Origin of the sequence: Streptomyces tropicalis (assembly GCF_029269835.1) — a bacterium.
Classification (GTDB): domain Bacteria; phylum Actinomycetota; class Actinomycetes; order Streptomycetales; family Streptomycetaceae; genus Streptomyces; species Streptomyces tropicalis.
Map to the genome: position 1 here is coordinate 55,626 of NZ_JARJBB010000016.1, position 57,274 is coordinate 112,899.

Annotated in this window: 52 protein-coding genes (2 of these 52 only partly in view); 39 read left to right on the top strand and 13 right to left on the bottom strand. The window is 72.8% G+C overall.

From position 1 onward, the window contains the following. The 7 genes from P3H78_RS25270 to P3H78_RS25300 form a co-directional block, all read left to right on the top strand. A protein-coding gene (locus tag P3H78_RS25270; protein ID WP_276111451.1) for a histidine phosphatase family protein crosses the window boundary here: on the top strand, positions 1-444 show its 3' portion. The gene continues 249 nt to the left of window position 1, outside the view; only the last 444 of its 693 coding nucleotides appear in the window; its start codon lies beyond the left edge, outside the window; it ends in the stop codon at positions 442-444. Between the two features lie 287 nt (positions 445-731). After that, positions 732-2,051, top strand: a complete 1,320-nt coding sequence (locus P3H78_RS25275) for a polysaccharide deacetylase family protein (RefSeq protein ID WP_276111452.1) — start codon at positions 732-734, stop codon at positions 2,049-2,051. 66 nt (positions 2,052-2,117) lie between these two features. Then, the gene (locus P3H78_RS25280; protein ID WP_276111453.1) at positions 2,118-2,747 is read left to right on the top strand and encodes a TlpA family protein disulfide reductase; all 630 of its coding nucleotides are present in this window, start codon (positions 2,118-2,120) and stop codon (positions 2,745-2,747) included. A gap of 1 nt (position 2,748) precedes the next feature. Beyond that, positions 2,749-3,522, top strand: coding sequence for a cytochrome c biogenesis CcdA family protein (locus P3H78_RS25285; RefSeq protein WP_276111454.1), 774 nt, complete (start codon positions 2,749-2,751; stop codon positions 3,520-3,522). A 3-nt stretch (positions 3,523-3,525) separates the two neighbouring features. Beyond that, positions 3,526-5,340 (top strand): cytochrome c biogenesis protein ResB, encoded by a 1,815-nt coding sequence (gene resB / locus P3H78_RS25290; protein WP_276111455.1) that lies wholly within the window; start codon positions 3,526-3,528, stop codon positions 5,338-5,340. Continuing rightward, the gene (gene ccsB / locus P3H78_RS25295) at positions 5,337-6,446 is read left to right on the top strand and encodes a c-type cytochrome biogenesis protein CcsB (RefSeq protein ID WP_276111456.1); all 1,110 of its coding nucleotides are present in this window, start codon (positions 5,337-5,339) and stop codon (positions 6,444-6,446) included. Before resB ends, ccsB begins: the two co-directional genes overlap by 4 nt. A 55-nt stretch (positions 6,447-6,501) precedes the next feature. After that, positions 6,502-6,924 carry an SRPBCC domain-containing protein gene (locus P3H78_RS25300; RefSeq protein WP_276111457.1) on the top strand — a complete coding sequence of 141 codons (423 nt, stop codon included), beginning with the start codon at positions 6,502-6,504 and terminating at the stop codon, positions 6,922-6,924. Between the two features lie 64 nt (positions 6,925-6,988). On the opposite strand, the gene P3H78_RS25305 is transcribed toward P3H78_RS25300, so the two are convergent. The 4 genes from P3H78_RS25305 to P3H78_RS25320 form a co-directional block, all read right to left on the bottom strand. Then, positions 6,989-8,536: a type 1 periplasmic-binding domain-containing protein gene (locus tag P3H78_RS25305; RefSeq protein ID WP_276111458.1), complete on the bottom strand. Its 1,548-nt coding sequence runs from the start codon at positions 8,534-8,536 to the stop codon at positions 6,989-6,991. Further along, positions 8,536-10,677: a hypothetical protein gene (locus tag P3H78_RS25310; protein ID WP_276111459.1), complete on the bottom strand. Its 2,142-nt coding sequence runs from the start codon at positions 10,675-10,677 to the stop codon at positions 8,536-8,538. The genes P3H78_RS25305 and P3H78_RS25310 overlap by 1 nt, the downstream gene beginning before the upstream one ends. A 167-nt stretch (positions 10,678-10,844) precedes the next feature. Then, positions 10,845-11,306 (bottom strand): nucleoside deaminase, encoded by a 462-nt coding sequence (locus P3H78_RS25315; protein ID WP_276111460.1) that lies wholly within the window; start codon positions 11,304-11,306, stop codon positions 10,845-10,847. A 76-nt stretch (positions 11,307-11,382) separates the two neighbouring features. After that, entirely contained in the window at positions 11,383-11,775 is a 393-nt protein-coding gene (locus tag P3H78_RS25320) for a PLD nuclease N-terminal domain-containing protein (RefSeq protein ID WP_276111461.1), read from the bottom strand. An 87-nt stretch (positions 11,776-11,862) separates the two neighbouring features. On the opposite strand from P3H78_RS25320, the gene P3H78_RS25325 reads away from it, so the two are divergent. The 8 genes from P3H78_RS25325 (at position 11,863) to P3H78_RS25360 (ending at position 18,563) form a co-directional block, all read left to right on the top strand. Continuing rightward, entirely contained in the window at positions 11,863-13,320 is a 1,458-nt protein-coding gene (locus P3H78_RS25325; protein ID WP_276111462.1) for a menaquinone biosynthesis decarboxylase, read from the top strand. Then, the gene (gene mqnP / locus P3H78_RS25330) at positions 13,317-14,219 is read left to right on the top strand and encodes a menaquinone biosynthesis prenyltransferase MqnP (protein ID WP_276111463.1); all 903 of its coding nucleotides are present in this window, start codon (positions 13,317-13,319) and stop codon (positions 14,217-14,219) included. Before P3H78_RS25325 ends, mqnP begins: the two co-directional genes overlap by 4 nt. A 70-nt stretch (positions 14,220-14,289) precedes the next feature. Further along, positions 14,290-14,961, top strand: coding sequence for a UbiX family flavin prenyltransferase (locus P3H78_RS25335; RefSeq protein WP_276111464.1), 672 nt, complete (start codon positions 14,290-14,292; stop codon positions 14,959-14,961). Positions 14,962-15,064: 103 nt separating this feature from the next. Continuing rightward, positions 15,065-15,523: an Lrp/AsnC family transcriptional regulator gene (locus P3H78_RS25340; protein WP_276111465.1), complete on the top strand. Its 459-nt coding sequence runs from the start codon at positions 15,065-15,067 to the stop codon at positions 15,521-15,523. Between the two features lie 113 nt (positions 15,524-15,636). Beyond that, positions 15,637-16,800 (top strand): aminofutalosine synthase MqnE, encoded by a 1,164-nt coding sequence (mqnE, locus tag P3H78_RS25345; protein ID WP_276111466.1) that lies wholly within the window; start codon positions 15,637-15,639, stop codon positions 16,798-16,800. A 34-nt stretch (positions 16,801-16,834) separates the two neighbouring features. Next, the gene (locus tag P3H78_RS25350) at positions 16,835-17,359 is read left to right on the top strand and encodes a GNAT family N-acetyltransferase (protein ID WP_276111467.1); all 525 of its coding nucleotides are present in this window, start codon (positions 16,835-16,837) and stop codon (positions 17,357-17,359) included. A gap of 134 nt (positions 17,360-17,493) precedes the next feature. Next, complete coding sequence (locus P3H78_RS25355; RefSeq protein WP_276111468.1) at positions 17,494-17,793, top strand: DUF4229 domain-containing protein; 300 nt, start codon at positions 17,494-17,496, stop codon at positions 17,791-17,793. A gap of 71 nt (positions 17,794-17,864) precedes the next feature. Beyond that, positions 17,865-18,563 (top strand): TetR/AcrR family transcriptional regulator, encoded by a 699-nt coding sequence (locus P3H78_RS25360; RefSeq protein ID WP_276111469.1) that lies wholly within the window; start codon positions 17,865-17,867, stop codon positions 18,561-18,563. Here P3H78_RS25360 and P3H78_RS25365 read toward each other — a convergent pair. Beyond that, positions 18,556-19,470 carry a MaoC/PaaZ C-terminal domain-containing protein gene (locus P3H78_RS25365; RefSeq protein ID WP_276111470.1) on the bottom strand — a complete coding sequence of 305 codons (915 nt, stop codon included), beginning with the start codon at positions 19,468-19,470 and terminating at the stop codon, positions 18,556-18,558. The genes P3H78_RS25360 and P3H78_RS25365 overlap by 8 nt on opposite strands. 295 nt (positions 19,471-19,765) lie before the next feature. Between P3H78_RS25365 and P3H78_RS25370 the strand changes: the two genes are divergently transcribed. Next, the gene (locus P3H78_RS25370; RefSeq protein ID WP_276111471.1) at positions 19,766-21,709 is read left to right on the top strand and encodes an AMP-dependent synthetase/ligase; all 1,944 of its coding nucleotides are present in this window, start codon (positions 19,766-19,768) and stop codon (positions 21,707-21,709) included. A gap of 25 nt (positions 21,710-21,734) precedes the next feature. Here P3H78_RS25370 and P3H78_RS25375 read toward each other — a convergent pair whose 3' ends face one another. Then, on the bottom strand, positions 21,735-22,001 hold the full coding sequence (locus tag P3H78_RS25375) for a hypothetical protein (RefSeq protein ID WP_438828041.1): 267 nt from the start codon (positions 21,999-22,001) through the stop codon (positions 21,735-21,737). A gap of 393 nt (positions 22,002-22,394) precedes the next feature. Next, positions 22,395-22,598, bottom strand: a complete 204-nt coding sequence (locus P3H78_RS25380) for a cold-shock protein (protein ID WP_003992177.1) — start codon at positions 22,596-22,598, stop codon at positions 22,395-22,397. Positions 22,599-22,896: 298 nt separating this feature from the next. Between P3H78_RS25380 and P3H78_RS25385 the strand changes: the two genes are divergently transcribed. From P3H78_RS25385 to P3H78_RS25405, 5 genes are all read left to right on the top strand, one after another. Further along, the gene (locus P3H78_RS25385; protein WP_276111472.1) at positions 22,897-23,745 is read left to right on the top strand and encodes a menaquinone biosynthetic enzyme MqnA/MqnD family protein; all 849 of its coding nucleotides are present in this window, start codon (positions 22,897-22,899) and stop codon (positions 23,743-23,745) included. Between the two features lie 219 nt (positions 23,746-23,964). Further along, positions 23,965-26,013, top strand: a complete 2,049-nt coding sequence (locus tag P3H78_RS25390) for a serine/threonine-protein kinase (RefSeq protein ID WP_276111473.1) — start codon at positions 23,965-23,967, stop codon at positions 26,011-26,013. A gap of 268 nt (positions 26,014-26,281) precedes the next feature. After that, the gene (locus P3H78_RS25395) at positions 26,282-27,397 is read left to right on the top strand and encodes a prepilin peptidase (RefSeq protein ID WP_276111474.1); all 1,116 of its coding nucleotides are present in this window, start codon (positions 26,282-26,284) and stop codon (positions 27,395-27,397) included. Between the two features lie 125 nt (positions 27,398-27,522). Continuing rightward, complete coding sequence (gene mqnC / locus P3H78_RS25400) at positions 27,523-28,722, top strand: cyclic dehypoxanthinyl futalosine synthase (protein WP_276111475.1); 1,200 nt, start codon at positions 27,523-27,525, stop codon at positions 28,720-28,722. Between the two features lie 7 nt (positions 28,723-28,729). Further along, positions 28,730-29,179: an imidazolonepropionase-like domain-containing protein gene (locus P3H78_RS25405; protein WP_276111476.1), complete on the top strand. Its 450-nt coding sequence runs from the start codon at positions 28,730-28,732 to the stop codon at positions 29,177-29,179. 64 nt (positions 29,180-29,243) lie between these two features. Here P3H78_RS25405 and P3H78_RS25410 read toward each other — a convergent pair whose 3' ends face one another. Beyond that, positions 29,244-30,275: a chitinase gene (locus P3H78_RS25410; protein WP_276111477.1), complete on the bottom strand. Its 1,032-nt coding sequence runs from the start codon at positions 30,273-30,275 to the stop codon at positions 29,244-29,246. Positions 30,276-30,470: 195 nt separating this feature from the next. On the opposite strand from P3H78_RS25410, the gene P3H78_RS25415 reads away from it, so the two are divergent. Further along, positions 30,471-31,166 carry a demethylmenaquinone methyltransferase gene (locus P3H78_RS25415; RefSeq protein WP_276111478.1) on the top strand — a complete coding sequence of 232 codons (696 nt, stop codon included), beginning with the start codon at positions 30,471-30,473 and terminating at the stop codon, positions 31,164-31,166. A 66-nt stretch (positions 31,167-31,232) separates the two neighbouring features. Here the strand turns inward: P3H78_RS25415 and P3H78_RS25420 are convergent, their stop codons facing one another. Together P3H78_RS25420 and P3H78_RS25425 are read right to left on the bottom strand one after the other, a co-directional pair. Beyond that, entirely contained in the window at positions 31,233-31,571 is a 339-nt protein-coding gene (locus P3H78_RS25420; RefSeq protein ID WP_276111479.1) for a PASTA domain-containing protein, read from the bottom strand. Between the two features lie 93 nt (positions 31,572-31,664). Then, entirely contained in the window at positions 31,665-32,171 is a 507-nt protein-coding gene (locus tag P3H78_RS25425; protein ID WP_276111480.1) for a GNAT family N-acetyltransferase, read from the bottom strand. A 48-nt stretch (positions 32,172-32,219) separates the two neighbouring features. Here P3H78_RS25425 and P3H78_RS25430 point away from each other — a divergent pair, with 48 nt between their 5' ends. Beyond that, positions 32,220-33,554 carry a geranylgeranyl reductase family protein gene (locus tag P3H78_RS25430; protein ID WP_276111481.1) on the top strand — a complete coding sequence of 445 codons (1,335 nt, stop codon included), beginning with the start codon at positions 32,220-32,222 and terminating at the stop codon, positions 33,552-33,554. Positions 33,555-34,043: 489 nt separating this feature from the next. On the opposite strand, the gene P3H78_RS25435 is transcribed toward P3H78_RS25430, so the two are convergent. Next, positions 34,044-34,856: a C40 family peptidase gene (locus P3H78_RS25435; protein WP_276111482.1), complete on the bottom strand. Its 813-nt coding sequence runs from the start codon at positions 34,854-34,856 to the stop codon at positions 34,044-34,046. Positions 34,857-35,807: 951 nt separating this feature from the next. Between P3H78_RS25435 and P3H78_RS25440 the strand changes: the two genes are divergently transcribed. From P3H78_RS25440 to recQ, 15 genes are all read left to right on the top strand, one after another. Further along, on the top strand, positions 35,808-36,167 hold the full coding sequence (locus tag P3H78_RS25440) for an NADH-quinone oxidoreductase subunit A (RefSeq protein WP_007383963.1): 360 nt from the start codon (positions 35,808-35,810) through the stop codon (positions 36,165-36,167). A 14-nt stretch (positions 36,168-36,181) separates the two neighbouring features. Further along, entirely contained in the window at positions 36,182-36,736 is a 555-nt protein-coding gene (locus tag P3H78_RS25445) for a NuoB/complex I 20 kDa subunit family protein (RefSeq protein WP_007383964.1), read from the top strand. Further along, complete coding sequence (locus tag P3H78_RS25450; RefSeq protein ID WP_276111483.1) at positions 36,733-37,491, top strand: NADH-quinone oxidoreductase subunit C; 759 nt, start codon at positions 36,733-36,735, stop codon at positions 37,489-37,491. Before P3H78_RS25445 ends, P3H78_RS25450 begins: the two co-directional genes overlap by 4 nt. Then, the gene (locus P3H78_RS25455) at positions 37,488-38,828 is read left to right on the top strand and encodes an NADH-quinone oxidoreductase subunit D (protein WP_276111484.1); all 1,341 of its coding nucleotides are present in this window, start codon (positions 37,488-37,490) and stop codon (positions 38,826-38,828) included. Before P3H78_RS25450 ends, P3H78_RS25455 begins: the two co-directional genes overlap by 4 nt. Further along, a complete protein-coding gene (nuoE, locus tag P3H78_RS25460) occupies positions 38,825-39,706 on the top strand; it encodes an NADH-quinone oxidoreductase subunit NuoE (RefSeq protein ID WP_276111485.1) in 882 nt (293 codons plus the stop codon). The genes P3H78_RS25455 and nuoE overlap by 4 nt, the downstream gene beginning before the upstream one ends. Continuing rightward, positions 39,703-41,088, top strand: coding sequence for an NADH-quinone oxidoreductase subunit NuoF (gene nuoF, locus P3H78_RS25465; RefSeq protein WP_438828042.1), 1,386 nt, complete (start codon positions 39,703-39,705; stop codon positions 41,086-41,088). Before nuoE ends, nuoF begins: the two co-directional genes overlap by 4 nt. Then, positions 41,085-43,613, top strand: coding sequence for an NADH-quinone oxidoreductase subunit G (locus P3H78_RS25470; protein ID WP_276111487.1), 2,529 nt, complete (start codon positions 41,085-41,087; stop codon positions 43,611-43,613). The genes nuoF and P3H78_RS25470 overlap by 4 nt, the downstream gene beginning before the upstream one ends. Further along, complete coding sequence (gene nuoH / locus P3H78_RS25475) at positions 43,610-44,977, top strand: NADH-quinone oxidoreductase subunit NuoH (protein ID WP_276111488.1); 1,368 nt, start codon at positions 43,610-43,612, stop codon at positions 44,975-44,977. The genes P3H78_RS25470 and nuoH overlap by 4 nt, the downstream gene beginning before the upstream one ends. Next, positions 44,970-45,599 carry an NADH-quinone oxidoreductase subunit NuoI gene (nuoI, locus tag P3H78_RS25480; RefSeq protein ID WP_276111489.1) on the top strand — a complete coding sequence of 210 codons (630 nt, stop codon included), beginning with the start codon at positions 44,970-44,972 and terminating at the stop codon, positions 45,597-45,599. Before nuoH ends, nuoI begins: the two co-directional genes overlap by 8 nt. After that, positions 45,596-46,435, top strand: coding sequence for an NADH-quinone oxidoreductase subunit J (locus tag P3H78_RS25485; RefSeq protein ID WP_276111490.1), 840 nt, complete (start codon positions 45,596-45,598; stop codon positions 46,433-46,435). The genes nuoI and P3H78_RS25485 overlap by 4 nt, the downstream gene beginning before the upstream one ends. Continuing rightward, positions 46,432-46,731, top strand: coding sequence for an NADH-quinone oxidoreductase subunit NuoK (gene nuoK / locus P3H78_RS25490; RefSeq protein ID WP_009190046.1), 300 nt, complete (start codon positions 46,432-46,434; stop codon positions 46,729-46,731). The genes P3H78_RS25485 and nuoK overlap by 4 nt, the downstream gene beginning before the upstream one ends. A gap of 15 nt (positions 46,732-46,746) precedes the next feature. Continuing rightward, positions 46,747-48,666, top strand: a complete 1,920-nt coding sequence (gene nuoL / locus P3H78_RS25495) for an NADH-quinone oxidoreductase subunit L (protein ID WP_276111491.1) — start codon at positions 46,747-46,749, stop codon at positions 48,664-48,666. A gap of 5 nt (positions 48,667-48,671) precedes the next feature. After that, on the top strand, positions 48,672-50,243 hold the full coding sequence (locus P3H78_RS25500) for an NADH-quinone oxidoreductase subunit M (RefSeq protein ID WP_276111492.1): 1,572 nt from the start codon (positions 48,672-48,674) through the stop codon (positions 50,241-50,243). Next, positions 50,240-51,889 (top strand): NADH-quinone oxidoreductase subunit NuoN, encoded by a 1,650-nt coding sequence (gene nuoN, locus P3H78_RS25505; protein WP_276111493.1) that lies wholly within the window; start codon positions 50,240-50,242, stop codon positions 51,887-51,889. Before P3H78_RS25500 ends, nuoN begins: the two co-directional genes overlap by 4 nt. 205 nt (positions 51,890-52,094) lie before the next feature. After that, entirely contained in the window at positions 52,095-54,116 is a 2,022-nt protein-coding gene (recQ, locus tag P3H78_RS25510) for a DNA helicase RecQ (RefSeq protein ID WP_276111509.1), read from the top strand. Between the two features lie 216 nt (positions 54,117-54,332). Here recQ and P3H78_RS25515 read toward each other — a convergent pair whose 3' ends face one another. Beyond that, positions 54,333-55,271, bottom strand: coding sequence for a M56 family metallopeptidase (locus P3H78_RS25515; protein WP_276111494.1), 939 nt, complete (start codon positions 55,269-55,271; stop codon positions 54,333-54,335). Positions 55,272-55,661: 390 nt separating this feature from the next. Then, complete coding sequence (gene fahA / locus P3H78_RS25520) at positions 55,662-56,873, bottom strand: fumarylacetoacetase (RefSeq protein WP_276111495.1); 1,212 nt, start codon at positions 56,871-56,873, stop codon at positions 55,662-55,664. A gap of 272 nt (positions 56,874-57,145) precedes the next feature. On the opposite strand from fahA, the gene P3H78_RS25525 reads away from it, so the two are divergent. Then, positions 57,146-57,274: the beginning of a carboxylate--amine ligase gene (locus tag P3H78_RS25525; protein ID WP_438828043.1), read on the top strand. Its footprint extends 1,122 nt past the window's final position; only the first 129 of its 1,251 coding nucleotides appear in the window; the start codon lies at positions 57,146-57,148; its stop codon lies off the right edge, out of view.

Here is a 57,274-nt window from a genome sequence, read left to right on the forward strand (position 1 = left end):
GCGACCGACGCGCGGCTGATCGAGGCCGAGAACGTCTTCCAGGGCAAGACCTTCGGCGTCGGTGACGGCGCGCTGCGCAAGCCGGCCAACTGGAAGCACCTCGTCAACCCGCTGAAGCCGTCGTGGGGCGAGCCCTACGTCGACCAGGTCGTGCGCATGATGGGCGCGCTGGACGCGGCCAAGGACGCGGCGCGCGGCCACGAGGCGGTGCTCGTCAGCCACCAGCTGCCCATCTGGATCGTGCGGTCCTACGTCGAGCGGCGGCGGCTGTGGCACGACCCGCGCAAGCGGCAGTGCACCCTGGCGTCGCTGACCACGTTCACGTACCGGGGGGACCGCATCGTGTCCGTGGGCTACACGGAGCCGGCCCGGGACCTGGTCCCCGCTCACCTTCTCGCGGGCGCCAAGCCGGTGAAGGGGCAGGCGAAGGCCTTCGGGGCCTGACGCCCCCGGCGGCGGGGCCCGAACCCGGCAACCCGGCCCGCTGCCACGGCAGTCGGCCCGCGGCCGGGGTGCCCGGACGCCGCCCGCCCGCCGCGGCGCTGTGAAGGCGCCGTGGCGGGGCAGTAAAGCGAGGGCAAGGCACCGGACATGGGTGGGGCAAGCTTTCAAGCAGATATGGACACGTTCGTCACGTTCGTGGCCAAATCCGTAACGGGCCACGGAACCTCCCCGTTCGTCATGCCCTCTGAGTGGGTGACCACCTCAGGACATGACGGATCGGGGACTTCATGCGCACCATCTCCCGAAGGGGAATATTCGGTCTCGGCGCGGGCGCCGCGGCCGCCGTCGGGCTGGCGGGCTGTGGCTCCCTCGACTCGTCGGACGCCTCCGGCCGTTCCACCGGTTCCGGCGGCGGGGGCGCCGACCCCGGGACGACGCAGCCCGCGCGGCCGATAGGCGACGGCTCGACCTCGTACACCGGCAAGCAGCCGCATCAGCCCGCGCCGCCCGTGCCGCTGGAGCCGGGCGAGACCCCGCCGCAGTTCGTCGTCTTCTCCTGGGACGGGGCGGGCGAGGTCGGCAACGGCCTCTTCCCGCGCTTCCTCGACCTCGCCAAGCAGCACGACGCCCACATGACCTTCTTCCTGTCCGGGCTGTACCTGCTGCCCGAGTCGAAGAAGCGCCTGTACGACCCGCCGAACAACGCGCGCGGTGCCTCCGACATCGGCTACCTGACCGACGAGCACATCAAGGCGACGCTCACCAACGTCCGCCGGGCCTGGCTCGAGGGCCACGAGATCGGCACCCACTTCAACGGCCACTTCTGCTCCGGCCACGGCACGGTCGCCCACTGGACGCCCCGGCAGTGGCGCAGCGAGATCGACCAGGCGAAGTCCTTCGTGAAGCAGTGGCGCACCAACACCGGCTGGACCGACCTGCCGTCGCTGCCCTTCGACTACGACAAGGAGCTCGCGGGCGGTCGCACTCCCTGCCTGCTCGGCCAGAACAACCTGCTGCCCACCGCCCGCGCGCTCGGCTGGCGCTACGACGCCTCCTCGCCCGGCGGCCGCCAGACCTGGCCGCAGAAGAAGATGGGCGTCTGGGACCTGCCCCTTCAGCAGATACCTTTCCCCGGACGCCGGTTCGAGGTCCTCTCGATGGACTACAACATGCTGGCCAACCAGTCCGTGAACTCCACCAAGGCCCCCGCCTACAACTACCCGGGCTGGCGCCGTCAGTCCGCCGACGCGTACATCCAGGGCTTCCAGCGGGCATACGAGACGAACCGGGCACCGTTCTTCATAGGCAACCACTTCGAACACTGGAACGGAGGCATCTACATGGACTCCGTGGAAGAGGCCTTCAAGCACATCGCCCGGGAGAAGGAGAAGGGCGCCGATGTGCGCATGGTCTCCTTCCGGCAGTTCGTCGACTGGATGGACGTGCAGAAGCCCGAGGTGCTGGCGAAGCTGCGCACCCTGGAGGTCGGGCAGCGCCCCGCCGGGGGCTGGAAGGGCTTCATGAGCGGCACCGGGGCCACGGGCACCGGCACCGCCGGGAGCCCGGCCGGCGGGCAGCGCACGGCGGCCGGGCCGTCGGCCGCCTGACATGCTGCTCACCGGTCGCCAGGGGGGTGGGAAAGATCCCCAGAACGGGCATGCGAAACTTTTCACATGAGTGCCGCCAGCCGCGCCCCCCTGTGCTCGAACCGGTCGAACCGCACACGCCGTGCCGCCCTGACCGCCACCGGTGCCGCCGTCGCCGCACTGCTGCTGTCCGCGTGCGGTTCCGGAGGTACCTCCGGCGGCGGGAACAGCACCAACTTCGTCATGGGCAAGGACGGCGTCGCGACCGCCCCGCAGGGCAAGCGCGCCGCCGCCCCCGACCTGTCCGGCAGGACGATCGACGGCCGGCAGCTGGACGTCTCCGCCTACAAGGGCAAGGTGGTCGTCCTCAACGTCTGGGGCTCCTGGTGCCCGCCGTGCCGCGCCGAGGCGCCCGGCTTCGAGAAGGTCTACCGGAGCCTCGAGGGCCGGGGCGTGCAGTTCGTCGGCATCAACACCCGCGACACCCAGACCGGCCCCGCCGTCGCCTTCGAGAAGCAGCAGGGCATCACGTACCCGAGCCTGTACGACCCGACGGGCCGGCTGATGCTGCGCTTCCAGCGCGGCACGCTCAACCCGCAGACCATCCCCTCCACGCTGGTCCTGGACCGCGACGGCCGGATCGCCGCCCGCTCGCTGTCCCCGCTCAGCGAGGAGCGGCTGCGTTCGATGATCGCCCCGGTCCTCGCGGAGAAGTGACGTGACCGCAGCCACCCAGCTCGCCGCGATCCCCGGGCAGAACACGACGGTGCTCAGCGGGGCCCTGCTGCTCGCCCTGCCGGTGGCCGTCCTCGGCGGCCTCGTCTCGTTCTTCTCGCCGTGCGTCCTGCCCCTGGTGCCCGGCTACCTGTCCTACGTGACCGGCGTCACCGGCACCGACCTGGCGGACGCCCGGCGCGGCCGGATGGCCGCCGGCGCCGCCCTGTTCGTGCTCGGCTTCACGGTCGTCTTCGTCTCCGGCGGAGCGCTCTTCGGCTTCTTCGGGCAGACGCTCCAGGCGCACCGGGACACCCTGTCCCAGGTACTCGGGGTCCTCATGATCGTGCTGGGCCTGTTCTTCATGGGCCTGATGCCCTGGCTGACCCAGCGAGAGTTCCGCTTCCACACCCGGCCCACCGCCGGCCTGGTCGGCGCGCCCCTGCTCGGCGCCCTGTTCGGGATCGGCTGGACCCCGTGCATCGGCCCCACCCTGGGCTCCGTGCTGGCCCTGTCCTCCCAGCAGTCGAGCGCGGGCCGCGGCGCCCTGCTGACCGTGGCGTACTGCATCGGCCTGGGCCTGCCGTTCGTGGTCGCCGCGATCGCCTTCCGCAAGGCGCTCGGCGCCTTCGGCTGGGTCAAGCGCCACTACGCGTGGGTGATGCGCATCGGCGGCACCATGATGATCCTGACCGGGGTGGCGCTGCTCACCGGCGCCTGGGACAGCCTGGTGCAGCAGATGCAGACCTGGTCCGACGGCTTCACTGTGGGGATCTGATCCATGAGCGACACGACCACCGGCGAGACCCCGGGCACCGTCCCGTCCGGCGACGAGGACCTGGGCGCCGCCGGCTCCCAGCTGTCCACCGCCCCCGTGGAGACCGCGGTCCCGGGGTCCTTCGGCGGCAGCCGCGCCCCCGGCGCGGCCGGCTGGCTCGCCTGGAGCGGCCGCGAGGCCCTCGGCTGGGCCCGCTGGTTCTGGCGGCAGCTGACCTCGATGCGGGTCGCGCTGCTGCTGCTGTTCCTGCTGTCCCTGGGCGCCGTCCCCGGCTCGCTGATCCCGCAGACCGGCTCCGACGCCCTGAAGGTCCAGGACTTCCGGGACGCCCACACCACGCTGGCGCCGGTCTACGACGAGCTCGGCCTGTTCCACGTCTACAGCTCGGTGTGGTTCTCCGCGATCTACATCCTGCTGTTCATCTCCCTCATCGGCTGCATCGTGCCGCGCACCTGGCAGTTCGTCGGCCAGCTGCGCAGCCGGCCGCCGGGCGCCCCCAGGCGGCTCACCCGGCTGCCCGCGTACGCCACCTGGCGCACCGCCGCCTCCCCGGACGAGGTCCGCGAGGCCGCGCTGAAGGCGCTGAGGCAGCGCCGCTTCCGCACCCACTCCCCCAAGCTCTCGGCTCCGCTCGAGCAGGGAGGGGCCCCCACCGGTGACGCCGTCGCCGCCGAGAAGGGCTACCTGCGCGAGGCCGGCAACCTGCTCTTCCACGTCGCGCTGATCGTGCTGCTGGTCGCCTTCGCCTGGGGCCAGCTGTACAAGACCGAGGGCAACAAGCTGGTGGTGGAGGGCGACGGCTTCTCCAACACCCTCACCCAGTACGACGACTTCAAGTCCGGCAACCTCTTCGACGACGCGAACCTCGTGCCGTTCAGCTTCGACCTGAAGAAGTTCACCGGGACGTACGAGCGCACCGGCCCGCAGAAGGGCACCCCGCGCATCTACCGGGCGGACGTCGACTACAGCGTGGGCGCCGAGGGCGGGCAGCGGGCGGGCAGCATCTCGCCCAACCACCCGCTGGAGGTCGGTGACGCCCGGGTGTACCTGGTCAGCCACGGCTACGCCCCGACCGTCACGGTCCGGGACGGCAAGGGCAAGGTGGTGCTCCACCAGGCCGTGCCGCTGCTGCCGATGGACCCCAACGTCACCTCGCAGGGCGCGATCAAGGTCTTCGACGGCTACCGCAGCCCGCAGGGCAGGTCGGAGCAGCTCGGCTTCGAGGCGTTCTTCGTGCCGACCTTCGCCGGCGCCGGCAAGGGCACGATGTTCTCGCAGTTCCCCGCGCTGGACTTCCCCGTCCTCGCGGTGACCGGCTACCACGGCGACCTCGGCGTCGACGCGGGCGTCCCGCAGAACGTCTACCAGCTCGACACCAAGAACCTGAAGCAGTTCAAGGACGCCAAGGGCAACATCGTCAAGGCCCGGCTGCTGCCCGGCGAGACCATGAAGCTGCCGGGCGGCGCCGGGTCGATCACCTTCGACAAGGACATCAAGGAGTGGGCCGGCTTCCAGATCGTCCAGCAGCCCGGCACCGACTGGGCGCTGGCCGGTGCGGTCGCCGCGATCCTGGGCCTGGCCGGCTCGCTGTTCATCCAGCGCCGCCGCGTCTGGGTCCGCGCCGTCGAGGGCGCCGACGGCGTGACGGTCGTGGAGATCGCGGGCCTCGGCCGCAGCGAGTCCGCGAAGCTCCCCGAGGAGATCGGCCACCTGGCCGCCCTGGTCCACGACCGGGCCCCCACCCACAGCGACGCCGACCCCGACCGGGAGCCGGACGCCGACACCCCCGCACCCGTCGAAGGGGCTGACACGAAGTGACTCCCGCCGCAACCGAGCTCGCCACGGCGACCAACGAACACCTCGCCGGCATCAGCAACACGCTGGTCTACTCCGCGATGGCCGTCTACACCCTGGCCTTCTTCGCGTACATCGCCGAATGGCTCTTCGGCAGCCGCAGCAAGGTCGCCCGCACGGCGGCCGCGCTGACCGCACAGGAGGGGACCGCCCAGGGCGGGGCCAAGGCCGCCCCGGCCGTGGCCGTCCGGTCCGCGGGCGGCACGACCGTCCTGGAGCGGCCCGAGGTCGTCGTCCGGTCCGCCGCCGGCGCCCGCGACGTGCCCGACGGGCCCGGAGCGCACGGCGGCGACGCGCAGGGCGACCTGTACGGCCGGATCGCGGTGTCCCTGACCGTGCTCGCCTTCCTCGTGGAGCTGTGCGGCGTCGTCGCCCGCGCGGCCTCGGTGCAGCGTGCGCCGTGGGGCAACATGTACGAGTTCAACATCACCTTCTCCACGGTGGCCGTCGGCGTCTACGTCACCCTGCTCGCCCTGAAGAAGAACGTGCGCTGGCTCGGCCTGTTCCTGACCACCACGGTCCTGCTCGACCTCGGCCTCGCCGTCACGGTCCTGTACACCGCCAGCGACCAGCTCGTCCCCGCGCTGCACTCGTACTGGCTGTACATCCACGTCTCCACCGCGATCTTCTGCGGCGCGGTCCTGTACGTCGGCGCGGTCGCCACCCTGCTGTACCTGTTCAAGGACTCCTACGAGAGCAAGCTCCAGTCCGGCGGCAGGCCCGGCACCTTCGCCACCTCCGTCCTGGAGCGGCTGCCCGCCTCGGCGTCCCTGGACAAGTTCGCCTACCGGGTGAACGCGGCCGTCTTCCCGCTGTGGACGTTCACGATCATCGCCGGCGCCATCTGGGCGGAGTCCGCCTGGGGCCGTTACTGGGGCTGGGACCCCAAGGAGACCTGGGCCTTCATCACCTGGGTCGCCTACGCCTGCTACCTGCACGCCCGCTCCACCGCCGGCTGGAAGGGCCGCAAGGCCGCGTACATCGCGCTCATCGCCTTCGGCTGCTGGCTGTTCAACTACTACGGCGTGAACCTCTTCGTCGGCGGCAAGCACTCCTACGCCGGCGTCTGATCCCGCTCCGCCCCGGGCGGGTGCAAAAGCCCGGGGCGGGGTCCAGGCTGGTGACATGACCGGATCCGTCGAACAGGGCACCAGCCAGACCCACGGGAACACGCACATCCTGCACTTCCTCGTGCGGCTGCCCGGCCCCATGGAGACGGTCTGGCCCGCGCTGTCCACCCCGGAGGGGCTCGCGGCCTGGTGGGTCGAGGCCGACGTCCTCGAACCCCGGCTCGGCGGCGCGGTCACCCTGCGTGACCTGGGGTCCGGCCAGGTCACCGCCTGGGACGTGGACCGGCTCGCCGAGTACACGGTGCAGGACGGCGGACGGATCCGCCTGCACCTGGAGCGGGACGGGGACGGCGGCACCATCCTGCGGCTCACCCACGAGTTCCAGGGCGAGGAGGCGGCGTCCCAGCAGAGCTGGCGCGACCGCCTGGAGCGGCTGATCGAGCAGCTGCGTCCCGCCCCGCCGCCGCAGAGCCCTTAGCCGCCGGTCCCTCGGCGCCGTCCCTCGGCGCCGTACGCCGCGCGGGCCGGGGCGCCGCCGCCGGCTACGACGGCGGCAGGCACTCCCGACCCGGCGGCCTGCCCTCCGGCCAGGCGACCTTCACGAACCGCGACCCGCCCTGCGGGGTGAGCTCCACCACCGGCACCGCCTTGTCGTACGGGTTGCCGTGCGCGTCCAGGCAGATCCACCCGCTCGCCCCGTCCACCCGCAGCGAGCCCTTGACCTGCGGCCACTGCAGGCCCACGTCCGCCAGCGGCGGCGGGACGACCGTGCCGCCCGAGGTGGCCTGGCGGATGCCGTGCACCGCCAGCCGCACCGCGTCGTAGGCGATGATCAGCTGCCCGTCGTCCAGCGCGACCGGGCCGAGCGGTCCCGCCGGCGCCCGCGCGGCCTGCGCCAGCAGCGCCCGCAGGGTCCGCACGGCCGCGGCCGACCCGCCCGTCGCGGGTGCGTCCTTCGCCCAGGCGTCCGGATGGGCCAGCGCGGCGAAGCGCACCGAGAGGCGGTGCGCGAGGGCGGCGCGGTCGAGCGCCCGGTCACCGGTCAGGTACGAGCCCTCGTCGCCGGTGAGCACGGTGAACCGCCGGTCCTGGCAGCCGCGCCCGCCGAGCGCGTTGACGAACTGCCGCAGCTGGGTGTGCCGGCCCGCGAACAGGATGGTGTCGGTGCTCCGGGAGGTGTCGCAGACGAGGTCGGTGATCTGCCGGAACGTGTTCGCGGTCGTGCCCTCCTGGCTGCGGTCGTCGGGCGGCGTGAACGGCTGCGGCTCGTACGGCGAGTTGCCCACCAGCCCCGAGAACGCCCGCTGCAGCGTCCGCGTGTACGGGTCGCCCGGCTTGTCGTACACCAGCAGCGACCGGCCGGTGCTGACCTTGGCGAAGGAGGCGAGCGCGCGGGCCTCGTCGGTGTTCGTGGGGGAGACCCGGGCGAGCCCGGGGTACGGGTCCCGGCCGCCCTCGCCGTCGGCCAGGTCGTCGGCGGTGATGGACGAGCCGACGACCGGGATCCCGCGCCGCGTCAGCTCCCGCACCGCCTGCTGGTTGGCGTCGGTGCTCTGCCCGATCCCCGCCACCGCCCGCAACCGGTCCGCGCTCCTGGTCATCGCGTCCAGCCGGTCGACCGTGCCGCGCCAGTACGCGCCGGTCGCGCCCGGGTTGGCGAGGACCAGCCGGATCGCCGGCGTCTCCCCGTTGGACTCGTGGTTGGCCTGGTACTGGGCCAGATAGGCGCCCTGCAGCTCGTGCTGGACGTCGTTCAGGTTCGACGGCGTGGACGACGTGAACGGCAGGAACAGCGCCACGGTGACGAAGCCGCCCGGCTTCAGCGAGCGGTTCTCGCGGTCGATCGCCCGGACCGCCTCCCGGTACCGCGGCCGCCCGAAGTCGTAGGCCGACGTCGACACGCCCACGCACTCCGCACTGCCCGCGGGCCGGGCCACCCCCGGTGCGCAGGAGCGGTCCTCGTGCAGCAGCGCGCGCACGGCGAGGACCAGCCCGGTCACCAGGGCCGCGGTCACCAGCAGGGCGAGCCAGCGGTACAGGCGTACCTCCAGCACCCGCCGGACCCGCACCGTCACACGGTCCCGCGCCATCACGCCTCCCCGGTCCGGTGGCCCGCGCGGTCGTCGTCCGGCAGGCGCAGCGGGCGCCCGGCGAGGGCGTCCCCCGGCCAGCCCCGGGACGCCTCGAACAGCAGCGAGCCGCCCGCGGGCCGCAGTTCGGACAGCTGCTGGAGCTCGAACCGCAGCCGCTCGCCGACCTTCGGGTCGGGCAGCACCAGCGGGTCGGTCAGCTGCCAGACCGCGTGCAGCAGCCGCCGTGTCCGCAGGTGCAGCAGGGCGTCCGCGTCCGCCGGCGGAAGCCGGTCCGCGTCGGTCGTGCCGAGCGCGGTCCGGGCCCGCCGGTCGTCGTGGCCGGCGAAGTCCCGGCCGCCGGCGTCGTGGGCGTGGAAGTAGGGCGCGGAGGCGACGAAGCGGAGCACGTCCAGCCAGACGCGGGTGTCGAGGACGGCGAAGCCGTCGCGCAGGTAGGCCACCGCGCCGTCCGCGTCCCCGAGCGCCAGCTCGTGCCACAGGCGCAGACGGGCGGCCCCCGGATCGTCCCCGGCGTGCGTGTAGTGCCCGATCAGCGTCCCGTGCGTCCGCCGCCACGCCTCGTGGTCGGCGCCGTGGTGGTGCAGCCGCAGCAGGAGCAGGGTGCGCACGAAGGGGTCGCCGACGAAGTGGCCGGGCGCGTCCGGCATGCCCTCCTCGGCGAGGCGGGCCCGCAGGGTGCGCACCCCGGCCGGCCCGAAGTCGTCGGGGAGCCGGGCCGCGGCCAGCGCGCACGCCGAGTCGTGGTCGTGGGCGGCGGCGAGCACGGTCAGCTCGTCGAGGCGGTCGGCCGGGACCAGCCGGTCGAGGAGCGCGCGGTAGGCGGGACGGCCGGAGCCGGTCTCCTCCTCGCGCTCGTTCTCGCCCGCGGCCGGCGCGGTCAGCAGCCGCCCGAGGGAGACCGCCTCCTCCGGCTGCCGGGCGGCCGAGGCGGCCAGCAGCACGATGCCCAGCGGGTTGCCGCCGGTCAGCCGGTGCACGGCGTGCGGAAGCCGGGCCGGTACCTCGGCGTCCCGGCACACCGCGCCGACCAGGTGGAGGGTGTCGTCGGGGGACAGCGGCGGCAGCGTCACCAGCAGTGCCCGCGAGGAGGGCGTGGCGCCGGGCTGCCAGCCGGACCGCCGGGCCACCTCGGGCAGCCCGCGCCGGGCCGCGTCCGGCAGCGCCGGGTGGTCGGTGCCGCGCAGGGTGGCGATCCACACGACCCGGTCCGCGATCCCCTCCGCCCGGTCGTGCAGGACCGCGCCGAGCAGTCCGGGGCCGGGTCCCGCGCCCGCGTTGTCGAGCAGTACCAGCGGGCGGCCGCGGCGCTTGAGGTAGGCGCCGGGGCCCCGGTAGGCGGCGGTCAGGTCGGCGAGCAGGGCGCGCACCAGGTGCCGCTCGGCGTGCTCGCGGGAGGTCGCGCCGGCCCGGAACTGCCCGGACAGCAGGATCAGCCCTCGCTCGGCGTTGCCGCCGGCGTTCGGGTAGGTGCGGTACCAGGTGGAGGGGCGCTGCTCCCGGTGGTGGGTGAAGCGCTCCGAGAGCGCCTCCAGGGTCGCCTCGACGACCGCCGACACCAGCGGCCCCTGCCCGCTGGCCGCCGCGACGACCTTCGCGGCCACCTTGGCCGCCCAGCGCCCGGCGAAGTGGCTCAGGCGGGGGCCGCCCTCGTTCAGCAGCAGGATGCGGACGATCTCGCGCCGGATGCGCTCGGAGTCGGAGCCGCCCCAGTCGTTCGCGCGCACCGCGACCAGGCCGGCGGTGAGCCGCGGGAAGGTGATGCTCCCGGCCGGCCGCACCGGGGCGGTGAGCTGCTCGGCGAGGACCAGCAGCGCCTGCAGCACCGGGGACCAGGACTCGGGGCTCTCGCCGTGCGGCGGCCCGGCGAACTGCTCCTCCTCGCAGTCCAGGAGGGCGAGCGGGGTCTGCCGGCGGGTGCCGTCCCGGCGGGTCTCCTCGGTGTAGGCGGCCCATGCCGCGGCCAGCACCGCGCTCTTGCCCAGTCCCCGGCCGCCCGCGAGGACCAGCACCGGTAACTCGCCCGGGTGCTCGACCTCGGTGGACAGGTGGTCGTACGGGCGCAGTCCCACGAGTCGTGGGACGAGACCCGCGGGCTCGCCGTCGAACAACGCGCCACGCCCGTGCAGCCCTCTGTGCACCGCTTCTCCCCCGCGCGGTCCGGATCCGTCGTGCTGCTGTGCCGCCGTGCTGTGTTGTGCCGCAGCCCCATTCTAGGAAAGGAGAGTTGATTCCGACCGGGTCGTGCGATGTCCGTTGGGTCACGAAATCCCACCCGGGGCCCCTGAGCCGCACCCCGCGGGCCGGCTCACCCGCCGATGTCCTCGTGCCACAGCCCGGGGTGCTCCGCGACGAACGCGCGCATGAGGGCGGTGCACTCCGGGTCGTCGAGGAGCACCACCTCCACGCCGTGCTCGGCCAGCCAGTCGTGCCCGCCGTGGAAGGTCTCCGCCTCGCCGACCACCACCCGCGTGATGCCGAACTGGCGGACCAGGCCGCTGCAGTACCAGCACGGGGACAGCGTCGTCACCATCGTCGTCCCGCGGTACGAGCGCTGCCGTCCCGCGGCGCGGAACGCGGCCGTCTCCGCGTGCGTGGAGGGATCCCCGTCCTGGACGCGCCGGTTGCGGCCGCGGCCGAGGAGGGTGCCGTCGGCTCCGTACAGCGCCGCGCCCACCGGGATGCCGCCCTCCGCGAGTCCGGCGCGGGCCTCGGCGAGGGCGGTGGCCAGCCATGCGCGTGCCTGGGCCTGTGCGTGCGCCTGTTCCATGGACTCACTGTGCGGCCCGCGGGACGCGGGGGCAACGACCGCGGAGCGGCGGCGCGGTGCCCGTCCCGGACCCGCGTCAGCCGGTGGGATCCTCGCCGCGCTCGCGGCGGCGCAGCTCGTCCTCACGGCGGCGCAGGTCCGCCTCCCACTCCTTCAGCAGCGACGCGTCCCGCCCGCCGTCCTTCCCCAGGGACCGCAGGAACTCCGGATTGTCGTCCGGGGCGACCCAGGCGGGGCGGCCGCCGCGCGGCCCCCCGGCGGACGCGGACCCGGTGGCCCCGGCCGCCCGAGGCCGGCCTGCGACCAGCCAGGCGAGCGGACCCACCAGCACCTCGCCGAACAGCAGGATCACGAACACCCAGCCGATCTTCGGCAGCCCGCGCACCTCGTCCTCCGGGGTGTTCAGGCAGTCCACGAAGGCGTAGATCCACAGCGCCAGGACCAGCAGGAACGGCAGATACCTGAGCATGTGCGCGCGATCCCCCCTCGGACGGTGACGGGCGTGGGGCGCCCCCGGTGACCGGGTCAGGGTAGCGGGTGGCAGATACTGGGACGCATGGCTTACGACGATCTTCGCTCCCTGCTCAGGGCGCTGGAACGCGAGGGCGACCTCAAGCGCATCAAGACCGAGGTGGACCCGTATCTGGAGGTCGGGGAGATCGTCGACCGGGTGCAGAAGTCCGGCGGACCCGCGCTGCTCTTCGAGAACGTGCGCGGGTCCGCCATGCCGCTCGCGATGAACGTCTTCGGGACCGACCGCCGGCTGCTCAAGGCGCTCGGCCTGACGTCGTACACGGAGATCTCGGAGAAGATCGGCGGGCTGCTGCGGCCGGAGCTGCCGCACGGCTTCGTCGGGGTGCGGGAGGCCTTCGGCAAGCTGGGCGCGATGACCCACGTGCCGCCGAAGAAGGTCAAGTCCGACCAGGCGCCCGTCCACGAGGTCGTGCTGCACGGCGACGACGTCGACCTCGACCGGCTGCCGGCGCTCTTCACCTGGCCCCAGGACGGCGGGTCCTTCTTCAACCTGGGCCTGACCCACACCCGTGACCCCGAGAGCGGGATCCGCAACCTCGGGCTGTACCGCCTCCAGCGCCACGACCGGCGCACGATCGGCATGCACTGGCAGATCCACAAGGACAGCCGGAACCACTACCAGGTGGCGGCCCGGCGCGGCGAGCGGCTGCCCGTCGCCATCGCCTTCGGCTGCCCGCCCGCCGTCACCTACGCCTCGACGGCGCCGCTGCCCGGCGACATCGACGAGTACCTGTTCGCCGGGTTCCTCGCGGGCAGGCGGATCGAGATGGTCGACTGCAGGACCGTGCCGCTGCAGGTCCCGGCCAACGCCGAGGTCGTCCTGGAGGGCTGGCTGGAGCCCGGGACGATGCTGCCCGAGGGCCCCTTCGGCGACCACACCGGCTTCTACACCCCGCAGGAGCCCTTCCCCGCGCTGACCATCGACTGCGTGACCATGCGCAGGCGCCCGCTGCTGCAGTCGATCGTCGTGGGCCGCCCGCCGACCGAGGACGGCCCCCTCGGGCGGGCCACCGAGCGGTTCTTCCTCCCGCTGCTGAAGATCATCGTGCCGGACATCGTGGACTACCACCTGCCGGAGGCGGGCGGCTTCCACAACTGCGCCATCGTCTCCATCGACAAGAAGTACCCCAAGCACGCCCAGAAGGTCATGCACGCGATCTGGGGCGCCCACATGATGTCGCTGACCAAGCTGATCGTGGTCGTCGACGCCGACTGCGACGTGCACGACCTGCACGAGGTCGCCTGGCGGGCGCTGGGCAACACGGACTACGCCCGCGACCTCACGGTCGTCGAGGGGCCCGTGGACCACCTCGACCACGCCTCCTACCAGCAGTTCTGGGGCGGCAAGGCGGGGATCGACGCGACCCGGAAGCTGCCCGAGGAGGGCTACACCCGCGACGGCGGCTGGCCCGAGATGGTGCTCTCCGACCCCGAGACGGCGGCCCTGGTGGACCGCCGCTGGAAGGAGTACGGCCTGTGACCTCCGCGTCCGCCGCGATCCCGCAGCCCGGCCGCACCAAGGCGTTCCTGCGCCTGGTGATGATCGAGCACTCGGTGTTCGCACTGCCCTTCGCCTACATCGCCGCGCTGACCGCGATGTACCAGTGGGACCGGAACATCCACTGGGGCCGGCTGCTGCTCGTCACGGTGTGCATGGTCGGACTGCGCACCTTCGCCATGGCGGTCAACCGGATCATCGACCGCGAGATCGACGCCCGCAACCCGCGCACGGCCCACCGCGAGCTGGTCACCGGCGCGATGTCGGTCCGGCACGCCTGGACCGGCGCCCTGATCGCCCTGGTCGTCTTCCTCGGCGCGGCCGCGGCGCTCAACCCGCTCTGCCTGGCCCTGGCTCCCGTCGCGGTGATCCCGATGGTGGTCTATCCGTACGGCAAGCGGTTCACGAACTTCCCGCAGGCCATCCTGGGCCTGGCCCAGGCCATGGGCCCGGTCGGCGGCTGGCTCGCGATCTCCGGGACGTGGTCCTGGGACGCGGTGATCCTCGGCCTCGCGGTCGGCATCTGGATCGGCGGCTTCGACCTGATCTACGCCTGCCAGGACGTGGAGACCGACCGCGAGATCGGCGTCATGTCGGTCCCGGCCCGCTTCGGCATCCCGGCGGCGATCCGCGGCGCCCGCGTCTGCCACGCGCTCACCACGGCCCTCTTCGTCTGGTACGCCCTGGCCACCGGCGCCGGCGCGTTCTTCTGGCTCGGCCTGGTGATCGTCGCGGGCGCCTTCGTCTACGAGCACACCATCGTCCGCCCGCACGACCTGTCCCGGCTGAACCGGGCGTTCTTCAGCGTCAACGGATTCATCGGCATCGCCCTGTTCGTGTGCGCCCTGCTGGACCTGCTGGTGCGGGGGCTGACGGTCTAGGACCCGCCCGCGGACCCGGTGGCGCCCGGCCGGTCCTGAGCGCGGCCCGGTCCGCCGGTACGCTCAAGGTGTGAACGCAGGAGAATCGCAGCGCACGCCTTGGATCGTGGGCATTTCAGGCGCCTCCGGGACGCCTTATGCCGCCGCGGTGCTGCGTGCGCTCCTCGACGCGGGCGAGAGTGTCGACCTGGTCGTCAGCCGGGCCTCGCGGCTCACCCTGCTCGACGAGACCGGCATCGCCTTCCGGGACGCCCACTGGCAGGACGACCTGCGGGAATGGCTGTCCATGGGCGCCGACGGCAAGCCCGGCACCTTCGACGTGGAGCTCGCCGGGGTGCGGTACTGGAGCGCCGGCGACCTGGCGGCCGGGCCGTCCTCGGGGTCGTACCCGGTCAAGGGCATGCTCATCGTGCCCGCCTCGACGGCGTGCGTGGCGGGGGTCGCGCTCGGGCTGTCGAAGGACCTGCTCCAGCGGGCGGCGAGCGTGACCCTCAAGGAGGGCCGCCCGCTGGTCGTGGCCGTGCGGGAGACCCCGCTGAACGGGCAGACGCTGCGGCACCTGGTGACGCTGGACGACGCGGGCGCGGCCGTGGTGCCCGCCTCGCCGGCCTTCTACGCCGGGGCCACGCACATCCAGCACCTGGTGGACTTCGTCGCCGGCCGCGTGCTGGACGCGGCCGGCGTGCCGCACCGGCTCTACCGCCGCTGGGAGGGCGAGCTGGGCGGGGCCCGGCCCGCCTGACCGACCGGCGCCGCCCCGTCCCCGTGGACGGGACGCGGGAACACCACTTCAAGAACTCTGGCAGATCTCTCATCGGATCACTTCAGCGGAAGGCTTCGATCGCATGGACGCGGTGGACAGGCAGCTCATCCAGGCCCTGAGGGAGAACGGCCGGGCCTCCTACGCGGAGCTGGGACGCCTCGTCGGCCTGTCGGGACCGAGTGTCACCGACCGCATCAACCGGCTGGAGGCGGCCGGCGTCATCACCGGCTACCGCGCCACGGTGGACGCCGCCTCCCTCGGGCTCGGCGTCATCGCCCTCATCGGCATCTCGCTCTCCGACGCCGCCGACCACGAGGACGTGGCGCGCCGGCTGAAGGACCTGCAGGAGATCGAGGACTGCTGGTTCATCGCCGGCGACGACTCCTTCATGCTCAAGGTGCGGGCGACGGACGTGGACGGCCTGGAGCGGATCATCCGCCGGCTGTCCGGCACCAAGGGCGTCTCCCGGACCCGTACCACCGTCGTGCTGTCGACGAAGTGGGAGAACCGGGTCGGCGAGCTGCCCGAGGAGATCGTCTAGCCCCTGCGGGACGCGGGGTCCGGCGCGTGCCGGGGCCCCGCCCGGCCGGGCCGCGGAGGCCCGGTGGGCGGGGGGTACGGTTGACGGAGTCTGTCTCAGAAAGAGGTAACGGCATGGACGTCGGGCTCAAGCGCGAGCTGGAGGAGAAGGTCCGCTCCGGCGAGCGGCTGACCCGCGAGGACGGCATCGCGCTGTACGAGTCGGACGACCTGGCGTGGCTCGGCGGCCTCGCGCACGAGGTGCGGACGCGCAAGAACGGCGACGTCGTCCACTTCAACGTCAACCGCCACCTCAACATGACCAACGTGTGCACCGCGTCGTGCGCCTACTGCTCCTTCCAGCGCAAGCCCGGGGAGAAGGACGCGTACACGATGCGCATCGAGGAGGCGGTCCGGCTCGCCAAGTCGATGGAGGCGGACAACCTCACCGAGCTGCACATCGTCAACGGCCTGCACCCGAACCTGCCGTGGCGCTACTACCCGCGCTCCCTGCGCGAGCTGAAGGCCGCGCTGCCGGACGTGTCGCTGAAGGCGTTCACCGCCACGGAGATCCACCACTTCGAGACGATCTCCGGCCTGAGCGCCTCCGAGATCCTCGACGAGCTGATCGACGCCGGACTGGAGTCGCTGACCGGCGGCGGCGCGGAGATCTTCGACTGGGAGGTCCGGCAGCACATCGTCGACCACCGCACCCACTGGGAGGACTGGTCGCGCATCCACCGGCTGGCGCACGAGAAGGGTCTGAAGACCCCGAGCACCATGCTGTACGGGCACATCGAGGAGCCCCGGCACCGTGTGGACCACGTGCTGCGGCTGCGCGAGCTGCAGGACGAGACCGGCGGCTTCCAGGTCTTCATCCCGCTGCGCTACCAGCACGACTTCGTGGACATGAAGGACGGCAAGGTCCGCAACCGCCTCCAGGCCCGGACCCAGATGGCGACCGGCGCGGAGGCGCTGAAGACCTTCGCGGTCTCCCGCCTGCTCTTCGACAACGTCCCGCACGTGAAGGTCTTCTGGGTGATGCACGGCGTGCAGACGGCGCAGCTCGCCCTGCAGCACGGCGCCGACGACATGGACGGCTCGGTCGTCGAGTACAAGATCACGCACGACGCGGACGACTTCGGCACGCCGAACAAGCTGACCCGCGAGGACCTGCTGGAGCTCATCCGCGACGCCGGCTTCCGCCCGGTGGAGCGGAACACGCGCTACGAGGTCATCCGCGAGTACGACGGTCCCGACCCGCTGCTCCGGGAGTCGCCGCAGCCGATGCGGGTCTGACGGCGCCGGCATTCGTAAGGGATACACTCGCCCTATGCCCCTTACGTTCACCCTCGACCCGTCCATGGACCCCGCCCTGCGGGACGGGATCCTCGATCTGTGGGCCGACGTGACGGACGCGGGCGGAGCGGTCGGCTTCGTGGCCCCCGCCTCCCGGGAGGCGATACGCGCGGAGCTGCTCAAGCACCTCACGGCGATGGCGGACGGCCGCGCCCGCCTCCTGGTCGGCCACGACGAGGACGGGCGCGTCGCCGCCGCCGCGTTCCTCACCTTCAACACCCACCGGCTGATGACCCACTGGCTGTGGCTGTACACGGTGATGGTGCACCCGCGGCACCAGGGCAAGGGGTACGGGCGTGACCTGCTGGCCGCCGCGGCCGGGGCGGCCCGCGGCTTCGACGGCATCGAGGCGATCCGGCTGACCTGCCGCGGCGGGCTCGGCCTGGAGCGCTTCTACGGCTCCTGCGGCTACAAGGAGGTCGGGCGGGTGCCCGGCGCCATCCGCGTCGCCCCGGACGACGACCGCGACGACGTGATCATGCTGCTCCCGCTGACCTGAGGTTTTGACCCCCTTGGTACCCCCTTGCAAGATCTCGCCCCGGCCGTGCTTCACTGGACGGTGACCCCGGGGGCCCGCCCCGGCCCCGCCCCCGCCGCCTCGGCGCGACCCACGGAACGAAAGAGTGGATTGAGATGCTCCGCTACACGCTGATGCGCCTCGGGATCTTCGTGGCCTGCCTCGTGGTGGTCTGGGGCCTCGTCTTCACGGGGCTCGCCCCGCGCGGCCTCGGCGCCTCCAACCCGTTCTGGATCCTCCTGCTCGCCCTGGTGATCTCGGCCCCGATCAGCTTCGTGGTGCTGCGCAAGGAGCGGGACCGTGCCTCGGTCCAGGTCTCCCGCCGGGTCGACCGCATGAAGGCGAACATCGACGCCAGCCGCGCCCAGGAGGACATGGCCGACGACGCGGCCCGCGCCGGCGGCTCCGCGTCCTGATTCGTACCCTCCCCGGCCTCCGGGCGGGCGCGGCGGGCCTTCCGCCGGTCTCCGGACCGTAGGCTTTCCCCATGGGTGCCGTGAAGACCAGGCGGATGCCGCGGGCCGTGCGCGAGCAGCAGATGCTCGACGCCGCCGTGCAGATCTTCGGCCGGCGCGGCTACATGGCCGCCTCGATGGACGAGATCGCCGAACTGGCGGGCGTATCCAAGCCGTTGGTCTACCTGTACCTCAACTCCAAGGAAGACCTCTTCACCGCCTGCATCCGCCGTGAGGCCGGGACGCTGGCCGAGGCGGTCCGCGCCGGTGTGCGGCCGGGGCTGCCGGCCGACCGCCAACTCTGGGACGGGCTCCGCGCGTTCTTCGCGCACACCGCCGGGCACCCGCACGGCTGGACGGTGCTGCACCTGCAGGCCCGTACGCACGGCGAGCGGTTCGCCGCCGAAGTGGCCGCGCTGCGCGCGGAGATCGTCGCCTTCGTCACCCGGCTGATCGCGGCCGCCGCGCGGGAGGCGGTCCCCCCGGCTCCCGGGTGCGTCCGCGCGGGCCGGGACACCCGTGACGGCGATCTGCCCGACCAGGAGGTCACCGGGCTCGCGGAGGCCCTCGTCGGCGCCGCCGAGTCCCTCGCCGCCTGGGCCAACACCACGCCCGGGGTCACCTCCCGGCAGGCCGCGGCCACCCTGATGAACGTGGCCTGGTCGGGCCTCGGCGCCCTCATGGAGGGGCGCCCCTGGACCCCGCCCGCGGTGGACCCCGCGGTCAGCTGAGCAGCGGCAGGACCTCGCCCGTCAGGTGCTCGCGGCCGTCGCCCGCGCCGCGCAGCGCGAAGCGGCCGCCGTCGTCGGCCGCGTAGGCGACCGTCGCGGGCAGCAGCACCGGGGACCTGAACTCCGCCCGGACCCGGGCGGCCTCGGGGACGCCGTGGGCGGCCAGGCAGCGGGCCACGGTCAGCATGCCGTGCGCGATGGCCCGCGGGAACCCGAACAGCCGGGCGGTGAGCGGGGAGAGGTGGATCGGGTTGCGGTCCCCGGAGGCGGCGCCGTACCGCCGTCCGGCGTCCCCCGCGATCCGCCACTCCGCCCGGACCGGCAGCGGCTCCCGCGCCTCCTCCGGACGCCCCTCGTGCGCCTCGGCCCCGGCCGCGGTCCCGTCGGTCCGGTGGCGCGCCAGATAGGTGCTCGTCGACTCCCACACCACCTTCCCGTCCGCGCGCAGCTCGGTCACCACCGAGGCCTCCGTGCCGCGCCGGTGCGGTGCCAACCCGGAGGTGTGCACGGCCAGTTCGTAGGTGCCGGTCGCGGGCAGGGCGGTGTGCCGGGTCAGCGTGATCGAGGTGTGGACCAGCCCGAGCAGCGGCAGCGGGAAGTCCCGCGCGCTCATCAGCCGCATGGCCGCCGGGAAGCCGAGCACGTGCGGATAGGTGACGGGCAGTGCGTCCGCACCGGTGGGGAAGGCGCACACCCGCTCGTAGGCGGCCAGCCGGGCGAGGTCGATCCGGACCCCGGGCAGCACCAGCCGGGTGCGCGGGACGGGCGCGTCCGGGCGGGGGCGTTTGCCCGGGGAGCGCAGGGCGCCGCGGGCGAGCAGGGGCGCGAGGGCGGGGGAGCGGTCGAGGACGACGGCGTCGGGGGTCCCGGAGCCGTGCGCGGTGGAGCTCGGGCGGCGGTCGGCCATGGCCATCTCCCTTGGGGTGCAATGTGCTTACTCCGAAGTAAGGTTACCGAAGGTAAGACCGGGGTGCGGTGGGGAGGAGACCGCGCCCGTGGGAGATTGAAGGTTGCACATCCCCGGCGCCGGACCATCTCGGGTCCCTCGCCGGATCCGCACGAAGTCCCCACGAACGAGCCGTACGATCGCGCTTTCAGCCGGCGGTGACCCCCGAGCCGCGGACCGCCGGTGACCCCCCGGTACGCACTGCGCGTACCCCATGCCGCAGAGCAGTCCGTACCTGCAGGCCCCAGGAGCTGCCATGCCCATCTCGTACTCGTCCCCGTCGCCCGTGCCGCAGTCCGCGTCGGAGTTCGACTACGACCCCGACGGGGGGCCCGCCTTCGTGGAGCCGCTGACACGCCGGCTGGACGGCGAGGTGCGCGAGGCGTACGTGCCCGCGCTGGTGCCGTCGGTGACCCACGGCTCCCTGGCCGACCTGCCGTTCGAGAACGCGGACACCGACCCCGGGCACCGGGTCTTCAGCCGCCGGGACGCGCAGGGCGGGTGGACCGACGTCACGGCGGCGCAGTTCGCGGCCGAGGTCACCGCCGTCGCGAAGGGGCTGATCGCGGAGGGCCTCGTCCCCGGCGACCGGATCGCCGTCATGGCCCGCACCCGCTACGAGTGGACCCTCCTCGACTTCGCCGCCTGGGCCGCGGGCCTGGTCACCGTGCCCGTCTACCCGACGTCCTCGCTGTTCCAGACCCGCTGGATCCTCCAGGACTCCGGTGCGGTGGCCCTGATCACCGAGACCACCGCGCAGGCGGCGGCCCTCGGCCCGCAGCGCGAGCACCTCTTCGCCCTGCGCCACCTCTGGGTCGTCGACCAGGGCCACGTGGACGCACTCGCGGAGGCGGGCGCGGCGGTCCCCGACCAGGAGGTCACCGTCCGCCGCGGCGTCCTCGGCCCGGACACCCTGGCCACCCTCATCTACACCTCGGGCACCACCGGCCGCCCCAAGGGCTGCGCGCTGACCCACGGCAACTTCCTCGCCGAGGTCGACAACGCGGTCGAACTCCTCGACCCGGTCTTCAAGGCGAAGTCCGAGGACTCCTGCACCCTGCTCTTCCTGCCGCTGTCCCACGTCTTCGGCCGCATGGTCGCGGTCGCCTGCGTCCGCGCCCGGGTCCGGCTGGGCCACGCGCCGAGCCTGCAGGCGGAGGACCTGCTGGCCGACCTCGCGAGCTTCCGGCCGACGTTCCTGCTGGCCATCCCCTACATGCTGGAGAAGATCTACAACAACGCCCGTGCGACCGCCGAGCGCGGCGGCCGGGCGGCCGCCTTCGACCGCGCGGCGAGCGTGGCCCGCCGCTTCGGCGAGGCCGTGGAGGCCCGCCAGCACGGCACCGGCAACGGACCGACCCGCGCCCTGCGCACGGCCCGCGTCTTCTACGACCCCCTGGTCTACCGCCGCATCAGGAACGCCCTGGGCGGCCGGCTCCGGCACGTCATCTGCGGCGGCTCGCCGCTCGGCCGCCGCCTCGCCGCCTTCTACGCCGGCACCGGCATCGAGATCTACGAGGGCTACGGGCTGACCGAGACGACGGGCGCCGCCACGGTCACCCCACCGCGCCGGCCCCGCCTCGGCACGGTCGGCTGGCCGCTCCCCGGCACCAAGGTGCGCATCGCCGCCGACGGCGAGGTCCTGCTCTCCGGCGGCCAGGTCCTGCGCGGCTACTGGGACCCGAACGCCGGCGGAGTCGTCCCGGCCACCCACGACGGCTGGTTCCCCACCGGTGACATCGGCCGCCTGGACGACGACGGCTATCTGACGATCACGGGCCGCAAGAAGGAGATCCTGATCACCGCGGGCGGCAAGAACGTGGCCCCGGCCCCGCTGGAGAACTGGCTGCGCTCCCACCCGCTGGTCTCCCAGTGCATCGTGCTGGGCGACGGCCGCCCCTTCGTCTCCGCACTGATCACGCTGGACCCGGAGGGCATCACGCACTGGCGCCAGATGAACGGCAAGCACCCGGTGCCCGCCGAGTTCCTCACCGAGGACCCGGACCTCCTGGCGGTGCTCCAGCGGGCGGTCGACGAGGCCAACAAGCTGGTCTCCCGCCCCGAGTCGATCCGCCGCTTCGCGGTGCTCCCCGCCGAGTTCTCCGAGGAGACAGGCCACCTGACCCCCTCGATGAAGCTCCGCCGCGCCGCGATCATGCGCGACTTCGCCCGCGAGGTGGACGCCCTGTACGGGCAGTGATCCACGGGGCGCGGGCCCGGCGTCCTCAGCCCGCCGGGGCCGGGTCCCGGCCCGCGCAGCACTCCACCACCGTCTCCGCGAACACCCGTGCCGCCGGCCCGAGCGCGGACCAGCGGCGCGCCGCCCAGCCGACGGTGAGGGGGCGCAGGCCGGGCACGGGCACCAGCCGCAGCGGGCCGGAGGTCCCGGCACGGCCCGGCAGCGCGGGCACCACCGCCCGCCCCAGGCCCAGCTCGGCCAGCAGCAGCGCGGTGTCCCAGTCGGCGACGCTCGTGTCGAAGCCGAACCGCACTCCCAGCTCCGCGCACGCCCGGTCCGGGTGAGCGGCCGAGGCGCTGTTGGGCGGGACCGGGCGAGGGGAGGGAGCGGGTGCCGACCCGTTTCGGGGGAGATCGCGGAGTGGTGATCGTCGCGTCCGGAGATCACGGAAATGCGCGGCGCGGTGAGTGCGCCGGGAATCGGACGATGGCGTTCCGCCGGGATACGGAGCGGGGAAAACCCGGGCGGCGCGGTGCCGAACGGGAGAATCCGGCGAACGTCCGGCGGGAGCGGCCGGCCGTGGTCGAAGAGTTCGCCGAGAATTCACCGGGGGAGCGGCCGGACGGGGAAAGGCAGGAGCCCCGTCGCCGAAAGGCGCGGGGCTCCTTGGGTACTGCAATCAGATCTGCTACTGCGTGTCGAACGCTCAGACCGGGGTGACGTTCTCCGCCTGCGGGCCCTTCGGACCCTGCGTCACGTCGAAGCTCACCTGCTGGTTCTCTTCGAGGGAGCGGAAGCCGGACGCGTTGATCGCGGAGTAGTGGACGAAGACGTCGGGGCCGCCGCCTTCCTGGGCGATGAATCCAAAGCCCTTTTCGGCGTTGAACCACTTCACGGTTCCGGTAGCCATAAGCCCTCCTTGGGCCCAAAGGGTCGCCCTGCTCCAGAACCTGCAAGTGATAACGGCACGGCCGCACAACTGCATACGTCTGAAAACGACCAGAGCCCGCGGTTACATGCTCCGCAGGCTCTGTACTGCAAGGGAAACCAAACTGCAACTTGCTGGTGAGCCTAGCATGCGGGCAGCCGAACGCAATAGAGGTCAAGATCACGTCACCCGGATGTTTGAAGGCTCTGGTCAGAGGTTGACGCGGAGGGTGACGGGGGTTGGCCGCCGGGGCTCCCGGGGCAGGGTCTAGCCTCCCGATGTGGACAATTCTCGCACCCGGCCGCGCGTCGGACACATCCAGTTCCTGAACTGCCTGCCCCTGTACTGGGGGCTCGCGAGAACCGGCACCCTCCTCGACTTCGAGCTGACCAAGGACACCCCGGAGAAGCTCAGCGAGCAGCTGGTGCGGGGTGATCTCGACATCGGCCCGATCACTCTCGTCGAGTTCCTGAAGAACGCCGACGACCTGGTCGCCTTCCCGGACATCGCCGTCGGCTGCAACGGCCCGGTGATGTCCTGCGTGATCGTCTCCCAGGTCCCGCTGGACCGGCTGGACGGCGCCCGTGTCGCCCTCGGCTCGACCTCCCGCACCTCGGTCCGCCTGGCACAGCTGCTGCTGGCCGACCGGTACGGGGTGAACCCGGACTACTACACCTGCCCGCCCGACCTCAGCCTGATGATGCAGGAGGCCGAGGCCGCGGTCCTCATCGGCGACGCCGCCCTGCGCGCCAACCTCCTCGACGGGCCCCGCTTCGGGCTCCAGGTGCACGACCTCGGTGCCCTCTGGAAGGAGTGGACCGGGCTGCCCTTCGTCTTCGCGGTGTGGGCGGCGCGCCGGGACTACCTCGCACGCGAGCCGGTCATCACCCGCCAGGTCCACGAGGCGTTCCTCGCCTCACGCAACCTCTCTCTGGAGGAGGTCGGCAAGGTCGCCGAGCAGGCGTCCCGCTGGGAGGACTTCGACCAGCAGGTCCTGGAGCAGTACTTCACCACCCTCGACTTCAGCTTCGGCGGGCCGCAGCTGGCCGCGGTCCAGGAGTTCGCCCGGCGCGTCGGGCCGACCACCGGCTTCCCGGACGACGTGAAGGTGGAGCTGCTCGGGGCCTGACGGGCCGGATTCAGCCGTCCGGCGGCAGCCGATCGGCTGACGGGCGGTCCGCACCGCCCCCGTGGGCACGCACTCCCCGAGGGCGCGTCGGCCGCGGCGGGGCGCAACCCCGGCCGCCGCGCGACGGTCCGCGCGGGCCCGGGTGCCGCCGGGCCGCCGCCCGGCCGCGGGCCCGGCACTACCCTGCTGGAGAGGCGTTACGGGGGAGGGGTGGACGCCATGCAGCCGCTCGGTGCCGACGAGCCCACCGTCGTGGGGCCCTACCGGTTGCTCGGCCGGCTGGGCTCGGGCGGCATGGGCCGTGTCTATCTCGGCCGCAGCCCGGGCGGCCGCACGGTCGCGGTGAAGATCGTGCATCCGCACTTCGCCCTCGACGAGGAGTTCCGCGCGCGTTTCCGGCGCGAGGTCGAGGCGGCCCGCCGGGTGGGGGCCGCCTGGACCGCGCCGGTGCTGGACGCCGACCCCGGCGCCGCGGTGCCGTGGGTGGCCACCGCCTACGCCGCCGGACCCTCCCTGGCCGCGGCCGTCGCGGACGCGGGCCCGCTGCCCGCCCACTCCGCCCGGACGCTCGGGGCCGGTCTCGCCGAGGCGCTGACGGCGGTCCACCGCCTCGGGCTCGTGCACCGGGACGTGAAGCCGTCCAACGTGCTGCTCACCCTCGACGGCCCCCTGCTCATCGACTTCGGCATCGCCCGCGCCACCGACGGCACCGCCTCCCTGACCTCCACCGGCGTCTCCATCGGCTCGCCCGGCTACATGGCGCCGGAGCAGATCCTCGGCAGGGGCGTCACGGCCGCGGCGGACGTCTTCTCGCTGGGTGCGGTGCTGGCGTACGCGGCGACCGGCGCCCCGCCGTTCCGCGGCGACTCCTCGGCCGCGCTGCTCTACCAGGTCGTCCACGAGGAGCCCGAACTCGGTCCGCTCGACGGGGACCTGCGGGAGCTGGCGGCGGCCTGCCTCGCCAAGGACCCGGGCGCGCGGCCCGCCCCCGGCGAGCTGGCCCGGCGGCTCGCCCCCGACGGTGCCGCCCGGCTCGTCGCGGGCGGCTGGCTGCCGGGGAGGCTGGTCGAGCAGGTCAGCCGGAGCGCCGTGCGGCTGCTGAACCTGGAGGCGACGGAACCGGGGGCGGGGGCCGCCGGGGGAGCGGAGCGGGGGTCCGGCTCCGACACCGGTTCCGGGCCGGTGGCGTTCAGCAAGCTCTCCCTGCCGTCCCCGGGGCGGGAGAGCGGGAGCCCGTCCGGGGCCGGTGAGGCGCAGTCCGGCGGTGGCGGTGGCGGTGGCGGTGGCCCGGTCGGTTCGGCCGATCCGGTCGGGGCGGCCGCGCCGGGCGGCCCGGTTCGGTCCGGTGGTCCGTCAGGTCCGTCGGGTCCGCCCGGGTTGCCTGGTCCGGGGACGTCGGCCGGGCCGGGTGGCCCCTCGGGTCTGCCGGGTCCGGCCGGGGCGGGTGCGCCGGGTGCCGCCGGGCGGTTCGGCCCTCCGCCGGTCATACCGCCGTCCGCCGCGGCCCCCGCGGCCCCGTCCGCCCCCTCCGCCGTCGCGCCGCCGGCCGGACACGTCCCGGACGAGTCGCCGGCCGGCGTGCCGGTGCCGTCGCCCACGCCCCGGGAGGCCGGGCCGCGCGACGCGGTGCCCGGGAGGAACGGCGCGCCCGCCCCGGACGCCGCCACCGCCGGCCCGGGCCGGTTCTCCGTGACCGTGGCCGCCGGCTCCGCGCCCGGCGACGGTGGGCGGGGCCGCCGGCTGAGCTGCAGCGTCGTGCTCGCGGTCGCGGGCGCGCTGGCCGTGGTGACCGTCGGTTCGGTCGTCGTGTTCCGCGCGGAGCACCGGGACTCCGCGGGCAGCGCCGGCAGCGGGGACGGCGGGGCGTACCCGACGGCCCCCAGCGCCTCGGCAGGAGCCACCGGCGGCGGACCGGGCGCCGTCCCGGACCGCTATCTCGGCACCTGGGAGGGGCAGGCCACCGCGCTCGGCGGAACCCTGCCCATGGGCACCTTCCGGCTCACCGTCCGCGAGGGCGCCGTGGGCCGGAAGGTGGGCACCCTGCGGCAGACCGACCAGCTCGGCGGTGTCTGCGAGGACGTCCTCACCCTGAAGCAGGTGACCGCAGGGCAGCTCGTCACGGTGTCCGTGGGGGCGGCCACGAACCACGCGGGCTGCGACCCCGCCGCCCACACCGTCCGCCTCACCCCGGTCGGCGACGACCTGGAGTACACGGCGGTCAGCGCGCCGGAGGGCAACCCGCGGGCGCGGCTGTCCCGCGTCCGGTAGCCCGCGGGCGGCCCGCCCCTGCCGAGCGCGCTGGTGACGGCGGGGGTTGCCGGTACCGGCGTGCGAACCCCCGCTCACCGAGGCGGACTCGGGGCGGTCGTTCCGCAACTCCGCGCTGTGGAAGGACGGGGCGCCGGGCCGGGGCTCCCAGTAGTCTCCGTGCACCGGGGGACGACGGACGCGGCTCCGGGGCCGACGGGGAGGGGACCCTCATGCGGATGCCGGACGGGGACGCCCGTGAGTACGGTGACGCGCGGGGCGCCGCCCGATGACGGGAGCCCCGGCGCTGATCGCCGCCGCCGCGGTGTGGGGCGCGACGGCCGGAGCCCTGCTGCCCCGCCCCGCCCACCGGCTCTCCGTGCCCTCCGGCGAACCCTGGCGCGCCGCGTGCCCGGCGGGACATCCCCTGCGCGGCTGGCTGGGCGCCCGCCCCTGCGGCTCCTGCGCCCCCGGCGACCAGCCGCAGGCCGGTGTCCTGCCCGACCAGCCGCAGTCCGGCGCCCCTGCCCCGGCGCCGTCGCCCGACACCGGCGACCTTCCGCAGGCCACCGCCCCGACCGACCGGCCGCATGCCGCTGCCCCGCCCGGCCGGACCCGTGCCCCCGCTCCCACCCCGTCGCCCGGTGTCCCCGCGCGCCCCGAACCCGACCCGGGCTCGCCCCGCCCGGCCGAGGCGCCGCCGGGCGGCGGACCGGCGCGTGCCGGAGACCCCGTACCCGGCGCGGACGCCGCCCCGGGTGCCGACGCGGCTCCCGGCGGCGAGGGGGCACCCACGGCACCCGGTGCCGACGCGTCCCCGGGTGACCGGGCGGCTCCCGGTGCGGACGCCGATGCCGGCGGCGGCCGGGCCGGTGCCCCGGCGCTCGGCGTCGTCACCGCCCTGGTGTGCGCCGCCCTCGCCGCCGCCACCGGCCCCCGGCCCGAGGCCGCCGTCTGGCTGCTGCTCGCGCCCGTCGGGGTGCTGCTCGCGGTCGTCGACCTGAGGGTGCGGCGGCTGCCGGACGTGCTCACGCTTCCGCTGGCCGGCGCCACGCTCGCGCTCCTCGGCGCGGCCGCCCTGCTGCCGGGGCACGCCGGGCACTGGCCGACCGCGCTCTACGGCTCCCTGGCGCTGGGCGGCGGCTACCTGGTGCTCTTCCTCGTCAACCCCGCCGGCATGGGCTTCGGCGACGTGAAGCTCGCGCTCGCCGCGGGGGCCTCCCTCGGCTGGTACGGCTGGCCCACGGTCCTGCTGGGCGCGTTCGCCGGGTTCGTGTTCGGGGCGCTGTACGGCGGTGCCCTCGTCGTCACGCGGCGGGCCGGGCGCCGTACCGCCATCGCGTTCGGGCCCTTCCTGATCGCCGGCGCCCTCGCCGGGCTGCTGCTCGGCGCGGCCGCGGCCTGAGGTCGGTGCCGGAAAACGGCTGGCGTAGGCTGGTTCGGACCGTCCGACCCCACGACCGCCCGAGCTCCACGTGCCCCGCGCACGGGTGCTTCGTACCACTCACCCTTGACGAAAGGGACGCCCCGGTGACCGAGAAGGCCGACCTCCAGTCCGTCCTCGACCGTGCCGCCGCGGGCGGGCGGATCACGCCCGAAGAGGCGCTCGACCTCTACCGCCACGCGCCGCTGCACGCCCTCGGCTCCGCCGCCGACGCCGTGCGCCGCCGTCTGTACGCGGGCACCGAGCACATCGCGACGTACATCATCGAGCGCAACATCAACTACACGAACGTGTGCGTCACCGCGTGCCGGTTCTGCGCCTTCTACGCGGCCCCCAAGGACACCGCGAAGGGCTGGACCCGGGACCTCGACGACATCCTGCGCCGCTGCGCCGAGACCGTGGAACTCGGCGGCACGCAGATCATGTTCCAGGGCGGTCACCACCCGGACTACGGCGTGGAGTACTACGAGAAGCACTTCGGCGCCATCAAGGAGGCCTTCCCCCAGCTGGTGATCCACTCGCTGGGCGCCTCCGAGGTCGAGCACATGGCCCGGATCAGCGGGGTCTCCGTGGAGGAGGCCATCACCCGGATCCACGAGGCCGGACTCGACTCCTTCGCCGGTGCCGGCGCCGAACTGCTCCCGGAGCGGCCGCGCAAGGCGATCGCCCCGCTGAAGGAGTCCGGCGAGCGCTGGCTGGAGATCATGGAGACCGCGCACCGGCTGGGCGTGGAGTCCACCTCCACCATGCTGATGGGCACCGGCGAGACCAACGCCGAGCGCATCGAGCACCTGCGGATGATCCGCGACGTGCAGGACCGCACGGGCGGCTTCCGCGCCTTCATCCCGTACACCTACCAGCCGGAGAACAACCACCTGAAGGGCCGCACCCAGGCGACCCTGTTCGAGTACCTGCGGATGATCGCGATCGCCCGCCTCTTCCTCGACAACGTCCGCCACATCCAGGGCTCGTGGCTGACCACCGGCAAGGACGTCGGCCAGCTGACCCTGCACCACGGCGCCGACGACCTCGGTTCGATCATGCTGGAGGAGAACGTGGTCTCCTCCGCCGGTGCCCGGCACCGCTCCAACCGGATGGAGATCATCGACCTGATCCGCAAGGCGGACCGCGTCCCCGCGCAGCGCTCCACCACGTACGAGCACCTCGTCGTCCACGACGACCCGGCGAACGACCCGGTCGACGACCGTGTCATGTCGCACATCTCCTCCACCGCCATCGCGGGCGGCACGGCGCACCCGGAGCTGAAGCTCCTCACCTCCAACTGACGCCCCCGTGCTGACGATCCACGCGGCGGCCGAGGTCCGGCGGAGCTGGGACGACCCCCGGCCGCTGCGGGACGGCGGGGTCGTCGTCCAGGGCTCGCGGGTGGCCGCGGTGGGACCGCTCGCCGAACTCCGGCAGCGGTTCCCGGCGGCACGGGTGCGGAGCTGGCCGGGCGTGCTCGGTCCCGCCCTCGTGCACGAGGGCCCGCTCCCCGAGGCGCCGTCGCCGCGGGAGCGCCTGCACGCGGTGCTGACGTCGGGCGCGGTGGCGGTCCTGCAGCGCTACGCCGAGGGTCCCGAACTCCGCGCCGCCGCCGAGCGCAACGACATCGTGCTCCTCGCCGCCGTGCGCCCGCCCGTCCTCGCCGACGGCGGCCGCGCCGACCTCGCGGTCCTCGACGCCGACGGCGCCTGCCTCGCCACCGTGTGCGCGGGACGCCTCGTGCACCGCAGGCGCTGACCGCCCGGACCGCCGGGTCCCCGCCCCCGGCCGGGGCGGCGGAGGTCCCCCGGAACGGCCGGGGTCACCCGGAGAACGCCTCCGCGAACGCCCCCGGCCGCTGCGCCACCCCGCTGCAGTCGGTCGCCGCGTCGTGCTGCTCCGGGGCGCCCGTGCGGCACGGCTGGTCCCGGAAGGTCGCCCACATCGACACCCAGGCGATCTTCTTCCGCACGGCGAACTCCCGTACCCGGGCCGCGCCGGCGAGCGTGAGGGTCTCCCCCTTCACGTCGTTGACGCCGATCATCGAGGTCAGCGCCATGGCGCGCCAGGCGGCCGCGTCGGACAGCCCGAGGACCTTCCTCAGCTGGGCGTGGGTGGCCTGCGCCGAGGCGAGGGCGTAGCCGCCCATGTCGCCGGCGTAGGACTCCCCGTAGTTCATGGTCATGATGTCGACGGCGGAGATCCGGACGCCGTGGGAGCGCGCGGACTTCAGCAGGGCCAGGCCGCCCGCGTCCAGCCCGTCCGGCATGACCGGCAGGGTGAAGGAGACCTCCAGGGAGGGCCGCTCCCGCTGCAGCCGCGCGACGGCCTCCGAGCGCCGGGCGACGGACGCCGCGTCGGACAGGACGCCGCCCTCGACGTCGAAGTCGGCCCGGGCCGATCCGGCGGCGTCCAGCGCGCGGCCGTAGGCGGCGGCGAGGGCGGGGACGCCGGTGCAGGCGGCCGCCAGCTCCGTGCCGGACTCCCCGCCGAAGGAGACGCGGACCGCGGCGCCCGACGCCCGCAGCCGGGAGATCCGGGCCTTCACCGCCGGATCGCCGATCGCCCGGTCGCCGTTCCACGCGGGGGTGCAGCTCGTGCCCCGGGCGATGACGAAGGCGAGGTTGTAGGCGGAGGGGGAGCCCGCGGAGTCCTGGGCGGACGCCGTCGTGGCGCTCACGTAGGGGGCGTACGCCGTACCGCCCGAGCCTCCCGCGGCCGGTCCCGCGCCCGGTGCGCCGCCCTCTCCGCGCGGTGCCGCGGCCGCGGCACCGCCGGCCCCCGGGGAGCACCCCGTGACGGCCAGGGCGACCACGCAGGCGAGCCCGGCCGCCGGCTTGAGGAAACTCCGCATCGTGCACGCACCCGTTCTCATGTGGTCCGTCCCGGACCGGGTCGACAAGGGGACTTCTGACCGGAACCTCTCACGCGCGGACGGACGGGCGGGCGACTTCGTCGATCCCCTGAAGACACGGACGAGGTGATGTATAGGGGGCCGATCGCCGTGCCCGGCCCGGGGCGCCCCGGCGCGTGCTGCCACAATGGGCCCGTGACCCGCGCATCCCTGGAGAAGCAGCCGCACGAAGTCGCCTCGATGTTCGACGACGTGGCGGAACGGTACGACCTGACCAACGACCTGCTGTCGCTGGGGCAGGACCGGCGCTGGCGCAAGGAGGTCGCCGCCGCCGTCGACGCCCGGCCGGCGCAGAAGGTCCTCGACCTCGCCGCCGGCACGGCCACCTCCTCGCTGCCCTTCACCCGGGCCGGCGCCTACGTCGTGCCGTGCGACTTCTCGCTCGGCATGCTCCAGGTGGGCAAGCGCCGCAACGCCTGGCTGCCGTTCACCGCGGGCGACGCGACGCGGCTGCCGTTCAAGGACGACACCTTCGACGCCGTCACCATCTCCTTCGGCCTGCGCAACGTGCAGGACACCGACGCCGCGCTGCGGGAGATGCACCGCGTGACCCGGCCCGGCGGGCGGGTGGTGATCTGCGAGTTCTCGCACCCCACCTGGGCGCCCTTCCGCACCGTCTACACCGAGTACCTGATGCGCGCCCTGCCGCCGGTGGCCCGCGCGGTGTCGTCCAACCCCGACGCCTACGTCTACCTCGCCGAGTCCATCCGCGCCTGGCCCGACCAGCCGGCACTGGCCGGCCGGCTGCGCGGGGCGGGCTGGTCCCGGGTGGCCTGGCGCAACCTCAGCGGCGGCATCGTCGCACTGCACCGGGGCTTCAAGGAGAGCTGAGACCGGCCGGCCGCGCCGCCCGCCCGCATCGCGGGGGGACCTCACGCGTGCCGGGCGCGGTGGCCCTCAACCGATGACCGCGACCGGGTCGTCGGACTCCCCGGCCTCCCGCTGGAGGCCGCCGCTCGGCGGGTGCGGGATGCGCGGCTCCCGCACCCCCGCACCGCCACCGCCCTCGCCCTCGGCCAGGTCGAACCAGACGGTCACCACGGCACCCCGCGGCACCTCGGCGCCCGGATGGGGATACTGGCGCACCACGTAGTCGACCACCGTGCGATGGAAGTCGGGCCGGTCCGGCGCGGCGAGCAGCACGCCCTGCGCCTGCGCTCTCTCGCGTGCGTCCACGGCCATCAGGCCGACGAGGCGCGGCACCCGCACCTCGGGAGTCTTGGGCGTTATGTACACAGACGTCACCCCCAGCGGTAGGTGAAGGGTAACTCCCGCGGTGCACCGGCCGGAAGCGTCCGGTGCCGTTCCGTGACCTCCGGGCACTCAGCGTCACAGCTCCAGCCGGTAGCAGTGCCCCTTCTGCTCCGACACGGGCGTCACGAAGGTCTCGGCCAGCTGCATCCCCAGCCTCCGGGTGACCGCGATCGAGCGGGCGTTGCGCGCGTCGACCATCGCGACGACGCGGGGCAGCCCCGCCGATCTCAGCCGCGCCAGGGTCTCCTGCGCCGCCGCGGTGACGTACCCCTTGCCCCAGTGCTCCCGGCCGAGCCGCCAGCCGATCTCCGTCTCGCCCTTCGGGCCCCAGTCCCGCGGCCACGGCTGCGCCCCGGTGAAGCCGACGACCCGGTCCTCCCCGTCGAGCACGGTCCACAGGCAGAAACCCAGTTCGGCGTCGTGCCGGCGCTGGCGGGCGGTCAGCTCCTCGTACACGGACAGACCCGCGGACCGGCCGCCGTGGAACTCCATGACCTCGCGGTCGTCGAAGATCCGGTGCCAGGCCACGGCGTCCTCGTCGGTGGGAACGCGCAGGCGTACGACGGGGAGTGCTCGGTTCACGGGGGCAACCCTTCAGCCGGTTGATCAATTCTGCTGAATAGACTGCCCATGTCCAGTGCCGGTCGGCACGCAGATTCCGAACCTTGGGGAGATCCCGCCGTGACCGAGCCCCTCTCCGACAGCACCGCCGATGTGATCGTCGTCGGCGCGGGGCCAGCCGGCTCCACCACCGCCTACCACCTGGCCCGCGCCGGACTCGACGTGCTCCTGCTGGAGAAGACCGAGTTCCCGCGCGAGAAGGTCTGCGGCGACGGGCTCACCCCCCGCGCCGTCAAGCAGCTCGTGGCGATGGGCATCGACATCTCCGAGGAGGCCGGCTGGATCCGCAACAAGGGCCTGCGGATCATCGGCGGCGGCAGCCGGCTTCAGCTGGACTGGCCGGATCTCGCCTCCTTCCCGGACTACGGACTCGTCCGCAAGCGCGACGACTTCGACGAGCAGCTGGCCCGCCAGGCGCAGAAGGCCGGCGCCCGCCTGTACGAGCGGTGCAACGTCTCCGGCCCGATCGTCGACGACCGCACCGGCCGCATCACCGGCGTGAAGGCCAGGGTCGGCGAGGAGAAGCGCGAGGCCGCCTTCCACGCGCCGCTCGTCGTCGCCGCCGACGGCAACTCCACCCGGCTGTCCCTCGCCATGGGCCTGCACCGCCGCGAGGACCGCCCGATGGGCGTCGCCGTCCGCACGTACTTCACCTCCCCGCGGCACGACGACGACTACCTGGAGTCCTGGCTGGAGCTGTGGGACCGCCGCGGCGCCCAGGACCGCCTGCTGCCCGGCTACGGCTGGATCTTCGGCATGGGCGACGGCACCTCGAACGTCGGCCTCGGCGTCCTCAACACCTCGGCCGCCTTCAAGGAGCTGGACTGGCGCGAGATCCTGAAGGCCTGGTGCGCCTCGATGCCGGAGGACTGGGGCTACACCCCGGAGAACATGACCGGCCCGATCCGCGGTGCCGCGCTGCCCATGGCCTTCAACCGCCAGCCGCACTACACCAAGGGCCTGCTCCTCGTCGGCGACGCCGGCGGCCTGGTCAACCCCTTCAACGGCGAGGGCATCGCCTACGCCATGGAGTCCGGCCAGCTCGCGGCCGACGTCATCGTCCAGGCGCACGCGCGGTCGACCCCGGCCCAGCGCGAGCTGGCCCTGCAGAACTACCCGCGTGTGCTCAAGGAGACCTACGGCGGCTACTACACGCTGGGCCGCGCCTTCGTGAAGCTCATCGGCAACCCGAAGGTCATGAAGATCGCCGCCCAGCGCGGTCTGACCCACCCGGTGCTGATGAAGTTCACGCTCAAGCTGCTCGCCAACCTCACCGACCCGACGGGCGGCGACGCGATGGACCGCATCATCAACGGCCTGAGCAAGGTCGCCCCGAAGGCCTGACCCGGCCACCCCGGCGACGGCTCCTCACGCCACGGCCTCCCGGCGGGCGACGACACCGTCCCGCCGGGAGGCCGTCCGCCGTCACGTGTCCCTTTTCTCCTGATGTTTCTCCTGATGGGGGGCCGCTTCGGCGGCTGCGTCCCGATGCGCCGGCCGGCCCCGTGCCCCCGGCGACGGGGGCCGGCCGCAGGGCCGCGCCGGACGAACCCGCGTGGCGCCGCCGCTCTCGCGGCCTCCTCCGCCCGCGGGCGGGCCCCGGCCCGGCGGCCGCCCGGAGGCGCGAACGGGCCACAGCCGCGGCGGAGGGGCCGCGAGCGCGCCGACGGGGGCTCGGGCCCGTGGGCGGCCACGAGGGCCGGAGGAGGGGCCGAGCGCCGTCGGGGGGAGGGATCGGCGCCGCGCGCGGGCCGAGGGGACGCGGAAGGGCCGCAGCCGTCGGACGGCTGCGGCCCTTCCCTGTCTGTAGCTGTGCGGTGCCGGGCGGTGCGGTCAGAGCACCCGGACCGCGCCGGTCGGCGGGTCGTAGGACAGCGGCTTCTCCGCGACACCGGTGGACGGGTTCTGCGCGCCGACGAACATGCCGTTGCCGACGTAGACCGCCACGTGGTAGGCGCTGCCGGAGCTGCCCCAGTAGAGGATGTCGCCGGGCTGGAGGTTGTCCAGGCCGACCTGGGTGCCGGCCGTCGACTGGTCCTGGGAGACGCGCGGCAGGCTGACGCCGATCTGCTTGAAGGCGGTCTGCACCAGCCCGGAGCAGTCCCACGAGTTGGGGCCGGTGCCGCCGGAGACGTAGGCGTCGCCGATCTGGGCCTTGACGAAGGCGATGACCGCGGCGGCCGAACCCGTCGCCGTGGAGCTGCTCGAAGAGCTCGAGGAGCCGGTGGCGGCGGCGAGCGTGGTGCGCGCGGTGCTGCGGGAGGCGCGCTCGGCGGCGGCCTTGCGGGCGGCGGCCGCGGCGGCCTTGCGCTTGGCCTCGGCCTCCTTCTTGGCCTCGGCGAGGTCCGTCTTGGCCTGCTTCGCGGCCTTCGCGGCGGCCGCGTCGCGCGCGGCCTGGAGCGCGTAGTTCGCGGCGGTCTGCTGCGTGGCGTCCGCGGACTGGGCGACCTGGGAGGACAGGTCGGCCGTCAGGGCGGGCAGTTCGAGGGTCTGCGTGACGGGCTCGGCGGCGTTCGCCGACGAGGCCGATGCGCCGGTCACTGCCAGCGTACCGAGAACACCTCCGGCAACTCCCGCCCGCATCGCGATTTTCGACGCGCTACGGCGGGGCTTCCGGTGGCTGCGTATGTGAGCGGTGTGGGACATGGGAACAACCGGTACCAGGGGCTCCTTCATATCTTCAAGAAACGTGTGGTGCGCCACATTTACTCAACGGCAGCCTCAAATCCCCCGCACCGACTTCCTTATTGACGCCGTAACGGACATTGCGGACGTGGACGATCATGGCTTTGATCATGGTCTTTCGCTGTTACGCCCGAATTGCCCCGCGCCTACCATCGGTTGGGACCGTTGGCCAAGCCCGGTTCTCATGCCGTTCTCATGGTGTGGCCGAGGTCACGGAACGGTCACCGGAACCGGGACGTCCTCGCGAGGAATCCACACACTCCTCCACATGCCTCGCGGCCGGTCGCGCCCGACGCCGTCCGCGACGTCTCGTGCGGCGCTCGGGGGTCCCGCCGGGGTCCCCCCGCCGTCGGTCCCGCGGGGCGAATCACCGCAAGCCGCGGTATTCGCCCGATGCGGAGATGCTCCCGTCGCGGGGGTGCCCGGCATCGCTTGTTCGTGAAGGCACGAACACGTCCACACCGAGGGCCGCTTGTCCCTCTGATGTGTGAACGGAACTCCCATACCAAGGGGTTGACGCCACCCGCCACTTTGCGGTGGACGCTGATCATCTGATAGTGCACACCCGCTCTCACCAGCGCGGATGATCAGAAATGTCACCGCTGGTGATCACAGATGAACTTCGCGTGCGAAGATCACCGCTCATCCGGCTTCATGATCCTTCGTCAGGTGGTGGAGATCACAAAGCTTGTGGAATACCCCGTGTCGCAGATCACAGACCGCCGGGCATAGGATGCGAGGCAGTTGGGCTTGTGACCTGCTTCACATGTTCCCGATCTTCGCCGGGACAGGCGGGGTTCGTGGGGCCGGTGGGGCTGATGTGAGTCCGGCGCAACCTCCCCCAAGGTCTCGGCTTCGCCCGGCCAGGGGGGACCCCAAGCAGTCAGTGCCGACTGAGAGGAGCGAGGAGCGGTGAACGCGTATGCGCCCATCCTCGTACTGGGAGCCCTCGGGGCAGGCTTTGCGATCTTCTCCGTGGTCATGGCCACGCTGATCGGTCCGAAGCGGTACAACCGCGCCAAACTCGAGGCATACGAGTGCGGCATCGAGCCGACCCCCACGCCGGCCGGCGGTGGGCGCTTCCCCATCAAGTACTACCTGACGGCGATGCTCTTCATCGTCTTCGACATCGAGATCGTCTTCCTCTACCCCTGGGCCGTCACCTTCGACGCCCTGGGTGTTTTCGGGCTCGTGGAGATGCTGCTCTTCGTGCTCACCGTCTTCGTCGCGTACGCGTACGTATGGCGGCGCGGCGGCCTGGAATGGGACTGAGGGGCCTTTAGGACATGGGACTCGAAGAAAAGCTGCCGAGCGGATTCCTGCTGACCACCGTCGAGCAGGCCGCGGGCTGGGTGCGCAAGGCGTCCGTCTTCCCGGCCACCTTCGGCCTCGCCTGCTGCGCGATCGAGATGATGACCACCGGCGCCGGCCGCTACGACCTGGCGCGCTTCGGCATGGAGGTCTTCCGCGGGTCGCCCCGCCAGGCGGACCTGATGATCGTGGCCGGCCGGGTCAGCCAGAAGATGGCGCCGGTGCTGCGGCAGGTCTACGACCAGATGCCCAACCCCAAGTGGGTGATCTCCATGGGCGTCTGCGCCTCGTCGGGCGGCATGTTCAACAACTACGCCATCGTGCAGGGCGTCGACCACATCGTGCCGGTCGACATCTACCTCCCGGGCTGCCCGCCCCGGCCCGAGATGCTGATGGACGCGATCCTCAAGCTCCACCAGAAGATCCAGTCCTCCAAGCTCGGCGTGAACGCCGAGGAAGCCGCCCGCGAGGCGGAGGAGGCCGCGCTCAAGGCCCTGCCGACGATCGAGATGAAGGGGCTGCTGCGGTGAGCGACGCGAACGGCACCGGCGCGCACGGGAAGAACGGGACCGATCCCGGTACGTCCCCGGCCGCCGACAACCTCCCCGGCCAGCGGGGCCGGGGCGGCGAGGAGATCCGCGTCCAGCGCGGCATGTTCGGCGCCGCCAACGGGGGCGACACCTCGGGCTACGGCGGCCTGGTCCGCTCCGTCCGCCTCCCGGGACCGGCGAGCCGGCCCTACGGCGGCTGGTTCGACGAGGTCGCCGACGAGCTCGAGGGCGCGCTGGAGGAACAGGGACTCCTCCCCGGCAACGCGATCGAGAAGACGGTCGTCGACCGCGGCGAGCTCACCTTCCACATCGAGCGCGAGCACCTGGTCCGCGTCGCCCGCACCCTGCGCGACGACCCCGCCCTGCGCTTCGAGCTGTGCACCGGCGTCAGCGGGGTGCACTACCCCCATGACAAGGGCCGTGAGCTGCACGCCGTCTACCACCTGCGCTCGATCACCCACAACCGGCTGATCCGCCTGGAGGTCGGCGCCCCCGACGACGACCGGCGGATCCCGTCGCTGGTCCCCGTCTACCCGACGAACGACTGGCACGAGCGCGAGACCTACGACTTCTTCGGAATCGTCTTCGACGGTCACCCGGCCCTGACCCGGATCATGATGCCCGACGACTGGCAGGGCCACCCGCAGCGCAAGGACTACCCGCTCGGCGGCATCCCCGTCGAGTACAAGGGCGCCCAGATCCCGGCTCCGGACCAGCGGAGGTCGTACTCGTGAACACGCAGCCAGCATCCGGCGCGCCGGCCGCTCCGGCGCGCGAGACCACCGAGGGTGCCGTCTACACGGTCACCGGCGGCGACTGGGACGAGGTCGTCCAGTCCGCGGCCCGCGCCGACGACGAGCGCATCGTCGTCAACATGGGCCCCCAGCACCCCTCCACCCACGGGGTGCTCCGCCTGATCCTGGAGATCGACGGCGAGACCGTCACCGAGGCCCGCTGCGGCATCGGCTACCTCCACACCGGCATCGAGAAGAACCTCGAGTACCGCACGTGGACGCAGGGCACCACCTTCGTCACGCGCATGGACTACCTGACGTCCTTCTTCAACGAGACCGGCTACTGCCTCGCCGTCGAGAAGCTCCTCGGCATCGAGGACCAGATCACCGAGCGGGCCGAGATCATCCGGGTGCTCCTGATGGAGCTGAACCGGATGTCCTCCCACCTGGTGTGCATCGCCACCGGCGGCATGGAGCTCGGTGCCACCACGATCATGATCTACGGATTCCGTGATCGTGAAATGATTCTCGACATCTACGAGCTCATCACGGGCCTGCGGATGAACCACGCGTACATCCGCCCCGGCGGACTCGCCCAGGACCTGCCGCCCGGCGCGGTGGACCAGATCCGCGAGTTCGTGAAGAAGATGAAGAAGAACCTCCCGGAGTACGACAAGCTCGCCACCGGGAACCCCATCTTCAAGGCCCGTATGCAGGACGTCGGCCACCTGGACCTGGCCGGCTGCATGGCCCTCGGCGCCACCGGCCCGATCCTGCGCGCCGCCGGCCTGCCCCACGACCTGCGCAAGGCCCAGCCGTACTGCGGCTACGAGACCTACGACTTCGAGGTCCCGACCGCCGACAGCTGCGACTCCTACGGCCGCTTCCTGGTCCGCCTGGAGGAGATGCGCCAGTCGCTGCGGATCGTCGAGCAGTGCCTGGACCGGCTCCAGCCCGGACCGGTGATGGTCGCCGACAAGAAGATCGCCTGGCCCGCCCAGCTCGCCCTGGGCCCGGACGGACTGGGCAACTCCCTCGACCACATCAAGAAGATCATGGGCACCTCCATGGAGGCTCTGATCCACCACTTCAAGCTGGTCACCGAGGGGTTCCGGGTCCCGCCGGGACAGGCGTACACGGCCGTCGAGTCCCCCAAGGGCGAGCTCGGGGTGCACGCCGTGTCCGACGGCGGCACCCGCCCCTTCCGGGTCCACTTCCGCGACCCGTCCTTCACCAACCTGCAGACGATGGCGGCGATGTGCGAGGGCGGCCAGGTCGCCGACGTCATCGTCGCCGTCGCGTCCATCGACCCCGTGATGGGAGGCGTCGACCGGTGACCACCTCTTCTTCGGAGCGGGGCGTCAGCCTGGGCATGCCCGAACTGCCCGCGCCGGACTACCCGGACGACGTCCGGGCCCGGCTGGAGACCGACGCGCGCGAGATCGTCGCCCGCTACCCGGACTCGCGGTCCGCCCTCCTGCCGCTGCTGCACCTGGTGCAGTCGGAGGAGGGGCACGTCACGCGCACCGGGATGGCGTTCTGCGCGGACGTGCTCGGCCTGACCACGGCCGAGGTCACCGCCGTCGCCACCTTCTACACCATGTACCGGCGCCGGCCGAGCGGCGACTACCAGGTCGGCGTCTGCACCAACACCCTCTGCGCGGTGATGGGCGGCGACGCGATCTTCGAGACCCTCCAGGAGCACCTCGGCGTCGGCAACGGTGGGACCACCGACGACGGCAAGGTCACCCTGGAGCACATCGAGTGCAACGCGGCCTGCGACTTCGCGCCGGTCGTGATGGTCAACTGGGAGTTCTTCGACAACCAGACGCCGGCGAGCGCCCGGCGCCTCGTCGACGACCTGCGCGCGGGACGGACGGTGTCCCCGACGCGCGGCGCCCCCCTGTGCACCTTCAAGGAGACCGCCCGGATCCTGGCCGGCTTCCCCGACGAGCGGGAAGGGGCGCTGGAGGCCGGCGGCAGCGCGGGCCCCGCCTCCCTGACCGGCCTGCGCCTGGCCAAGGGCGAGGCCGGCCCCGCGCGCGTGGTCCACCCGCGCGACGGCGGACCGCACGCCGAGCAGCACGACGAACCGCAGGACGCCGCGCACCGGCCGTCCCCCGCGGAGCACGCGAGCTCGCACGACGCCCCCCGGGAGACGGCGGCGTCCGATCCGTCCCACCCCGCCGGGCCTGCCGCAGAGGAGGGGGAGTGATGACCGTGGCCACCGAGGATGGAGGCACCGCCCGCGCGGGCGGATACGCGGACGGCGGGGCGTCCAGCCCCGAGAAGCTGCTCGCGCCCGTGCTGTCGGCCTTCTGGGACGAGGACAGGTCCTGGTCGCTGGACGTGTACCGCCGGCACGACGGCTACGCCGGGCTGCGCAAGGCGCTCGCGATGACCCCGGACGACCTGATCGCCTACGTGAAGGACTCGGGTCTGCGGGGCCGCGGCGGCGCCGGATTCCCGACCGGGATGAAGTGGCAGTTCATCCCCCAGGGCGATGGAAAGCCGCACTACCTCGTGGTCAACGCCGACGAGTCGGAGCCCGGGACGTGCAAGGACATCCCGCTCCTCTTCGCGAACCCGCACAGCCTCATCGAGGGCATCGTGATCGCGTGCTACGCCATCAGGTCGTCGCACGCCTTCATCTACCTGCGGGGTGAAGTCGTGCCCGTACTGCGGCGGTTGCACGCGGCCGTGCAGGAGGCCCGCGCGGCCGGCTACCTCGGCGAGAACATCCTGGGCAGCGGACTCGACCTCGAACTCACCGTGCACGCGGGCGCGGGCGCGTACATCTGCGGCGAGGAGACCGCGCTGCTGGACTCCCTCGAAGGCCGCCGCGGCCAACCGCGGCTGCGTCCCCCCTTCCCTGCCGTCGCGGGCCTCTACGCGTGCCCGACCGTAGTGAACAACGTCGAGTCCATCGCCTCGGTTCCCGCGATCCTGAACCAGGGCAAGGAATGGTTCCGGTCGATGGGCAGCGAGAAGTCCCCGGGCTTCACGCTCTACTCGCTCAGCGGCCACGTCGCCGCACCCGGCCAGTACGAGGCCCCGCTCGGCATCACCCTGCGCCAGCTGCTCGACATGAGCGGCGGCATGCGCCCCGGGCACCGCCTGAAGTTCTGGACGCCGGGCGGCTCCTCGACGCCGATGTTCACCGAAGAGCACCTCGACGTCCCCCTCGACTACGAGGGGGTGGGCGCCGCCGGCTCCATGCTCGGCACCAAGGCGCTGCAGTGCTTCGACGAGACGACCTGCGTCGTGCGGGCGGTGACCCGCTGGACGGAGTTCTACGCCCACGAGTCCTGCGGCAAGTGCACCCCGTGCCGGGAGGGCACCTACTGGCTGGTGCAGCTGCTGCGCGACCTGGAGGCCGGCAAGGGCAGGATGTCCGACCTCGACAAGCTCGCCGACATCGCCGACAACATCAACGGCAAGTCCTTCTGCGCCCTCGGCGACGGCGCCGCCTCGCCGATCTTCTCCTCCTTGCAGTACTTCCGCGAGGAGTACGAGCAGCACGTCACGGGCCGGGGCTGCCCCTTCGACCCGGCCAAGTCCACGGCCTGGGCCGATCGCACGGAGGTGAACGCATGACCGTACAGCAATCCGACAGCGGCTCCGCCGCGGGCCGGCGCACCTCGGGCGGGGGAGAGGCGGCGGTCCCGCCGCAGGACCTGGTGTCGCTGACCATCGACGACATCGGGATCAGCGTGCCCAAGGGCACCCTGGTCATCCGGGCCGCCGAACAGCTCGGCATCGAGATCCCCCGGTTCTGCGACCACCCGCTGCTCGACCCGGCAGGCGCCTGCCGCCAGTGCATCGTCGAGGTGGAGGGCCAGCGCAAGCCCATGGCGTCCTGCACGATCACGTGCACCGACGGCATGGTCGTGCGCACCCAGCTGACCTCGCGGGCCGCGGAGAAGGCCCAGCACGGGGTGATGGAGCTGCTGCTCATCAACCACCCCCTGGACTGCCCGGTCTGCGACAAGGGCGGCGAGTGCCCGCTGCAGAACCAGGCCATGTCCCACGGCAACGCCGAGTCCCGCTTCGAGGGCCGGAAGCGGACCTTCGAGAAGCCCGTGCCCATCTCCACGCAGGTGCTGCTCGACCGCGAGCGGTGCGTGCTGTGCGCGCGCTGCACCCGCTTCTCGAACCAGATCGCCGGCGACCCCATGATCGAGCTGCTGGAGCGCGGCGCGCTCCAGCAGGTCGGCACCGGAGAGGGCGACCCGTTCGAGTCGTACTTCTCCGGCAACACCATCCAGATCTGCCCGGTCGGCGCGCTCACCTCGGCGGCGTACCGGTTCCGCTCCCGCCCCTTCGACCTGGTCTCCTCGCACTCCGTCTGCGAGCACTGCTCCGGCGGCTGCGCCACCCGCACCGACCACCGGCGCGGCAAGGTCATGCGGCGGCTGGCCGCTCCCGACCCCGAGGTCAACGAGGAGTGGCTCTGCGACAAGGGCCGCTTCGGCTTCCGCTACGCGCAGGCGAAGGACCGGCTCGGCACACCGCTGGTGCGCGACGCCGAGGGCGAGCTGAAGGCGGCGTCGTGGCCGGAGGCCCTGCAGATCGCCGCGCAGGGACTGCTGGCCTCGCGCGGCCGCACCGGCGTCCTCACCGGCGGCCGGCTCACCGTCGAGGACGCCTACGCGTACAGCAAGTTCGCGCGCGTGGCGCTCGACACCAACGACATCGACTTCCGCGCGCGCGTGCACAGCAGTGAGGAGGCCGACTTCCTCGCCGCCCGGGTCGCCGGACGCGGACGGGACGTCGACGGCACGGGCGTCACGTACACGACGCTGGAGCAGGCGCCCGCCGTCCTGCTCGCCGGTTTCGAGTCCGAGGAGGAGGCGCCCGGCGTCTTCCTCCGGCTGCGCAAGGCATGGCGCGGGCACGGCCAGCGCGTGTTCGCCCTGGCGACGCACGCCACCCGGGGCCTGGAGAAGGCGGGCGGCACCCTGCTGCCGGCCGCGCCGGGCACCGAGACCGAGTGGCTGGACGCGCTCGCGCGCGGCGTCGGCCTGGAGGACGGCGGCGCACAGGCCGCCGAGGCGCTGCGCGGCGACGGCGCCGTGATCGTCGTCGGCGAGCGGCTCGCCTCGGTGGCGGGCGGCCTGACCGCGGCCGTGCGGGCCGCGGCCGCGACCGGCGCCCGGCTCGCGTGGATCCCGCGCCGGGCCGGTGAGCGCGGCGCCGTCGAGGTGGGCGCGCTGCCGTCGCTGCTGCCGGGCGGCCGCCCCGCGACCGACCCGCGCGCGCGGGAGGAGGTCGCCGCCGTCTGGGGCGTCGCCGAACTGCCGCACCGCTACGGCCGGGACACCGGCCGGATCGTCGAGGCCGCCGCGCAGGGCGAGCTCCAGGCGCTGGTCGTCGCCGGCGTGGAGGTCGCCGATCTGCCCGACCCGGCACGCGCGCGTGAGGCACTCGCCGAGGTCGGCTTCCTGGTGTCGCTGGAGCTGCGGCCCGGCGAGGTCACCGAGCACGCCGATGTGGTGCTGCCGGTGGCGGCCGTCGCCGAGAAGGCCGGCACGTTCCTCAACTGGGAGGGCCGGGCGCGCTTCTTCGAGTCCGCGCTCAAGCCGGACCAGATGTCCCGCCGGCCCGCCCCGGGCGACCTGCGGGTGCTGCAGATGCTGGCCGACGCCATGGACGTCCACCTGGGCCTGCCCGACGTGCGGACCGCGCACGCCGAACTCGACCGGCTCGGCACCTGGTCGGGGCCGCGCGCCGACGATCCGCTGGAGACCGCCGCCGCACTGCCCCGGCCCGCCGCCGGGGAGGCGGTGCTCGCCGGGCACCGGCTGCTCCTCGACCGCGGCCTCCTCCAGGAGGGCGACGAGGCGCTCGCCGGGACACGGCACGCAGCACGCGCGCGCGTGTCGTCCGCCACCGCCGCCGAGTCCGGTGTGGCCGACGGCGACCTGGTCACCGTCACCGGCCCCGCCGGATCGGTCCGGCTCCCGCTGCTGATCACCGACATGCCCGACCGGGTGGTCTGGCTGCCGCTGAACTCCGTGGGTGCCGGCGTCGCCTCCGACACCGGGGCGCTGCCCGGTTCCCTCGTCCGCATCGGCCCGGCGACGCCCGCCGGCGAGGCCCCCAAGGAGGTGGAGGCATGAGCCCGTACCTCGCCGCAGACAACCTCTCGATGTTCGGTACCGACCCCTGGTGGCTGGTCCTCATCAAGGCGGTGTTCTGCTTCGCCTTCCTGATGGTGACCGTGCTGTTCTCGATCGTGTGGGAGCGCAAGGTCGTCGCCTGGATGCAGCTGCGCATCGGCCCCAACCGGCACGGCCCCTGGGGCATGCTCCAGTCGCTCGCCGACGGCGTGAAGCTGATGCTCAAGGAGGACCTCGTCGTCAAGCGCGCGGACAAGGTGGTGTACGTCCTCGCGCCGATCGTCGCCGCCATCCCGGCGTTCATGGCGATCGCGGTGATCCCGTTCGGGCCCGCGGACGGCGAGGTCTCGATCCTCGGCCACCGCACGGCGATGCAGCTGACCGACCTGCCGATCGCGATGCTCTACATCCTCGCGGTGGCCTCGGTCGGCATCTACGGCATCGTCCTCGCCGGCTGGAGCTCCGGCTCGACCTACCCGCTGCTCGGCGGCCTGCGCTCCTGCGCGCAGATGATCTCCTACGAGATCGCCATGGGCGCCTCGTTCGCCTCGGTGTTCCTGTACTCGGGTTCGATGTCGACGTCGACGATCGTCCAGCAGCAGCACGACCGCTGGTACATCCTGCTGCTGCCGGTCTCCTTCATCCTCTACGTCGTCACGATGATCGGGGAGACCAACCGCGCCCCGTTCGACATGCCGGAGTCCGAGGGCGACCTGGTCGGCGGCTTCAACACCGAGTACTCGTCCATCAAGTTCGCGATGTTCATGCTCGCCGAGTACGTGAACATGGTGACGGTCTCGGCCGTGTCGACCACCCTGTTCCTCGGCGGCTGGCGGGCCCCCTGGCCGATCAGCACCTTCTGGGCGGGCGCCAACCACGGCTGGTGGCCGCTGCTCTGGTTCGTGGTCAAGGTCCAGCTGCTGCTCTTCTTCTTCATCTGGCTGCGGGGCACCCTCCCGCGCGTCCGCTACGACCAGCTGATGAAGCTCGGCTGGAAGGTCCTCATCCCGGTCTCCGTGACCTGGCTGATGCTCGTCGCGACCGTGCGGACCCTGCGCAACCAGCACTACGACTTCGCCGACATCGCCCTCTACGTCGGCGGCGGCATCCTCGCCCTGCTGCTCCTGTCCTTCGTCGCGGACCTGTTCCGCGAGAAGTCCAGGACCGCAGAGCGGACCGCCGGCGAACCACCGGCCGCCTTCGACCCGATGGCCGGCGGCTTCCCCGTGCCGCCGAAGCCGGGGCAGGAGCTGCCGGCCGTGCCGAGGCGCCGCCCGCGCCGCGACCGGGAGCTGATTGTCAGTGGCGGACCCGACACTGCGAGTGACGGATCTCTGGATGGAAAGGAGGCGTCCGATGGCTGAGGAGCCCAAGGAGACCAAGCCCGGTTTCCTGAATCCCGTGGCCGGCTTCGGCGTGACCTTCAAGGCCATGTTCAAGAAGCGGCTGACCGAGCAGTACCCGGAGCAGAAGAAGACCACCGCTCCACGCTTCCACGGACGGCACCAGCTCAACCGCCATCCGGACGGCCTGGAGAAGTGCGTCGGCTGCGAGCTGTGCGCCTGGGCCTGCCCCGCCGACGCCATCTACGTGGAGGGCGCGGACAACACCGACGAGGAGCGCTACTCCCCGGGCGAGCGGTACGGCCGCGTCTACCAGATCAACTACGCCCGCTGCATCCTGTGCGGCCTGTGCATCGAGGCGTGCCCCACGCGCGCGCTGACGATGACGAACGAGTTCGAGCTGGCCGACTCCAGCCGCGCGAACCTCATCTACACCAAGGAGCAGCTGCTCGCCGGGCTCGACGAGGGCATGGTCGACTCCCCGCACGCCATCTACCCGGGGATGGACGAGCAGGACTACTACCGGGGCCTGGTCACCGAGGCCGCCCCCGGCACGGTGCGCCAGGCCGCCGTCTCCCAGGGCGAGGAGCCCCGCCCGGCCGGCCCCTCGGGCGCGGCCGAGGACAAGGAGGTGGACGCATGAGCCAGCTCGCCGCCTACACCACCTCCACGGGCGAGGCCTTCCAGTTCTGGGTCCTCGGCACCGTGGCGGTGATCGGCGCCCTGTGCACCGTCTTCATGCGCAAGGCCGTCCACAGCGCGCTCTGCCTCGCGGGCACCATGATCGTGCTGGCGGTCTTCTACCTCGCCAACGGCGCCTACTTCCTCGGCATCGTGCAGATCGTCGTCTACACCGGCGCGATCATGATGCTGTTCCTGTTCGTGGTGATGCTGGTCGGCGTCACCGCGGCGGACTCCCTGAAGGAGACCATCAGGGGACAGCGCTGGCTGGCCCTGCTGTGCGGCGTCGGCTTCGCCGTCCTGCTGCTCGCGGGGATCGCCAACGCCTCCCTCAAGGACTTCACCGGCATCGGCCGGGCGAACGCGAACGGCAATGTGCAGGGCCTCGCGGCCCTCATCTTCACCCGGTACGTGTTCGCCTTCGAAATCACCGGCGCCCTGCTCATCACGGCCGCCGTCGGCGCGATGGTGCTCACCCACCGCGAGCGCACCGAGCGGGCCCGCACCCAGCGGGAGCTGGCGGAGCAGCGCGTGAGGGACGGCAAGCACCTGCCGCCGCTGCCCGCGCCCGGCGTCTACGCCCGGCACAACGCGGTGGACATCGCGGGCCTGCTGCCCGACGGCACCCCGTCGGAGCTGACGGTCAGCCGGACGCTGCGCGAGCGCGGCCAGGTCCGCGACGTGTCCGCCGAGGCGCTGGGCGACCTCAAGGCCCTGGAGCAGCGCGCCGAGGAGCGCCTGGAGCGGACCGCGGTCGAACCGGCGACGTCCCAGCGGCCCGAGGAGGCGGCGAAGTGAACCCGGTCAACTACCTCTACCTCGCCGCCCTGCTGTTCACGATCGGCGCCACCGGCGTCCTGATCCGGCGGAACGCCATCGTGGTCTTCATGTGCATCGAGCTGATGCTGAACGCCTGCAACCTCGCGTTCGTCGTCTTCTCCCGCATGCACGGCAACCTCGACGGCCAGATCATCGCCTTCTTCACGATGGTCGTCGCCGCAGCGGAGGTCGTGGTCGGACTCGCGATCATCGTGTCGCTGTTCCGTTCCCGCCACTCGGCCTCGGTCGACGACGCCAGCCTGATGAAGCTGTAAGGGGTCGGAAGAATCGTGGAGAACCTGATTGCGCTGCTCATCGCGGCGCCCCTGCTCGGAGCGGCCGTCCTCCTGGTCGGCGGCCGGCGGCTCGACGCCGTCGGCCACTGGATCGGCACGCTCCTGTCGACCGCCTCCTTCGTGATCGGCGCGGTCCTCTTCGTCGGTCTGCTCGGCCGGAGCGCCGACGACCGCACGCTGATCCAGCACCTGTACACCTGGATCCCGGTGGAGAGCTTCCAGGCGGACGTCACGTTCCGCCTGGACCAGCTGTCCATGACGTTCGTGCTGCTGATCACCGGCGTCGGCTCGCTGATCCACCTGTACTCCGTCGGGTACATGGAGCACGACGAGCGCCGCCGCCGCTTCTTCGGCTACCTCAACCTGTTCCTCGCGGCGATGCTGCTGCTCGTCCTCGCCGACAACTACCTTCTGCTGTACGTCGGCTGGGAGGGCGTCGGTCTCGCCTCCTACCTGCTGATCGGCTTCTGGCAGCACAAGCCCAGCGCGGCCACCGCGGCGAAGAAGGCCTTCCTGGTCAACCGCGTCGGCGACATGGGCCTGTCCATCGCGATCATGCTGATGTTCACGACGTTCGGATCGTTCGCCTTCGGCCCCGTCTTCGGGCACGTCGGCGGCACCTCCGAGGGCCGCCTCACCGCCATCGGCCTGATGCTGCTGCTCGCCGCGTGCGGCAAGTCCGCCCAGGTGCCGCTGCAGTCCTGGCTCGGGGACGCCATGGAGGGCCCGACCCCGGTCTCCGCCCTCATCCACGCGGCGACCATGGTGACCGCCGGCGTCTACCTGATCGTCCGCTCCTCGGCGATCTTCAACGCGGCCCCCGACGCCCAGCTCGTGGTCACCGTCGTCGGTGGGGTCACGCTGCTGTTCGGTGCGATCGTCGGTTGCGCCAAGGACGACATCAAGAAGGCGCTGGCCGGCTCGACCATGTCCCAGATCGGGTACATGGTGCTGGCCGCCGGCCTCGGCCCCATCGGCTACGTCTTCGCGATCATGCACCTGGTGACGCACGGCTTCTTCAAGGCCGGCCTGTTCCTCGGCGCCGGCTCGGTGATGCACGGCATGAACGACGAGGTCGACATGCGCCGTTACGGCGGCCTGCGGAAGTACATGCCGATCACGTTCATCACCTTCGGACTCGGCTACCTGGCCATCATCGGCTTCCCGGGCCTGTCCGGCTTCTTCTCCAAGGACAAGATCATCGAGGCGGCCTTCGCCAAGGGCGGCACCGAGGGCTGGATCCTCGGCGGCGCGGCCCTGGTCGGCGCGGCCCTCACGGCGTTCTACATGACGCGCGTCATGCTGATGACGTTCTTCGGCGAGGAGCGCTGGCGCACCGGGTCGGGGGCCGCGGCGGACGGACACGACGGGCACGGCGAGCCGCACCCGCACGAGTCGCCGGGCATCATGACGATCCCGATGATGGTCCTGGCCGTCGGCTCGGTCTTCGCCGGCTTCTTCTTCAACCTCGGCGACCGCTTCCTGCACTGGCTGGAGCCGGTCACCGGCCACAGCGAGGGCCACTCCCCGGTCAGTGCGCTCACCGTCACCGGCGCCACGATGGTGTGCCTGGTCGTCGGCGTCGCCGTCGCCTGGGCCCAGTACGGCCGCAAGCCGGTCCCGGCCGCCGCCCCGCGGGGGTCGCTGCTCACCCGGGCCGCCCGGCGCGACCTGCTCCAGGACGACTTCAACCACGTCGTCCTCGTCCGCGGCGGCGAGCACCTGACGCGGTCCCTGGTCTACGTCGACCACACCCTGGTCGACGGCGTCGTCAACGGCACGGCCGCCTCCTTCGGCGGTCTGTCCGGACGCCTGCGCCGGCTGCAGAACGGCTTCGCGCGGTCCTACGCGGTCTCGATGTTCGGCGGTGCGGCACTCCTCGTCGCCGCGACCCTGCTGATGAGGGCGGTCTGATACCGATGTCCTTTCCTCTGCTCACCGCGACAGCGGCACTCCCGGCCGTCGGCGCGGTCGCCACGGCCGCGGTCCCGGCCGCCCGGCGCACCGCCGCCAAGTGGCTGGCGCTGCTGGTCTCCCTCGGCACGCTCGCGCTCGCGGCCGTCGTCCTGGTCCGCTTCGACCCGGGCGGCGCCCGCTACCAGCTCACCGAGTCCCACGCCTGGATCGCCGCCTTCGGCGTCCGGTACGAACTGGGCGTGGACGGCATCGCGGTGGCGCTGGTCGCGCTGACCGCCCTGCTGATCCCGTTCATCGTGCTCGCGGGCTGGCACGACGCCGACCCGCTGGAGACCGGCAGTCGCCGCTGGCGGCCCACCCAGGGCTTCTTCGCCCTGATCCTGGCCGTCGAGGCGATGGTGATCGTCTCCTTCGAGGCCACCGACGTCTTCCTCTTCTACATCTTCTTCGAAGCCATGCTCATCCCGATGTACTTCCTCATCGGCGGCTTCGGGGACCGTGCCCACGAGCACGGCGAGGAGGCGGCGTCCACCCAGCGGTCGTACGCCGCGGTGAAGTTCCTCCTCTACAACCTGGTCGGCGGCCTGATCATGCTGGCCGCGGTGATCGGCCTCTACGTGGTCGCCGGGAACTTCTCGCTCACCGAGATCGTGCAGGCCCGCGCCAACGGCACGCTGCACATGGCGACCAGCACGGAGCGCTGGCTGTTCCTCGGCTTCTTCTTCGCCTTCGCGGTGAAGGCGCCGCTGTGGCCGCTGCACACCTGGCTGCCCAACGCGATGGGGGAGGCCACCGCCCCGGTCGCCGTCCTGATCACGGCGGTGGTCGACAAGGTGGGCACCTTCGCGATGCTCCGCTTCTGCCTCCAGCTCTTCCCGGACGCCAGCAAGTGGGCCACGCCGGTCATCCTGGTCCTCGCCCTGATCAGCATCGTCTACGGAGCGCTGCTCGCGGTGGGCCAGCGCGACATCAAGCGCCTGGTGGCGTACGCGTCCATCTCGCACTTCGGCTTCATCGTCCTCGGCATCTTCGCGATGACCAGCCAGGGCCAGTCCGGGGCGACGCTCTACATGGTCAACCACGGGATCTCGACCGCGGCGCTGATGCTGGTCGCCGGCTTCCTGATCTCGCGCCGCGGCTCCCGGCTCATCGCCGACTACGGAGGGGTGCAGAAGGTCGCCCCGGTGCTCGCCGGCACCTTCCTGATCGGCGGCCTGGCGACGCTGTCGCTGCCCGGGCTCGCGCCCTTCGTCAGCGAGTTCCTGGTCCTGGTCGGCACGTTCACGCGTTATCCGGCGGCCGGCGTCGTGGCCACCCTCGGCATCGTGCTGGCAGCGTTGTACACCCTGGTCCTCTACCAGCGCACGATGACGGGCCCGGTCCGCCCGGAGGTCTCGGCCATGCCGGACCTGAGGGCACGTGAACTGCTGGTGGTCGCCCCGCTGGTCGTGCTGCTGATCTTCCTGGGCGTCTACCCGAAGCCCGTCACGGACATCGTCAATCCGGCGGTCAGGCAGACCATGTCGGACACGCACCAGACCGACCCCAAGCCCGAGGTGGAGGCCGCCAAGTGAACGCAGCAGCCGTCCACAGCCTGTGGACAACCGCGGCCGACCCGATCGCGAAGATCGACGCGCCGAAGATCGAATACGGGCAGCTGTCGCCCATCCTGATCGTCGTGGGCGCGGCGCTCGTCGGGGTGCTGGTCGAGGCGTTCGTCCCGCGCAAGGCCCGTTACCACGCCCAGCTCTTCGTGTCCGCCGTCGCGCTCGCGGCCGCCTTCGCCGCGGTGATCGCGCTGGCCGCCGACGGATACGGCACCACCAAGGCGCACATCGCGGCGATGGGCGCCGTCGCCGTCGACGGACCCGCGCTGTTCCTGCAGGGCACGATCCTGCTGGCCGGTCTGGTGGGCCTGTTCACCTTCGCCGAACGGCGTCTGGACCCGGAGGCGCACGGCAACCGCGTCGACTCCTTCGCCGCGCAGGCCGCCTCCGTGCCGGGCAGCGACAGCGAGAAGGCCGCGGTGAAGGCCGGCTTCACCACCACCGAGGTCTTCCCGCTGCTGCTGTTCGCCGTCGGCGGCATGCTGGTCTTCCCCGCGGCCAACGACCTGCTGACGCTGTTCGTGGCCCTGGAGGTCTTCTCGCTGCCGCTGTACCTGCTGTGCGCGGTGGCCCGCCGCAAGCGGCTGCTGTCGCAGGAGGCCGCGGTCAAGTACTTCCTGCTCGGCGCCTTCGCCTCCGCGTTCACCCTGTTCGGCATCGCCCTGCTCTACGGGTACGCCGGCTCCGTGTCCTACGCGACGATCGCCCAGGTCGTCGACGGCAACGTGCCGAACGTCGACCCGGCCCTGGCCGACACCATGGGCAACGACGCGCTGCTGCTGATCGGCGCCGCGATGGTCGTCATGGGCCTGCTGTTCAAGGTGGGCGCGGTGCCGTTCCACATGTGGACGCCCGACGTCTACCAGGGCGCGCCGACCCCGGTCACCGGCTTCATGGCCGCGGCGACCAAGGTGGCCGCGTTCGGCGCGCTGCTGCGGCTGCTGTACGTGGTCCTGCCGGGGATGCGCTGGGACTGGCGGCCGGTGATGTGGGCCGTCGCCATCCTGACCATGCTGGGCGGCGCGATCGTCGCGATCACGCAGACCGACATCAAGCGGCTGCTGGCGTACTCCTCGATCGCGCACGCCGGCTTCATCCTCGCGGGTGTCATCGCGACCTCGAAGAACGGCGTCTCGTCGGTCCTGTTCTACCTGGCGGCGTACTCCTTCGTGACGATCGGCGCCTTCGCCGTGGTGACGCTGGTGCGCGACGCGGGCGGCGAGGCGACGCACCTGTCGAAGTGGGCCGGCCTCGGCCGCCGCTCTCCGCTGGTGGCGGCCGTGTTCGCGGTGTTCCTGCTGGCCTTCGCCGGCATCCCGCTGACCTCCGGCTTCGCCGGGAAGTTCGCCGTGTTCAAGGCGGCGGCCCAGGGCGGCGCGGCCCCGCTGGTCGTGATCGGTGTGATCTCCTCGGCGATCGCGGCGTTCTTCTACATCCGGGTGATCGTGCTGATGTTCTTCAGCGAGCCGCGGCCGGAGGGCCCCACGGTGGCCGTGCCGTCGCCGCTGACGACGACCGCGATCGCCTTCGGCGTGGTGGTCACGGTCGTGCTCGGTGTGGCGCCGCAGTACTTCCTGGACCTGGCGAACCAGGCCAGCGTCTTCGTCCGCTGATCCGCCCGGCATCCACCGCCACCGCCCGGCGCCTCCCCGTGAGGCGCCGGGCGGTGGCGTACCGGGTGCGTACCGGGCGGGGCGGCCCCGGGGACCGGGGAGGCGGTGGCCGGCCGGGGCGAGCCTGTGGACAACTCCACGGGGTGTCGGCGCGGACCCCTATCGTGGAGGCGTGGTCGAGGGACGACGTACGGGGGACGAGACGATGGGTGGGACGGGCGGTATCACCGATATGCCAGTGACGGAGAGCGAGGCGCTGGCCACGCTGAGCCGGGTCTTCGGATACGAGGCCTTCCGGGGCGAGCAGGAAGCGATCATCGAGCACGTGGTGGCGGGCGGCGACGCCCTCGTGCTCATGCCCACCGGCGGCGGCAAGTCGCTGTGCTACCAGATCCCGTCCCTGGTCAGACCGGGCACGGGCGTCGTCGTCTCCCCCCTGATCGCCCTCATGCAGGACCAGGTGGACGCGCTGCGGGCGCTGGGCGTGCGCGCCGGCTTCATCAACTCCACCCAGGACTTCGACGAGCGGCGCGTGGTCGAGGCGGAGTTCCTCGCCGGTGAGCTCGACCTGCTCTACCTCGCCCCTGAGCGGCTGCGCCTGGAGGCCACCCGCGACCTGCTGTCCCGGGGCAAGATCGCGGTCTTCGCGGTCGACGAGGCGCACTGCGTGTCCCAGTGGGGCCACGACTTCCGCCCCGACTACCTGGCCCTGTCGATGCTCGGCGAGCGCTGGCCGGACGTGCCGCGGATCGCGCTCACGGCGACCGCCACCCGCGCGACGCACGAGGAGATCACCCAGCGGCTCGGCCTGCCCGGGGCCAGGCACTTCGTGGCCAGCTTCGACCGGCCCAACATCCAGTACCGCATCGTCCCCAAGACCGACCCGAAGAAGCAGCTGCTCGCCTTCCTCCGCCAGGAGCACGAGGGCGACGCCGGCATCGTGTACTGCCTCTCGCGCAACTCGGTCGAGCGGACCGCGGAGTTCCTCACCCGCAACGGCATCGAGGCCGTCCCGTACCACGCCGGCCTGGACGCGGGCACGCGCGCGGCGCACCAGTCCCGCTTCCTTCGGGAGGACGGCCTGGTCGTGGTCGCCACGATCGCCTTCGGCATGGGCATCGACAAGCCGGACGTGCGGTTCGTCGCCCACCTGGACCTGCCGAAGTCCGTCGAGGGCTACTACCAGGAGACCGGTCGCGCCGGCCGCGACGGACTGCCCTCCACGGCCTGGATGGCCTACGGGCTGGGCGACGTCGTCCAGCAGCGCAAGCTGATCCAGTCCGGGGAGGGGGACGAGGCGTTCCGCCGCCGGGCCGCCGCCCACCTGGACGCGATGCTCGCCCTGTGCGAGACGGTCGACTGCCGCCGGGGCCGACTGCTCGCCTACTTCGGCCAGGACCCGGACCCGGCCGGCTGCGGCAACTGCGACACCTGCCTCACCCCGCCCGAGACCTGGGACGGCACGGTCGCGGCGCAGAAGGCGCTCTCGGCGGTGGTGCGGCTGCAGCGGGAGCGGGGCCAGAAGTTCGGCGCGGGGCAGATCATCGACATCCTGCTCGGGAAGCGCACCGCCAAGGTGATCCAGTTCGACCACGACCAGCTGTCCGTGTTCGGCATCGGCGAGGAGCTGACCGAGGGCGAGTGGCGCGGCGTGGTCCGGCAGCTGCTGGCGCAGGGACTGCTCGCCGTCGAGGGCGAGTACGGCACGCTGGTCCTCACCGACACGAGCCCCTCGGTGCTGCGGCGCGAGCGGGAGGTGCCGCTGCGCAAGGAGCCGAAGAAGCCGGCCGCGGCACGGTCCGGCTCGGCGACCCCGGGACGGGGGAAGGTCCGGGCCGCGGTGGCCGAGCTGCCCGAGGAACTGCAGCCCGCCTTCGAGGCCCTGCGCGCCTGGCGCGCCGAGCAGGCACGCGAGCAGGGCGTCCCGGCGTACGTCATCTTCCACGACGCCACGCTCCGGGAGATCGTCATGGTCCGCCCGGGGAGCGTGGCCGAACTGGGCACGATCGGCGGCGTCGGAGAGAAGAAGCTGGCCACGTACGGCGAGGGGGTCCTGGCGGTGCTGGCGTCGCTGGACGCCCCGGCGTCCGCAGGCCACCCGGCGCCGGAGGGCGGCCCGGCCCGGCCGGGCGCGTCCGGCACCGCAGCCGCGGGGGTTGCGGCGAGCGACGACCACTGGCCGGACGAGGAGCCGGACCTCGGCCCGGAACCGGACGACTGGGCCTGAGCCGCCTTCCCGTCGCGGCCGTGTCCCGCCCCGCCCCCGTCCCGGCCTCGGGCCGGGGTGGAGCGGGGCGGGTGCGTACCGGCCCGGGGCCGGCCGTGAGGCGGCGGCACCGGGCGCCTGCCCGGCAGGTGGCGGCACCGGGCGGGCGGCACCGCGCCGGAGCGCACGGGTTCGGTCCGCGGGCCGGGATGGAGGCCGCAGTGCGGGTGCGGGCGGTCAGCCCAGGGCCGTCAGGCCGGGGGCGAAGGTGATCAGCAGCGGCAGCAGGGGCACCAGGGTCGCCGCCGCCGTCGTGAGGGCCCGGCGCCGGCGACCGAGCCGGGGCGTGGGCTGAAGGAGACGGTCCACGCGTTCGCCGAGCAGGCGGTGGCTGGAGGCGCAGGAGAGCACACCGCGGTGCTGGTTCAGCTCGATCAGGGCCAGGGCCGTGGTGAGGTGGCCGTGGCGGCGGGAGGCCGTGTCGTCGGCGGCCAGTTCGACCAGGCGGTGGGTCTGGTCGCAGAAGTGGGCGAAGAGCGGCACCCGCGGGAAGCCGGTCGCCAGCGCGGTGGACAGATGCAGCAGCCAGTCGTGGTGGGCGCGGGCGTGACCGCGCTCGTGGGCGAGGACGGCGTCGAGTTGGTGGCCGGTGAGGCGGTGCAGGGCACCGGTGGTGACGATGAGCTGCGGCGGGTGCCCCGGCATCCACCAGGCGTCGGGGTACTCGTCCTCCAGGACCAGCACGGGCCCGCGGGCCGCGGGCAGTCCGGCGGGCAGGTCGGGGGCGCGTTCGCGCAGGTGGGCACGGGTCACACCGCGGCGGCGGCGCGCCTCGGCGACCTCCCGCGCGAGCACCGCCGCGGTCCAGGCGGCGCCGCAGGCCAGCAGCAGCGTGAGAGCGGACGACCAGAGCGGTGCGGCGGACAGGCCGTAGGCGGCGGTCACCGCGGGCGGGGCCGGGGCGAAGACCCGGTCGCGCACGGCGTGGAAGGCGGCCGCGGTGCCGAGGACCAGCGCGGTCAGACAGCAGAGCAGGACCGTGGCGACCAGGCACTGCCACACCCACAGCGCCACGACGGGATCCCGCTCCGGCCAGGACGCCCGGGTCAGTGCGCGGGGCACCGGCACGGCCGCCGTCAGGGCGACGGCGCTCAGCAGGAGCAGGCAGACGGTCATGCCACGGGCTCCGGATCCTGATCGGAGGTGGGGCGGGTGCGGGTGGTGCGGTGGGCGGGCGGCAGGCCCACGCATCGCCTGCCGCCAGTATGACGCCGCCGGGCACCGGGAGGCAGGGTTCGGCACCAACCCGCCGCCCGCCGGGGCGGAGCGGCGGACCCACCGGGCGCCCGCACCGGGCACACGCCCCACCGTCCGCCGGCGGACGGTGGGGCGTGTGCCCACCGCCCCGCCGGCGCACGGCCGTTCCACATCCGTGCGCCCCTGGCGACGGGCCGCCCCCGGCGACGAGCCACCCCCGACGGTCCGCCCCCGGTGACGGTTCGCCGTCCGTGGCGCGGAGCGGCGGCCTCCGGCGGCCGTCGTCGGAGGCGGCGTGCCACCGTCGGCTCAGCTCGGGACGATGCGGCCGGACACCTCGCCCAGGCCCACGCGGACGCCGTCCGGGCCGGGGGCCCAGGCCGAGAGCGTCACGGTGTCGCCGTCCTCCAGGAACGTCCGCTTGCCCTCGGGCAGTTCCAGCGGCTCCCGGCCGTTCCAGGTCAGCTCCAGGAGCGAGCCCCGCTGCCCCGGCCCGGGGCCGCTGACGGTGCCGGAGCCGTACAGGTCCCCGGTGCGCAGCGACGCGCCGTTCACCGTCATGTGCGCCAGCTGCTGCGCCGCCGTCCAGTACATCGTGTCGAACGGCGGCTCGGACACGGTCCGGCCGTTGATCGCCACGGAGATGCGCAGGTCGTAGCCGCCCGGCTCCTCCTCGGCGTCGTCCAGGTAGGGAAGGAGGGCGTGCGTGCGCGCGGGGGGCGCCACCCGCGCGTCGTCCAGCGCGTCCAGGGGTGTGATCCACGCCGACACCGACGTCGCGAAGGACTTGCCGAGGAACGGGCCGAGGGGGACGTACTCCCAGGCCTGGACGTCGCGGGCGGACCAGTCGTTCAGCAGGCACAGCCCGAAGACGTGCTCCCGGAAGTCGCCCAGCGGCACGGCCGTGCCCCGGGCCGACGGCACGCCGACCACGAAGCCGACCTCCGCCTCGATGTCCAGCCGGACGGACGGCCCGAAGACGGGGGCCGGGTCGGACGGGGCCTTGCGCTGGCCCGAGGGCCGGACGACGTCGGTGCCCGACACCACCACCGTGCCCGCGCGGCCGTGGTAGCCGATCGGCAGGTGTTTCCAGTTGGGCGTCAGGGAGTCCTCGGCGTCCGGGCGGAAGATCTGCCCGACGTTGCGGGCGTGGTTCTCGGAGGCGTAGAAGTCGACGTAGTCGGCGACCTCGAAGGGAAGGTGCAGGGTCACCGAGGACAGCGGATGCAGGAACGGCGCGACGGTCTCCTGGTGGGAGGGCACCGTCACCCACGCCGTCAGCGCCCTGCGGACGTCCGACCAGGCCGTGCGGCCCGCCGCCAGCAGGGGGTTGAGACTCGGCCGGGCGAGCAGGGAGGCGTAGGGGGAGCCGAGCGCCTGCGCCGCCGCACCCGCGTCGAGGACGTGGTCGCCGAGCCGGACGCCGACCGTCCGCTCCTGCGCGCCGGGGCGGGAGAAGACGCCGTAGGGAAGGTTGTGCGGACCGAAGGGGTCGCCCTCGGGGACCTCGAAGGGGGGCATGGGGTGCTGCCTTCCTCTCGTGCTCTCTCTCGTGCACGCCGGGCCGGGACGCTGCCGGACCTGCCGCGCGTGCGGTGCGCTTCATGTGGTCGGGCCACACGTTACGGCTGAGTCGACTGTCTTGGGCAGTGCCTAAAGAGTTTGCAATGTCCCAATTGGCCTTGCTGGAGCAGCCAATTCCGGCTTAGCGTCCTTTGGGGGGACGCGGGCGGGGTGGGTCCGCTCGGTGAGGGGGACACGTGGGGGGACCCGTGGCCAGGAACGCCGTCAGTGTGCCGTTCGCGGCCGACCGCGACGTACCGGCCCTGATCGTGAAGTTCGGCGACTATCCGCTCCACCACGGGGGCGTCGGCGCGATCCGCAGCCTGGGCCGTTTGGGTGTCCCCGTGTACGCGATCACC

What these genes read in the sequence shown, in the direction of transcription:
- recQ (WP_276111509.1), top strand. Translation starts at nt 52,095, where the DNA reads ATGGGTGGGACGGGCGGTATCACCGATATGCCAGTGACGGAGAGCGAG.
- fahA (WP_276111495.1), bottom strand. Translation starts at nt 56,873, where the DNA reads ATGCCCCCCTTCGAGGTCCCCGAGGGCGACCCCTTCGGTCCGCACAAC.
- P3H78_RS25395 (WP_276111474.1), top strand. Translation starts at nt 26,282, where the DNA reads ATGACGGGAGCCCCGGCGCTGATCGCCGCCGCCGCGGTGTGGGGCGCG.
- mqnE (WP_276111466.1), top strand. Translation starts at nt 15,637, where the DNA reads ATGGACGTCGGGCTCAAGCGCGAGCTGGAGGAGAAGGTCCGCTCCGGC.
- P3H78_RS25275 (WP_276111452.1), top strand. Translation starts at nt 732, where the DNA reads ATGCGCACCATCTCCCGAAGGGGAATATTCGGTCTCGGCGCGGGCGCC.
- P3H78_RS25370 (WP_276111471.1), top strand. Translation starts at nt 19,766, where the DNA reads ATGCCCATCTCGTACTCGTCCCCGTCGCCCGTGCCGCAGTCCGCGTCG.
- P3H78_RS25360 (WP_276111469.1), top strand. Translation starts at nt 17,865, where the DNA reads ATGGGTGCCGTGAAGACCAGGCGGATGCCGCGGGCCGTGCGCGAGCAG.
- nuoH (WP_276111488.1), top strand. Translation starts at nt 43,610, where the DNA reads ATGAGCCCGTACCTCGCCGCAGACAACCTCTCGATGTTCGGTACCGAC.
- P3H78_RS25410 (WP_276111477.1), bottom strand. Translation starts at nt 30,275, where the DNA reads ATGCGGAGTTTCCTCAAGCCGGCGGCCGGGCTCGCCTGCGTGGTCGCC.
- P3H78_RS25390 (WP_276111473.1), top strand. Translation starts at nt 23,965, where the DNA reads ATGCAGCCGCTCGGTGCCGACGAGCCCACCGTCGTGGGGCCCTACCGG.
- P3H78_RS25470 (WP_276111487.1), top strand. Translation starts at nt 41,085, where the DNA reads ATGACCGTACAGCAATCCGACAGCGGCTCCGCCGCGGGCCGGCGCACC.
- P3H78_RS25430 (WP_276111481.1), top strand. Translation starts at nt 32,220, where the DNA reads ATGTCCAGTGCCGGTCGGCACGCAGATTCCGAACCTTGGGGAGATCCC.
- P3H78_RS25340 (WP_276111465.1), top strand. Translation starts at nt 15,065, where the DNA reads ATGGACGCGGTGGACAGGCAGCTCATCCAGGCCCTGAGGGAGAACGGC.
- resB (WP_276111455.1), top strand. Translation starts at nt 3,526, where the DNA reads ATGAGCGACACGACCACCGGCGAGACCCCGGGCACCGTCCCGTCCGGC.
- P3H78_RS25280 (WP_276111453.1), top strand. Translation starts at nt 2,118, where the DNA reads ATGAGTGCCGCCAGCCGCGCCCCCCTGTGCTCGAACCGGTCGAACCGC.
- P3H78_RS25445 (WP_007383964.1), top strand. Translation starts at nt 36,182, where the DNA reads ATGGGACTCGAAGAAAAGCTGCCGAGCGGATTCCTGCTGACCACCGTC.
- P3H78_RS25365 (WP_276111470.1), bottom strand. Translation starts at nt 19,470, where the DNA reads ATGGCCGACCGCCGCCCGAGCTCCACCGCGCACGGCTCCGGGACCCCC.
- P3H78_RS25500 (WP_276111492.1), top strand. Translation starts at nt 48,672, where the DNA reads ATGTCCTTTCCTCTGCTCACCGCGACAGCGGCACTCCCGGCCGTCGGC.
- P3H78_RS25355 (WP_276111468.1), top strand. Translation starts at nt 17,494, where the DNA reads ATGCTCCGCTACACGCTGATGCGCCTCGGGATCTTCGTGGCCTGCCTC.
- P3H78_RS25515 (WP_276111494.1), bottom strand. Translation starts at nt 55,271, where the DNA reads ATGACCGTCTGCCTGCTCCTGCTGAGCGCCGTCGCCCTGACGGCGGCC.
- P3H78_RS25320 (WP_276111461.1), bottom strand. Translation starts at nt 11,775, where the DNA reads ATGCTCAGGTATCTGCCGTTCCTGCTGGTCCTGGCGCTGTGGATCTAC.
- P3H78_RS25325 (WP_276111462.1), top strand. Translation starts at nt 11,863, where the DNA reads ATGGCTTACGACGATCTTCGCTCCCTGCTCAGGGCGCTGGAACGCGAG.
- P3H78_RS25300 (WP_276111457.1), top strand. Translation starts at nt 6,502, where the DNA reads ATGACCGGATCCGTCGAACAGGGCACCAGCCAGACCCACGGGAACACG.
- P3H78_RS25315 (WP_276111460.1), bottom strand. Translation starts at nt 11,306, where the DNA reads ATGGAACAGGCGCACGCACAGGCCCAGGCACGCGCATGGCTGGCCACC.
- P3H78_RS25380 (WP_003992177.1), bottom strand. Translation starts at nt 22,598, where the DNA reads ATGGCTACCGGAACCGTGAAGTGGTTCAACGCCGAAAAGGGCTTTGGA.
- P3H78_RS25435 (WP_276111482.1), bottom strand. Translation starts at nt 34,856, where the DNA reads ATGTCCCACACCGCTCACATACGCAGCCACCGGAAGCCCCGCCGTAGC.
- P3H78_RS25305 (WP_276111458.1), bottom strand. Translation starts at nt 8,536, where the DNA reads ATGGCGCGGGACCGTGTGACGGTGCGGGTCCGGCGGGTGCTGGAGGTA.
- P3H78_RS25485 (WP_276111490.1), top strand. Translation starts at nt 45,596, where the DNA reads ATGAGCCAGCTCGCCGCCTACACCACCTCCACGGGCGAGGCCTTCCAG.
- P3H78_RS25350 (WP_276111467.1), top strand. Translation starts at nt 16,835, where the DNA reads ATGCCCCTTACGTTCACCCTCGACCCGTCCATGGACCCCGCCCTGCGG.
- nuoI (WP_276111489.1), top strand. Translation starts at nt 44,970, where the DNA reads ATGGCTGAGGAGCCCAAGGAGACCAAGCCCGGTTTCCTGAATCCCGTG.